The organism is Agromyces sp. NPDC058104, from assembly GCF_042884835.1.
Lineage (GTDB): Bacteria > Actinomycetota > Actinomycetes > Actinomycetales > Microbacteriaceae > Agromyces.
Window position 1 is genome coordinate 183,022 of sequence record NZ_JBHVTD010000003.1, and the last position, 55,675, is coordinate 238,696.

At 70.9% G+C, this 55,675-nt stretch carries 51 protein-coding genes, 1 tRNA gene and 1 other RNA gene (2 of these 53 running past the window's edge); 27 read left to right on the top strand and 26 right to left on the bottom strand.

The genetic code is table 11. The annotated features are described in order from the left end of the window. On the bottom strand, positions 1 to 1,195 hold the 5' portion of the coding sequence (locus ACFVTH_RS14685) for a globin domain-containing protein (protein ID WP_387092376.1). 17 nt of this gene lie to the left of the window's left edge; the window shows 1,195 of its 1,212 coding nt (coding positions 1-1,195); its start codon is at positions 1,193 to 1,195; its stop codon lies beyond the left edge, outside the window. Between the two features lie 4 nt (positions 1,196 to 1,199). Beyond that, a complete protein-coding gene (locus ACFVTH_RS14690) occupies positions 1,200 to 1,604 on the bottom strand; it encodes a group 1 truncated hemoglobin (RefSeq protein WP_376945014.1) in 405 nt (134 codons plus the stop codon). 203 nt (positions 1,605 to 1,807) lie between these two features. Here ACFVTH_RS14690 and ACFVTH_RS14695 point away from each other — a divergent pair, with 203 nt between their 5' ends. Further along, entirely contained in the window at positions 1,808 to 1,999 is a 192-nt protein-coding gene (locus ACFVTH_RS14695) for a hypothetical protein (protein ID WP_387092379.1), read from the top strand. A gap of 25 nt (positions 2,000 to 2,024) precedes the next feature. Here ACFVTH_RS14695 and ACFVTH_RS14700 read toward each other — a convergent pair whose 3' ends face one another. Both ACFVTH_RS14700 and ACFVTH_RS14705 read right to left on the bottom strand, forming a co-directional pair. Next, entirely contained in the window at positions 2,025 to 2,588 is a 564-nt protein-coding gene (locus tag ACFVTH_RS14700; protein WP_387092382.1) for a dihydrofolate reductase family protein, read from the bottom strand. Between the two features lie 100 nt (positions 2,589 to 2,688). Beyond that, positions 2,689 to 3,459, bottom strand: coding sequence for a hypothetical protein (locus tag ACFVTH_RS14705; protein ID WP_387092385.1), 771 nt, complete (start codon positions 3,457 to 3,459; stop codon positions 2,689 to 2,691). Positions 3,460 to 3,570: 111 nt separating this feature from the next. On the opposite strand from ACFVTH_RS14705, the gene ACFVTH_RS14710 reads away from it, so the two are divergent. After that, positions 3,571 to 5,430, top strand: coding sequence for a bifunctional 3'-5' exonuclease/DNA polymerase (locus ACFVTH_RS14710; protein WP_387092388.1), 1,860 nt, complete (start codon positions 3,571 to 3,573; stop codon positions 5,428 to 5,430). Here the strand turns inward: ACFVTH_RS14710 and ACFVTH_RS14715 are convergent. Next, positions 5,409 to 6,029: a PadR family transcriptional regulator gene (locus ACFVTH_RS14715; protein ID WP_387092390.1), complete on the bottom strand. Its 621-nt coding sequence runs from the start codon at positions 6,027 to 6,029 to the stop codon at positions 5,409 to 5,411. The two genes, ACFVTH_RS14710 and ACFVTH_RS14715, sit on opposite strands and share 22 nt — an antisense overlap. 206 nt (positions 6,030 to 6,235) lie before the next feature. Here ACFVTH_RS14715 and ACFVTH_RS14720 point away from each other — a divergent pair, with 206 nt between their 5' ends. After that, positions 6,236 to 6,757, top strand: coding sequence for a DUF3145 domain-containing protein (locus ACFVTH_RS14720; RefSeq protein ID WP_387092393.1), 522 nt, complete (start codon positions 6,236 to 6,238; stop codon positions 6,755 to 6,757). A 141-nt stretch (positions 6,758 to 6,898) separates the two neighbouring features. On the opposite strand, the gene ACFVTH_RS14725 is transcribed toward ACFVTH_RS14720, so the two are convergent. From ACFVTH_RS14725 to aceE, 6 genes are all read right to left on the bottom strand, one after another. Then, the gene (locus tag ACFVTH_RS14725; RefSeq protein WP_387092395.1) at positions 6,899 to 8,134 is read right to left on the bottom strand and encodes a beta-ketoacyl-[acyl-carrier-protein] synthase family protein; all 1,236 of its coding nucleotides are present in this window, start codon (positions 8,132 to 8,134) and stop codon (positions 6,899 to 6,901) included. A gap of 80 nt (positions 8,135 to 8,214) precedes the next feature. Beyond that, positions 8,215 to 8,463 (bottom strand): acyl carrier protein, encoded by a 249-nt coding sequence (locus tag ACFVTH_RS14730; RefSeq protein WP_026378239.1) that lies wholly within the window; start codon positions 8,461 to 8,463, stop codon positions 8,215 to 8,217. 66 nt (positions 8,464 to 8,529) lie between these two features. Then, a complete protein-coding gene (locus tag ACFVTH_RS14735; protein ID WP_387092398.1) occupies positions 8,530 to 9,534 on the bottom strand; it encodes a beta-ketoacyl-ACP synthase III in 1,005 nt (334 codons plus the stop codon). A gap of 41 nt (positions 9,535 to 9,575) precedes the next feature. After that, on the bottom strand, positions 9,576 to 10,496 hold the full coding sequence (locus ACFVTH_RS14740) for an ACP S-malonyltransferase (RefSeq protein WP_387092401.1): 921 nt from the start codon (positions 10,494 to 10,496) through the stop codon (positions 9,576 to 9,578). Between the two features lie 141 nt (positions 10,497 to 10,637). Beyond that, a complete protein-coding gene (locus ACFVTH_RS14745; RefSeq protein WP_387092403.1) occupies positions 10,638 to 11,846 on the bottom strand; it encodes a PucR family transcriptional regulator in 1,209 nt (402 codons plus the stop codon). A gap of 11 nt (positions 11,847 to 11,857) precedes the next feature. After that, positions 11,858 to 14,584, bottom strand: coding sequence for a pyruvate dehydrogenase (acetyl-transferring), homodimeric type (aceE, locus tag ACFVTH_RS14750; RefSeq protein ID WP_387092406.1), 2,727 nt, complete (start codon positions 14,582 to 14,584; stop codon positions 11,858 to 11,860). Positions 14,585 to 14,753: 169 nt separating this feature from the next. Between aceE and ACFVTH_RS14755 the strand changes: the two genes are divergently transcribed. Beyond that, a complete protein-coding gene (locus tag ACFVTH_RS14755) occupies positions 14,754 to 15,221 on the top strand; it encodes a peroxiredoxin (protein WP_387092408.1) in 468 nt (155 codons plus the stop codon). Positions 15,222 to 15,288: 67 nt separating this feature from the next. After that, a tRNA-Val gene (locus ACFVTH_RS14760) sits at positions 15,289 to 15,361 on the top strand. 39 nt (positions 15,362 to 15,400) lie between these two features. Here the strand turns inward: ACFVTH_RS14760 and ACFVTH_RS14765 are convergent. Next, positions 15,401 to 15,988 (bottom strand): TetR/AcrR family transcriptional regulator, encoded by a 588-nt coding sequence (locus ACFVTH_RS14765; RefSeq protein WP_387092411.1) that lies wholly within the window; start codon positions 15,986 to 15,988, stop codon positions 15,401 to 15,403. Positions 15,989 to 16,092: 104 nt separating this feature from the next. Between ACFVTH_RS14765 and ACFVTH_RS14770 the strand changes: the two genes are divergently transcribed. The 5 genes from ACFVTH_RS14770 to rnpB all read left to right on the top strand — a co-directional run bounded on the left by ACFVTH_RS14770 (position 16,093) and on the right by rnpB (position 19,646). Beyond that, positions 16,093 to 16,482 carry a DUF1304 domain-containing protein gene (locus ACFVTH_RS14770; RefSeq protein WP_387092414.1) on the top strand — a complete coding sequence of 130 codons (390 nt, stop codon included), beginning with the start codon at positions 16,093 to 16,095 and terminating at the stop codon, positions 16,480 to 16,482. An 80-nt stretch (positions 16,483 to 16,562) separates the two neighbouring features. Continuing rightward, positions 16,563 to 17,588: an NADP-dependent oxidoreductase gene (locus ACFVTH_RS14775; RefSeq protein WP_387092417.1), complete on the top strand. Its 1,026-nt coding sequence runs from the start codon at positions 16,563 to 16,565 to the stop codon at positions 17,586 to 17,588. A gap of 66 nt (positions 17,589 to 17,654) precedes the next feature. After that, positions 17,655 to 18,473: a Nif3-like dinuclear metal center hexameric protein gene (locus tag ACFVTH_RS14780; protein ID WP_387092420.1), complete on the top strand. Its 819-nt coding sequence runs from the start codon at positions 17,655 to 17,657 to the stop codon at positions 18,471 to 18,473. Positions 18,474 to 18,510: 37 nt separating this feature from the next. Then, entirely contained in the window at positions 18,511 to 19,248 is a 738-nt protein-coding gene (locus tag ACFVTH_RS14785) for a zinc ribbon domain-containing protein (protein ID WP_387092423.1), read from the top strand. A 20-nt stretch (positions 19,249 to 19,268) separates the two neighbouring features. Beyond that, positions 19,269 to 19,646: RNase P RNA component class A (gene rnpB, locus ACFVTH_RS14790), an RNA gene on the top strand. A gap of 3 nt (positions 19,647 to 19,649) precedes the next feature. Here rnpB and ppgK read toward each other — a convergent pair. After that, on the bottom strand, positions 19,650 to 20,402 hold the full coding sequence (ppgK, locus tag ACFVTH_RS14795; protein ID WP_387092426.1) for a polyphosphate--glucose phosphotransferase: 753 nt from the start codon (positions 20,400 to 20,402) through the stop codon (positions 19,650 to 19,652). Positions 20,403 to 20,444: 42 nt separating this feature from the next. After that, complete coding sequence (gene map / locus ACFVTH_RS14800) at positions 20,445 to 21,308, bottom strand: type I methionyl aminopeptidase (protein ID WP_387092428.1); 864 nt, start codon at positions 21,306 to 21,308, stop codon at positions 20,445 to 20,447. Between the two features lie 11 nt (positions 21,309 to 21,319). Between map and ACFVTH_RS14805 the strand changes: the two genes are divergently transcribed. After that, positions 21,320 to 21,505, top strand: a complete 186-nt coding sequence (locus ACFVTH_RS14805; protein ID WP_387092431.1) for an SPOR domain-containing protein — start codon at positions 21,320 to 21,322, stop codon at positions 21,503 to 21,505. A gap of 24 nt (positions 21,506 to 21,529) precedes the next feature. Here the strand turns inward: ACFVTH_RS14805 and panB are convergent, their stop codons facing one another. Further along, a complete protein-coding gene (gene panB, locus ACFVTH_RS14810) occupies positions 21,530 to 22,411 on the bottom strand; it encodes a 3-methyl-2-oxobutanoate hydroxymethyltransferase (protein ID WP_387092433.1) in 882 nt (293 codons plus the stop codon). A 99-nt stretch (positions 22,412 to 22,510) separates the two neighbouring features. Here panB and glnA (ACFVTH_RS14815) point away from each other — a divergent pair, with 99 nt between their 5' ends. The 3 genes from glnA (ACFVTH_RS14815) to ACFVTH_RS14825 all read left to right on the top strand — a co-directional run bounded on the left by glnA (ACFVTH_RS14815) (position 22,511) and on the right by ACFVTH_RS14825 (position 27,460). After that, positions 22,511 to 23,848: a type I glutamate--ammonia ligase gene (gene glnA / locus ACFVTH_RS14815; RefSeq protein ID WP_157424467.1), complete on the top strand. Its 1,338-nt coding sequence runs from the start codon at positions 22,511 to 22,513 to the stop codon at positions 23,846 to 23,848. An 8-nt stretch (positions 23,849 to 23,856) separates the two neighbouring features. Next, a complete protein-coding gene (locus tag ACFVTH_RS14820) occupies positions 23,857 to 26,865 on the top strand; it encodes a bifunctional [glutamine synthetase] adenylyltransferase/[glutamine synthetase]-adenylyl-L-tyrosine phosphorylase (protein ID WP_387092436.1) in 3,009 nt (1,002 codons plus the stop codon). A gap of 133 nt (positions 26,866 to 26,998) precedes the next feature. Next, on the top strand, positions 26,999 to 27,460 hold the full coding sequence (locus tag ACFVTH_RS14825) for a hypothetical protein (protein WP_387092438.1): 462 nt from the start codon (positions 26,999 to 27,001) through the stop codon (positions 27,458 to 27,460). 98 nt (positions 27,461 to 27,558) lie between these two features. Here ACFVTH_RS14825 and glnA (ACFVTH_RS14830) read toward each other — a convergent pair whose 3' ends face one another. After that, positions 27,559 to 28,983, bottom strand: coding sequence for a type I glutamate--ammonia ligase (glnA, locus tag ACFVTH_RS14830; RefSeq protein WP_387092441.1), 1,425 nt, complete (start codon positions 28,981 to 28,983; stop codon positions 27,559 to 27,561). A gap of 136 nt (positions 28,984 to 29,119) precedes the next feature. On the opposite strand from glnA (ACFVTH_RS14830), the gene ACFVTH_RS14835 reads away from it, so the two are divergent. Beyond that, a complete protein-coding gene (locus ACFVTH_RS14835) occupies positions 29,120 to 29,557 on the top strand; it encodes an RDD family protein (protein WP_387093646.1) in 438 nt (145 codons plus the stop codon). Between the two features lie 96 nt (positions 29,558 to 29,653). Here ACFVTH_RS14835 and ACFVTH_RS14840 read toward each other — a convergent pair whose 3' ends face one another. From ACFVTH_RS14840 to lipB, 3 genes are all read right to left on the bottom strand, one after another. Beyond that, positions 29,654 to 30,367: a DUF4191 domain-containing protein gene (locus ACFVTH_RS14840; RefSeq protein ID WP_387092444.1), complete on the bottom strand. Its 714-nt coding sequence runs from the start codon at positions 30,365 to 30,367 to the stop codon at positions 29,654 to 29,656. An 85-nt stretch (positions 30,368 to 30,452) separates the two neighbouring features. Further along, on the bottom strand, positions 30,453 to 31,442 hold the full coding sequence (gene lipA / locus ACFVTH_RS14845; RefSeq protein WP_387092446.1) for a lipoyl synthase: 990 nt from the start codon (positions 31,440 to 31,442) through the stop codon (positions 30,453 to 30,455). Continuing rightward, a complete protein-coding gene (gene lipB, locus ACFVTH_RS14850) occupies positions 31,439 to 32,080 on the bottom strand; it encodes a lipoyl(octanoyl) transferase LipB (RefSeq protein WP_387092448.1) in 642 nt (213 codons plus the stop codon). The genes lipA and lipB overlap by 4 nt, the downstream gene beginning before the upstream one ends. A gap of 107 nt (positions 32,081 to 32,187) precedes the next feature. Here lipB and ACFVTH_RS14855 point away from each other — a divergent pair, with 107 nt between their 5' ends. Next, positions 32,188 to 33,840 carry a hypothetical protein gene (locus tag ACFVTH_RS14855; protein ID WP_387092451.1) on the top strand — a complete coding sequence of 551 codons (1,653 nt, stop codon included), beginning with the start codon at positions 32,188 to 32,190 and terminating at the stop codon, positions 33,838 to 33,840. Here the strand turns inward: ACFVTH_RS14855 and sucB are convergent. The 3 genes from sucB to ACFVTH_RS14870 all read right to left on the bottom strand — a co-directional run bounded on the left by sucB (position 33,837) and on the right by ACFVTH_RS14870 (position 38,328). Then, a complete protein-coding gene (gene sucB / locus ACFVTH_RS14860) occupies positions 33,837 to 35,315 on the bottom strand; it encodes a 2-oxoglutarate dehydrogenase, E2 component, dihydrolipoamide succinyltransferase (protein ID WP_387092453.1) in 1,479 nt (492 codons plus the stop codon). The two genes, ACFVTH_RS14855 and sucB, sit on opposite strands and share 4 nt — an antisense overlap. A gap of 68 nt (positions 35,316 to 35,383) precedes the next feature. Continuing rightward, a complete protein-coding gene (gene lpdA, locus ACFVTH_RS14865; protein WP_387092455.1) occupies positions 35,384 to 36,757 on the bottom strand; it encodes a dihydrolipoyl dehydrogenase in 1,374 nt (457 codons plus the stop codon). Positions 36,758 to 36,855: 98 nt separating this feature from the next. After that, entirely contained in the window at positions 36,856 to 38,328 is a 1,473-nt protein-coding gene (locus ACFVTH_RS14870) for a leucyl aminopeptidase (RefSeq protein ID WP_387092458.1), read from the bottom strand. 88 nt (positions 38,329 to 38,416) lie between these two features. On the opposite strand from ACFVTH_RS14870, the gene ACFVTH_RS14875 reads away from it, so the two are divergent. The 4 genes from ACFVTH_RS14875 (at position 38,417) to ACFVTH_RS14890 (ending at position 42,918) form a co-directional block, all read left to right on the top strand. Continuing rightward, complete coding sequence (locus ACFVTH_RS14875; protein WP_387092460.1) at positions 38,417 to 39,343, top strand: proteasome assembly chaperone family protein; 927 nt, start codon at positions 38,417 to 38,419, stop codon at positions 39,341 to 39,343. A 263-nt stretch (positions 39,344 to 39,606) separates the two neighbouring features. Continuing rightward, positions 39,607 to 40,920 (top strand): RNA polymerase sigma factor, encoded by a 1,314-nt coding sequence (locus ACFVTH_RS14880; RefSeq protein ID WP_387092464.1) that lies wholly within the window; start codon positions 39,607 to 39,609, stop codon positions 40,918 to 40,920. A 7-nt stretch (positions 40,921 to 40,927) separates the two neighbouring features. Further along, the gene (locus ACFVTH_RS14885; RefSeq protein ID WP_387092465.1) at positions 40,928 to 42,184 is read left to right on the top strand and encodes a Mur ligase family protein; all 1,257 of its coding nucleotides are present in this window, start codon (positions 40,928 to 40,930) and stop codon (positions 42,182 to 42,184) included. Next, positions 42,181 to 42,918, top strand: coding sequence for a type 1 glutamine amidotransferase (locus ACFVTH_RS14890; protein ID WP_387092467.1), 738 nt, complete (start codon positions 42,181 to 42,183; stop codon positions 42,916 to 42,918). The genes ACFVTH_RS14885 and ACFVTH_RS14890 overlap by 4 nt, the downstream gene beginning before the upstream one ends. Before the next feature lie 81 nt (positions 42,919 to 42,999). Here ACFVTH_RS14890 and ACFVTH_RS14895 read toward each other — a convergent pair whose 3' ends face one another. Continuing rightward, positions 43,000 to 43,236, bottom strand: coding sequence for a hypothetical protein (locus ACFVTH_RS14895; RefSeq protein WP_022887733.1), 237 nt, complete (start codon positions 43,234 to 43,236; stop codon positions 43,000 to 43,002). Positions 43,237 to 43,376: 140 nt separating this feature from the next. On the opposite strand from ACFVTH_RS14895, the gene ACFVTH_RS14900 reads away from it, so the two are divergent. Then, positions 43,377 to 45,455, top strand: coding sequence for a type IIA DNA topoisomerase subunit B (locus tag ACFVTH_RS14900; protein ID WP_387092470.1), 2,079 nt, complete (start codon positions 43,377 to 43,379; stop codon positions 45,453 to 45,455). A gap of 124 nt (positions 45,456 to 45,579) precedes the next feature. Here the strand turns inward: ACFVTH_RS14900 and ACFVTH_RS14905 are convergent, their stop codons facing one another. Next, positions 45,580 to 48,057, bottom strand: coding sequence for a DNA topoisomerase (ATP-hydrolyzing) subunit A (locus tag ACFVTH_RS14905; RefSeq protein ID WP_387092473.1), 2,478 nt, complete (start codon positions 48,055 to 48,057; stop codon positions 45,580 to 45,582). A gap of 75 nt (positions 48,058 to 48,132) precedes the next feature. On the opposite strand from ACFVTH_RS14905, the gene ACFVTH_RS14910 reads away from it, so the two are divergent. Continuing rightward, the gene (locus ACFVTH_RS14910) at positions 48,133 to 49,281 is read left to right on the top strand and encodes an alkaline phosphatase family protein (RefSeq protein ID WP_387092476.1); all 1,149 of its coding nucleotides are present in this window, start codon (positions 48,133 to 48,135) and stop codon (positions 49,279 to 49,281) included. A 64-nt stretch (positions 49,282 to 49,345) separates the two neighbouring features. Here the strand turns inward: ACFVTH_RS14910 and ACFVTH_RS14915 are convergent, their stop codons facing one another. After that, positions 49,346 to 49,933: a DUF3043 domain-containing protein gene (locus tag ACFVTH_RS14915; protein ID WP_387092478.1), complete on the bottom strand. Its 588-nt coding sequence runs from the start codon at positions 49,931 to 49,933 to the stop codon at positions 49,346 to 49,348. A gap of 36 nt (positions 49,934 to 49,969) precedes the next feature. Between ACFVTH_RS14915 and ACFVTH_RS14920 the strand changes: the two genes are divergently transcribed. From ACFVTH_RS14920 to ACFVTH_RS14940, 5 genes are all read left to right on the top strand, one after another. Further along, entirely contained in the window at positions 49,970 to 51,415 is a 1,446-nt protein-coding gene (locus ACFVTH_RS14920; RefSeq protein WP_387092481.1) for a dipeptidase, read from the top strand. Positions 51,416 to 51,494: 79 nt separating this feature from the next. Further along, a complete protein-coding gene (erpA, locus tag ACFVTH_RS14925; RefSeq protein WP_157424487.1) occupies positions 51,495 to 51,845 on the top strand; it encodes an iron-sulfur cluster insertion protein ErpA in 351 nt (116 codons plus the stop codon). 199 nt (positions 51,846 to 52,044) lie between these two features. After that, entirely contained in the window at positions 52,045 to 52,947 is a 903-nt protein-coding gene (gene coxB / locus ACFVTH_RS14930) for a cytochrome c oxidase subunit II (protein WP_387092484.1), read from the top strand. After that, positions 52,944 to 54,680, top strand: a complete 1,737-nt coding sequence (gene ctaD / locus ACFVTH_RS14935; RefSeq protein WP_386941775.1) for a cytochrome c oxidase subunit I — start codon at positions 52,944 to 52,946, stop codon at positions 54,678 to 54,680. The genes coxB and ctaD overlap by 4 nt, the downstream gene beginning before the upstream one ends. Beyond that, positions 54,680 to 55,111 carry a cytochrome c oxidase subunit 4 gene (locus ACFVTH_RS14940; RefSeq protein WP_386941776.1) on the top strand — a complete coding sequence of 144 codons (432 nt, stop codon included), beginning with the start codon at positions 54,680 to 54,682 and terminating at the stop codon, positions 55,109 to 55,111. The genes ctaD and ACFVTH_RS14940 overlap by 1 nt, the downstream gene beginning before the upstream one ends. Positions 55,112 to 55,178: 67 nt before the next feature. Here ACFVTH_RS14940 and ACFVTH_RS14945 read toward each other — a convergent pair whose 3' ends face one another. Next, positions 55,179 to 55,675 carry the 3' portion of a methyltransferase domain-containing protein gene (locus ACFVTH_RS14945; protein WP_387092487.1) on the bottom strand. The gene runs 187 nt beyond the window's last position, so the window shows 497 of its 684 coding nt (coding positions 188-684); the start codon falls outside the window, past its right edge; the stop codon is at positions 55,179 to 55,181.

The following is a 55,675-nucleotide window of genomic DNA, read 5'->3' on the forward strand; positions in this document are numbered from 1 at the left end:
ATCGTTCGGCGGGCTGCGCTGACGGCTGCCCATCTCGGATGTCGCGACGGGGTCCGCTCGCACCGTCGTCTTCGAGCGTCGCGAACTGCTCGAATCGGAGATCACCGGCCTTCAGTCCGGCGCTGCGGAGCTGCGTGAGCGTGTGCCGCACCATGGCGGGGGAGCCGCAGACCATCGCCAGGGCGTCGGGACGAAGCCCCTCGGCCACCGCGACCTCGCCGACCAGTCCCGTGCGACCCGGGTAGCTCGGGTCGTCGGAGACGACCGGCGTGTAGGTGAACCAGGGTCGGCCGGCGAGGCTCTGCAGCAGGCGGTGCTCGTAGAGGTTCCACGGCACGCGCGCACCGTGGAAGAGGTGGACGCTGGGGGCCCGGCCCGTCTGCTGCCAGTCGAGGTCGATGCGCTCCAGGTGCGCGCGGAGCGGCGCGAACCCGGTGCCTCCGGCGACCATCAGCAGGTCGCGCCCGTACTCGTCGGCGGAGAGGGTGAGCTCGTTGCCGACGGGCGCCCCGAGGCGCAGCACGTCGCCGGCCTTGAGCTTGCGGACGATCGCGCTCGACACCTGGCCGCCCGGCACGAGCTGCACGTGGAACTCGAGCGAGCCGTCGGGTCGGGGCGCGTTCGCGATGCTGAGATACCGCCACAGTCGAGGCGCGTAGCTCGTCTCGACTGCGACCGACTGACCGGGCTCGAAGGCCAGCGCAGGCTCGGGGCGCACCTGCACGACCGCGAGCTCCATGCTTCGTCGTTCGACGGCGGTGACCAGGCCCTCCCAGAAGGCCGGACTGTCGCTCTCCGACTCCTCGGCGGCCTGCACCATCGCGGTGGCGATGACGCCGTACGCCGCTGCCCAGTCTGCCGCGAGCTCGGGGGTCCACTGCTCGCCGAGGAAGTGCTTCAGCGTCGTGAGCAGCGAGAGGCCGACCGCGTCGTAGTGTCCGGCGACCACCTGGAAGCGCCGGTGATCGCGACCGAGCTGCTGGATGAACGCGGTGACCTCGTCGAGCTGGTCGACGTTCGACACGATGCGTCCCAGCGCGCCGACGAGCCGGTCGCGCTGGGTCGCCATCGACACCGGGAACATCCCCCGCAGTTCGGGGTGGGTGTAGAAGAGGTGTGAGTAGAAGAACAGCGGCACCTCGTCGCCGAGCGACTCGGCCAGCGACCAGCTGTGCTTCAGTGCGGCGGTGTCCACCGCATCACTCCTGCGTCGAGGTGACCTCGACGATGTCGGGCTGCGTCGCCGCGACCGCGCTCACGGTGCGGTCGATGATCTCGGCCGGCACGCCCGCCTCGGTCAGCGCGGTCACGAGGTGCCCCGCGACGGCCGCGAAGTCGTCGGCGGAGATGCCCATGCCGGCGTGCGCCGTGCGCACGTCGCGGCCCTCGTAGACGACCGGGCCGCCCATCACGTGCGAGACGAGCGCGACCTGGTGCCGCTTGAGGCGGACCATCTCGATGCCGTCGAAGTAGCGCACGAGGTCGTCGTCGCCGAGCACCAGCTCATAGAAGCGGTTGACCACTGCGGTGATCGCCGGGGCGCCGCCGACTGCGGCGTAGTCGCTGAGGGCTTCGGGCTCGGTCTGCAGGGTGGAGGAACTCATCGTCGGGTCCAATCGTCGTGCCGATAGGGGGCGCACCCTTCCTAGCAGACGAGGTCTCGCAGAGCCAAGACGAAGCCCCGGATCGGCCTTGCGGAGCCCCGGGCCGACATGCCGGGACTCGGGACGCGATCGCCCTTTCCGTCGGCATCGGCTCGGAGTAGGTTGCAGCTGACGGACGAGCCATCGATGCGGGGAGGCGCGAGATGAACGAGAAGGGCTCCAACACCGGATGCTTCGCCGGCGGCGGCGCCATCTACGGGCTCGGCGTCATCGGTGCGTGGGTGTTCTTCTTCCAACGAGCAGATGAGTTCTGGCTGTTCATCTGGGCGTTCTTCCAAGGCATCTTCTGGCCGGCCTTCATGGTCTACGAGCTGTTCACGCAGCTCGTGGAGTAGGGCGCACTCGTGTGCGGGCTGCGCGTCACGCGGCGCCTCGCCCGGCGAGCCGGTAGCGCTCGTAGACCACCCGAGACGCGAACGTGCGCGTCTCGACGAGTTCGAGGTCGATCTGCCCGGTCACGGCCGGCAGCAGCGGGGTGCCGCCGCCGACGATGACCGGGTTGCGGAAGATGCGGAGTTCGTCGACCAGCCCGAGCTCGATGGCCTGGCCGGCGAGGCCCGCACCGCTGATCTCGACGTGTTTGTCGGTGGCGGCGAGCATCGCGCCGATCTCCTCGTCGAGCGCCCCCTCCGCGAGCCGCGCGTTGCCCTCCACGCGGTCGAGGGTGCGGCTGAACACCACTTTCGGAAGTGCATTCCACGCTTCGGCGAATTCGGCACCGAGTTCCTCGTCGCGCAGCGACGGGTCGTTCTCCCACGGGAGCATCACCTCGTAGAGCCGCCTCCCGCACACCACGCCGCTGAGCGAACGGGTCTCCTCGAGGTGGAAGCGGAACTGCTCCTCGCTCGGCACCGACCAGTCGAACCCTCCGTCGCGGTCGGCGATGTAGCCGTCGACCGAGGCGCTCATCGAGTAGATCAGCATGGTGCCCCCTTCATCGATGCGTGACTTCATCATGCCGCCGGTGCGGAGTCGCCGCCATGGGGAAGGCACCGCTCAGTGCAGTCGACTCACGGCAGCCGGTTCACGATGACGCGGCGACCGGTGCGACTCCGGTGACCGCGAGCGCATCGACCGCAGCATCGCCGCGAAGCCGGCGCATGATCGCGACGACCTCGTCGACGACCTCGACCGTCAGCGCGCGACACACGATGCTCGTCGGGCTGATCGACTCGAGACCTCCCGCGCGGATGCGGATCACGTCCCAACCCACCTCGTGCAGCGCCTCGTCCTTCTCGAGGTCGGACGCGGCCTTCAGGCCCGAATGCGCCCGCCGCGAGCGACCGGGGTCGTCGTACTCGACGGCGATGCGCAGCTGCGGCACGAGGATGTCGGGCCAGACCTCCTGCCGGCCGTAGAACGTGCGGGCGATGCGCACGGCGTTCACCCGATGGTGCAGGCGGATGCGTTCGCCGAGCAGGATGCGCAGTCGTTGCTCGGTCGCCGAGGTCCGGGTGCGCAGCCCGTGGTTCATGTAGGCGAGTCCAGCTTCGCGGGCGGCGCTCGGCCCGGCGGCGTTGCGACGGCACTTCGGGCAGCCGGGACTGGTCAGCGCCTCGCGGACCGTCGCGGTGTAGCGGTCGTGCCCACGCTCGCACCGCCAGTCGTACTCGGCGCCGATGCGAGTCTCGACTGCGAGCCGTGCGCGTTGCGCGGGGGCCACCCTGCGAATGAGCTCGCTGCGCGAACGTTGCGTCTCGTCGACGAGCATGCACACGGGGCAGCCGCGCGAGATCGTCACGGTGCCGTCGCCGGACGTCGCCCCGTGCCCGCAGCGGAACCTCACCGCGACCATGCGCCGCCTCCTGTGCTCGTCATGCCGACGATCATCCCCGACGCCACCGACACCAGGTCGGTCGCGGCATCCGGGTGCATCGCTGTCGGTGCCCGGCACGAGAATGGTGGGATGCGGATCGCGATCGGAACGGCGCCGCGCGGCCGGGTCGCGCTCGTCGATCCCGACGAACCCGCCCGGCCGCTCGCCGTGGTCGCGCCCGACGAGCTCCCCGGCACGGTCGCCGAGCTCGAACAGCAGCGTCCCCGGTGGGTGTGGAGCGACGTCCGGCGCTGGTATCCCGCCCTGCTTGCCGCGGGCGTGCGCGTCGAGCGCTGCCACGACCTCCTGCTCGCCGGAGCCATCGTCGAGGGCTCCGCCGACGTCGTCGCCGCGCGCGCGGCCGACGACGAGCCTCGCCCGCGCTGGCTCGCGGCGGCGCCGAATCTCGCAGGAGACGACGGCGTTGCCGCCGCCGCTGCCGCTCCCGCCACGGCGGCACGGGCCACCGCGCTGTTCGAGTTCGACGAGTTCGAGGGGTTCGATGACGACGCCGTGGCGCCGGCCGAATTCGACGTCGGAGGCGACTCGGCGTCCGCGAGCACCAGTTCGCCCGGGGCGTCAGCGGGTCTCGCCGCGGCATCCGATGAACTCGCGGGCGAGGTCCCGGTCGAGGCCGTCGTCGCCGAGTACCTGCGGCAGATGCGCCTCGTCGAGGCGAGCGCGCGGCCGCGCGCGATGCGGCTCCTGCTCGCCGCCGAGTCGGCGGGCGCGCTCATCGGCGTCGAGCTGCAGGCGGCCGGCCTGCCCTGGAATCGGGCGGTGCACGAGGCCGTGCTCGAGCGCGAGCTCGGCCCGAAGCCCAAGCCCGGGTGGAAGCCCGCCCGCATGGAGGCGCTCGCACTCGAGGTGCGCGCCGCCCTCGAGCAGCCGACCGTCAACCTCGACTCCCAGGTCGAGCTGCTCCGCGCCCTGCGGCGCGCGGGCATCCAGGTCGCCTCGACCGCCAAGTGGGAGCTGCGTGAGCACGACCACCCGGCGATCACGCCGTTGCTCGCCTACAAGCGACTCGCTCGGCTGCTCAGCGCGAACGGGTGGTCCTGGCTCGACGAATGGATCGTGGACGGTCGCTTCCGGCCCGACTACGTACCGGGCGGCACGGCGACCGGCAGGTGGGCGACCTCGGGCGGCGGCGCCCTGCAGCTGCCGAAGAACGTGCGCGCCGCGGTCGTCGCCGACCCCGGGTGGAAGCTCGTCGTCGCCGACGCCGCCCAGCTCGAGCCGCGCGTCCTCGCCGGACTCGCCCGCGACGAAGCGCTCGCCGGCGCAGCCCGCGGCACCGACCTCTACCGGGGCATCGTCGACGCGGGGGTCGTCGAGACGCGCGACCAGGCGAAGGTCGCGATCCTCGGGGCCATGTACGGCGCGACGACGGGCGACAGCGGTCGGCTCGTTCCCCGGCTCGCGCGGGCCTATCCGCGTGCGATGGCCCTCGTCGACCGCGCCGCTGCGGTGGGGGAGCGCGGAGGCCGGGTCACCACGAATCTCGGCCGTTCCTCACCGCCGCCACCGGCCTCGTGGCGTCAGACGCAGGCGCGCGCGAGCGACCCCGAGGCGACCGCCGTCGACGAGCGGCGCGCGCGCTCGGTGGCGCGCGAATGGGGGCGCTTCACGCGCAACTTCGTCGTGCAGGGCAGCGCCGCCGAATGGGCGCTCTGCTGGATGGCGGCGCTCCGTACCCGGCTCAGCGCGCTTCCGCCGTCGTACACGCGGGCGCCCCGCTCGGGCACGGCCTTCGCGGAGGTCCCGCACCTCGTGTACTTCCTCCACGACGAGATCATCGTGCACACGCCCGCCGATCGCGCCGACGAGGTCGCCGCCGCGGTGCTCGAGTGCGCCGCGAGCTCGGGGCGGCTTCTCTTCGGCGACTTCCCGGTCGACTTCCCGCTCGAGCTCGCGGTGGTCGACAGCTACGCGATGGCCGAGGGCTGAGCGTCGGCGTCCGCCGTGCGCCCGGCGGCCGAAGGGCGACGGCCGCGCCGGGGGCGCTCGGTGCTCGGCACGAGTTCGAGCGACGGGCCGGATGCCACGGCCGAGGCCGCGCGCTCGAGCCAGTCGAGGGCCGCCCGGGCCCGCGCGGCGTCGGCCGCACGCGCGAGCGACGCGAGCGCGGGCTCGGCGCCCACTGACGTCGGGCCCGCATCGAGCTCGGCCGCGGCCAGCCGTTCACGCCACCGCTGCGCCTCGGCGGCGGCGATCGACGACGCGTCGATCCCGGGCAGGGAGGCCGCGATGAGCACACGGTCGACCGTCTCGTCCCACGGGTCGGCGCCCGGGGCATCCTCACCGTTCAACCAGGCGTCGGCGGCGGCTCGACCGACGGCGGTGAGCCGGTGGAGCGGCAGCCCGTCGTCGGTGGCGCCAGCCGACTCGATCAGCTTCGCCTTCGCGGCGCGCTCGAGCGTGGCGTAGCTCTGCCCGACGTTCACCTGGCGCCGGCCGCCGGTCCGCACGGCGAGCGCGCCGTGGAGCTGGAATCCGTAGCCGGGGCCGGGGATGAGCGACGCCAGCAGTGCCTCACGAACGGCCATCCGCGACTCCTTCGATGTCGGGCGAATACCTCACCGAGCATAGTGATCACCGGAACCTGGCGCACCGCCGGGCCGGTGCTCTTGTGAACCGCCCTGATCCGGGGCATAATCGGCGATGCGGCACCTGTCGCGCACAATCGAAGATCCGGCCACCCGCCGTTCAGAGGTCGTAGGGGAAGACGCACCTCAGCAGAACGGAGAAGGAGATGGCAGAGACGGTCGCGCGGGCCGCACGCTCCGCGCGGGGTGTGCTGTTCGTGCATTCCTCGCTGCGGGCGCTCTGCCCGCACGTCGAGTGGGCGGCTGGCCGTGCCCTCGGCGTACCCGTGAACTTCGATTGGCAGGAGCAGCCCGTGCTCCGCGGCGCCATGCGCGCGGAGTTCTACTGGGAGGGCGAGCCCGGCACGGGCGCCAAGATCGCCTCGGCGCTGCGCGGCTGGGAGCAGCTGCGCTTCGAGGTGAGCGAAGACCCCACGCCCGGCAACGACGGCGCGCGATGGATGCACACGCCCGACCTCGGCGTCTACTTCGCGCAGACCGACGCCGCGGGCAACACCGTCATCCCCGAGGACCGCATCCGCTACGCCCTCGAGGTCGGCGGGCTCGACGCCCTCGAGGTGCACCGCGAGCTGCGGCTCGCGCTCGGGCAGGCGTGGGACGACGAGCTCGAGCCGTTCCGCCACGCGAGCGACTTCGCCCCCGTCGTCTGGCTGCACCAGGTGGGGTGACCTCGACCACGGGCCCGCTGCGGCGCGACGCGGAGGTCGGACGGAGGAGTCCCCGGCAGACGTACGAGTGAAGCAGCAGGTCCGGCGACGACGAAGGTCCCGGTGCGATTCGCACCGGGACCTTCGTCATGCGGGATGGCGTCAGACCGAACGGAACCCGACGACCGCGTTGTGCCCGCCGAAGCCGAACGAGTTCGAGATCGCGACGAGCTCGCCGTCGGCGAGCGTGCGCGGCTCGCGCACCACGTCGAGCGGGATCTCGGGGTCGAGCTCGGCCACGTTGATCGTCGGGGGAGCGGTGCGCTCGTGGAGCGCGAGCACCGTGAACATCGCCTCGATGGCGCCGGCACCGCCGAGCAGGTGCCCGGTCGACGCCTTGGTCGCACTGATCGCGATGTTGTCGAGGTGGTCGCCGAAGACCTCGCGGAGCGCCGTGTACTCGGCGATGTCGCCGACCGGCGTGCTCGTCGCGTGCACGTTCACGTGCGCGACGTCGCCGGGCTGGAGGCCCGCCGCCTCGAGCGTCGCGCGCATCGCGCGCGAGGCCCCGAGACCGGAGGGATCGGGCGCGGTGATGTGGTACGCGTCGCTCGTGACCGAGCCGCCGAGCAGTTCGGCGTAGATGCGGGCGCCACGGGCCTTCGCGTGCTCCTCGGTCTCGACGACGAGCGCGGCGGCGCCCTCGCCCATCACGAAGCCGTCGCGGCTCACGTCGTACGGCCGCGAGGCGGTCGCGGGGTCGTCGTTGCGCTTCGAGAGCGCCTGCATCGACGCGAACGAGGCGATGGTGATCGGGTGGATCGCCGCCTCGGAGCCGCCGGCGATGACCACATCGGCCTCACCGGCCTGCAGCTGGTTGTAGGCGTTGACGAGCGACTCCGTGCTCGAGGCGCACGCCGACACGACGGTGCGGATGCCGGCGCGGGCGTGCAGGTCCATGCCGACCGCCGCGCCCGGGCCGTTCGGCATGAGCATCGGCACGGTCATGGGCAGCACGCGACGGGGGCCGCGCTCGCGCAGGGTGTCCCAGGCGTCGAGCAGGGTCCAGACGCCGCCGATGCCGGTCGCCCAGTCGACGGCGAGCCGCTCGGGCTCGACTTCGGGGGCGCCCGCGTCGGCCCAGGCCTCACGGCCGGCGATGAGGGCGAACTGGCTCGAGGGGTCGAGACGCTTCATCTCGTGGCGCTCGAGCACCTCGGAGGCGGCGACCTTGGCGGTCGCGGCGAAGGTCACGGGCAGTTCGAGCTCGGCGACCCAGTCGTGCTCGAGGGCACGGGCGCCGGATTCGCCGGCGAGCAGGGCTTTCCAGCTGTCACGAGCGGTGCCGCCGATGGGCGAGGTCGCACCGATACCCGTGATGACGATCTTCTTGGTCATGACGAAAACACTCCGGGAGGAAGGCGAAGGAATACGGATCGAGCGGGCCGGGCGATGCCGCGGCCCGCTCGTCGCGGCGACTAGGCCTGGGCCTTGACGATGAAGCTGACGGCGTCGCCGACGGTCTTGAGGTTCTTGACCTCTTCGTCGGGGATCTTCACGTCGAACTTCTCTTCGGCGTTGACGACGATGGTCATCATCGAGATCGAGTCGATGTCGAGGTCGTCGGTGAACGACTTGTCCAGCTCAACCGTGTCGGTTGCGATGCCGGTCTCGTCGTTGATGAGCTCGGCCAGGCCGGCAAGCACTTCTTCGGTGGACAATGCCATGGTTCTTCTCCTTGAGGGGTGTCTCGTTTGACCGAGAGACAGTCTAGATGGACAGGGGTCGGCGGTTCAGGGAAGAACCACCACTTGGGCGCCGAACACGAGGCCGGCGCCGAAGCCGATCTGGAGGGCGAGGCCTCCGGAGAGTTCAGGGTGCTCTTCGAGCAGACGGTGCGTCGCGAGCGGGATCGACGCGGCCGAGGTGTTGCCCGTCGTCGCGATGTCGCGGGCGATGACGACGGATTCGGGCAGCTTCAGCTGCTTCGCGAACTCGTCGATGATGCGCATGTTCGCCTGGTGCGGGATGAAGGCGGCGAGGTCGGCGCTCGTGACGCCCGCGGCATCCAGTGCCTGCTTCGCGACCTTCGCCATGTCCCAGACGGCCCAGCGGAAGACCGTCTGGCCCTCCTGGCGCAGCGTCGGCCACTCGGCGGCACCGTCGCGGAACTCGACGAGCGTGCCGTTCATGCCGACCGCGCCGGCCTTCGAGCCGTCGGAGCCCCACACCGTGCGTGCGATCCCGGGCGTGTCGCTCGGGCCGATCACCGCGGCGCCCGCGCCGTCGCCGAGCAGGAACGAGATGCTGCGGTCGGTCGGGTCGACGACGTCGGAGAGCTTCTCGGCGCCGATGACGAGCGCGTAGTGCGCCGCGCCCGTGCGGATGAGGGCATCGGCCTGCGCGACCGCGTAGGCGTAGCCCGCGCACGCGGCGTTGCTGTCGTAGGCCGCGGCGGGGTTCGCCCCCACCCGGTCGGCGACGACGGCGGCCATCGACGGGGTCTGCTGCACGTTCGAGATCGTCGCGACGATCACGAGGTCGATGAGCTCGGGAGCGACGCCCGATCGCTCGATCGCCTCCTTCGCCGCGTCGGTCGCGAGGTCGAGCGCCGACACCTCGGCGCCGGCGCGGGTGCGGGTGATGATGCCCGTCCGCTGCTGGATCCACTCGTCGGAGGAGTTGATCGGGCCGATCAGGTCGTCGTTCGGCACCGCGTGCTCACCGCGGGCGGCGCCCAGGGCGTAGATGCGGGTGTACGCGGGTCCGTGCGACTGCTGGAGCGTAGGTCTCGTCATGCTCGGCTTTCTCGTGATGCGGGCGATCAGGCTGCGGGGGATCAGGCGGCCTGGTCGATGAGGTCGATCGCGGCGGCGAGGTCGTCGGGCGTCTTCACGGCGACGGTCGGCACGCCCTTGAGGGCGCGCTTCGCGAGCCCGACGAGCGCGCCGGCCGGCGCGAGCTCGATGATGCCGGTGACGCCGGCCTCGCCGAAGGACTCCATGCAGCGGTCCCAGCGGACCGGCGAGGAGACCTGGCCGACGAGCAGCTCGAGGAAGGTCGCACCGGATGCCACGCGGCCGCCGTCGCGGTTCGTCCACAGCGGGAGGGCGGGGTCGGCCGGAGCGAGCGTCGCGGCGACCTGCGCGAGACGCTCGACCGCGGGCTGCATGTAGCGGGTGTGGAAGGCGCCGGCGACCTGCAGCGGGATGACGCGCGCTCCGGCCGGCGGCTCGGCCTTCAGCTGCTCGAGCGCGTCGAGCGCGCCGGCGACGACGATCTGCCCGCCGCCGTTGAAGTTCGCGGGCTCGAGCCCGAGCACGGCGAGGCGTGCGAGCAGCTCGGCCTCGTCGGCCCCGATGACGGCGCTCATGCCGGTCGCGACCTGCGCCGCGGCATCCGCCATGGCACGACCGCGCTCGGCGACGAAGCCGATCGCGTCGGTGTCGCTCAGCACGCCGGCGCCGGCGGCGGCGGTGATCTCGCCGACCGAGTGGCCTGCGATGCCGCCGATGCGCTCGGCGCGGCCGTCGGCGAGGAGCCCGCCGAGGGCGAGCAGGCCCGCCGCGACGATGAGCGGCTGCGCGACCGCGGTGTCGCGGATCGTGTCGGCGTCGCTGACGGTGCCGTGCGCGGCCAGGTCGAGACCCGCGGCGGCGGAGAACGCGTCGAGGCGCTCGGCATAGCCGGGCACGTCGAGCCAGGGGGCGAGGAATCCGGGGGTCTGAGAGCCCTGTCCAGGGCAGACGACGACGATCACCACCCCAGTCTGCCAATCAGCGGGCCGCATGTGGTGTGCACACGCTACAAGCTCTTCGCGAAACCCTTGTGCTGACGACACAGCGGCGCGGACGCGGTGGGCTCGATCGGCCCGAGCGGCGCGATCGGCCCGAGGGTGCGATCAGGGGCGTCGCGGCGTGCTGTGCTCGTGATCGCTCATCGAGCCGATGATGAGGGCCGACTGCAGGATGAGCGCCTCACGGGCACCCGTCGCGTCCCACCCGATGACGTCGGAGACGCGCTTCAGGCGGTATCGCACGGTGTTCGGGTGCACGAACAGCTCGCGGGCCGTCGCCTCGAGCGAGCGGCCGTTGTCGAGGTAGCTCCACAGCGTGGTGAGCAGCTCGGTCGAGTGCGCGCGCAGCGGGCGGTAGATGCGGTGGACGAGGGTCGCACGGGCGAGCGGGTCGCCCGCGAGGGCGCGCTCGGGCAGCAGGTCGTCGGCGTGCACCGGCCGCGGCGCGTGGCGCCAGGATCGGGCGACGGCGAAGCCCGCGAGGGCGGCCTTCGCGCTCTTCGACGCGTCGACGAGGTTCGGCACCGCGTGCCCGAGCACGAGGTGCCCCGGGCCGAAGTGCGGTTCGAGCTGCGCGGCGATCTCCATGAAGGTGAGCGCCGGCGCGGTGCCGATCGACTCGTCCGCCTCGCGGGCGAGCGGGTCGGCCCGTCCGATGACGAGCACGAGCCGGTTGCCCTGCACGCCGATGAGCACGTCGGCGTGCATGTGCCGGGCCGCGCGTCGCACGTGGTCGACGTCGAGCTGCTTCGGCGCCGTGCCCACGAGCACCGCGACCTCGCCGTGCCCGTGCCAGCCGAGCGCGGCGATCCGGCTGGGCAGCTCGTCGTCGGCCTCGCCCGAGAGGATCGAGTCGACGACGAGCGCCTCGAGGCGGGCGTCCCAGAGGCCGCGCGCCTCGGCGGCGCGCGCGTAGACGTCGGCCGCGGCGAAGGCGATCTCCCGCGAGTAGAGCAGGATCGCCTCGCGGAGCGGCTCGCCGCCGTCCTTCACGCGGTCCTCGACGACCTCGACCGTCACCCTGATGAGCTGCAGCGTCTGCTGCAGGCTCACCGATCGCAGCAGCTCGCGCGGAGCCGCGCCGAACACGTCGGCGGCGATCCAGGGCGTCGATCGAGGGTCGTCGAACCACGCGATGAACGAGGAGATGCCGGCCTGGGCGACGAGGCCGACGGCGGAGCGGCGGCTCGGGGGCATGTCGCCGTACCACGGCAACGTGTCCTCGAGTCGCTTGAGCGTCGCGGTCGCGAGCTCGCCCGCGATGGTCCGCAACCACGCGAGCGTCTCCGCCTTCGTCTTCGGCTTCGTCGCCACCTCGTCGCCCGCTAGCTCTCGCCGCCGGCCGATCCGGTCGTGCCGGCGTTCACGTCGTGCAGCCGGTACTTCTCGATCGCCTGCGCGGGCAGCGCACGGTCGACCTCGCCGCGCTCGGCGAGGAGCTCGAGCGTGCGGACGACCACCGACGGGCCGTCGATCTTGAAGTAGCGGCGCGCGGCCGGACGCGTGTCGGAGAACCCGAAGTCGTCGGCGCCGAGCGTCGCGTACTGGCCGGGCACGTAGGCGCGGATCTGGTCGGGCACCGCGTGCATGTAGTCGGAGACGCCGACGAACGGGCCGCGGGCCCCCGCGAGCTTCTGCGTCAGGTACGAGACGCGACGCTCGGCGTCGGGGTTCAGGAAGTTGTGCTCGTCGGCGGCGAGGCCGTCGCGGCGCAGCTCGGACCAGCTGGTGACCGACCAGACGTCGGCCGACACGCCCCAGTCGTCCGCGAGGAGCTGCTGCGCCTCGAGGATCCACGGCACCGCGACGCCGGAGGCGAGCAGCTGGGCCTTGGGCCCGGCGACGCCCGACTCGGAGAGACGGTGGATGCCGCGGAGGAGGCCGTCGACGTCGACCCCCTCGGGCTCGGCGGGCTGCACGATCGGCTCGTTGTACACCGTGAGGTAGTACATGACGTTCGGGTCGGCGTGGCTGCCGCCGTACATGCGCTCGAGGCCGGCACGCATGATGTGCCCGATCTCGTAGCCGTAGGCGGGGTCGTACGAGACGACCGCGGGGTTCGTCGAGGCGAGCAGCGGCGAGTGGCCGTCGGCGTGCTGGAGGCCCTCGCCCGTGAGGGTGGTGCGTCCGGCGGTCGCACCGATGATGAATCCGCGCGCCATCTGGTCGCCGGCCGCCCACATCGCGTCGCCCGTGCGCTGGAAGCCGAACATCGAGTAGAAGACGTACACGGGAATGAGGGGCTCGCCCTGCGTGGCGTACGAGGTGCCGATGTTCGTGAACGCGGCGAACGCACCGGCCTCGTTGATGCCGACGTGGACGATCTGCCCCTGGGGGCTCTCCTTGTACGCGAGCAGGAGCTCGCGGTCGACCGAGGTGTAGTGCTGGCCGTTCGGGTTGTAGATCTTGGCGGTCGGGAAGAACGCGTCGATGCCGAAGGTGCGCGCCTCGTCGGGGATGATCGGCACGATGCGGTGGCCGAAGTCCTTCGAGCGGATGAGGTCCTTCAGCAGGCGCACGAAGGCCATCGTCGTGGCGATCTCCTGCGTGCCCGAGCCCTTCTTCGCGATCGCGTAGGTCGAGTCGTCGGGCAGGCTGAGCGCGACGTGCTTCGCGCGACGCTCGGGCACGTAGCCGCCGAGCTCGCGACGGCGCTCCTGCAGGTACTGGATCGCCTCGTCGTCCTGGCCGGGGTGGTAGTACGGCGGAAGGTACGGGTTCTCCTCGAGCTGCGCGTCGGAGATCGGGATGCGCATCTCGTCGCGGAAGGTCTTGAGGTTGTCGAGCGTCATCTTCTTCATCTGGTGCGTCGCATTGCGCCCCTCGAAGGACTTGCCGAGGCCGTACCCCTTGATGGTCTTCGCGAGGATGACCGTGGGCTGGCCCTTGTGCTCGGTGGCCGCCTTGAACGCCGCGTAGATCTTGCGGTAGTCGTGGCCGCCGCGCTTGAGGCCCCAGACCTCGTCGTCGCTGAGGTGCGAGACGAGCTCGAGCGCCCGCGGGTCGCGACCGAAGAAGTTCTCGCGCACGTAGGCGCCCGACTCGGTCTTGTAGGTCTGGTAGTCGCCGTCGGGGGTGACGTTCATCAGGTTGCGGAGTGCGCCGTCGTGGTCGCGCGCGAGCAGGTCGTCCCACTCGCGGCCCCAGACGACCTTGATGACGTTCCAGCCGGCGCCGCGGAAGAAGCTCTCGAGCTCCTGGATGATCTTGCCGTTGCCGCGCACCGGGCCGTCGAGGCGCTGGAGGTTGCAGTTGATCACGAAGTTGAGGTTGTCGAGGCCCTCGTTCGCGGCGACCTGGAGCTGGCCGCGGCTCTCGACCTCGTCCATCTCGCCGTCGCCGAGGAACGCCCAGACCTGCTGGTCGGAGGCGTCCTTGATGCCGCGGTTGGTGAGGTACTTGTTGAGCTGCGCCTGGTAGATCGCGTTGATCGGGCCGAGGCCCATCGACACGGTCGGGAACTGCCAGAACTCGGGCATGAGGCGCGGGTGCGGGTAGCTCGAGAGGCCGTGCGGGGCACGCGACTTCTCCTGGCGGAAGCCGTCGAGGTCGTTCCCGTCGAAGCGACCCTCGAGGAAGGCACGAGCGTACATGCCGGGGGAGGCGTGGCCCTGGAAGAAGATCTGGTCGCCGCCGCCGGGGTGGTCCTGGCCGCGGAAGAAGTGGTTGAGCCCGACCTCGTAGAGCGAGGCGGCGCCCGCGTAGGTGGAGATGTGGCCGCCGACGGCGATGCCGGGGCGCTGCGCCCGGTGCACGAGGATGGCGGCGTTCCAGCGGAGCCAGGCGCGATAGCGGCGCTCGATGTCTTCATCACCGGGGAACTCGGGCTCGTTCTCGGGCGCGATGGTGTTCAGGTAGTCGGTCGTCGGCACCATCGGCACGCCGAGGTGGAGCTCCTTCGAGCGCTTGAGCAGGCTGAGCATGATCTCGCGCCCGCGCTGGTGGCCCTTCTCGGCGACGAGGGCGTCAAGGGATTCGGCCCACTCGCTCGTCTCCTCGGGATCGGCGTCCATCGCCTCGACGGAGTAAGGGTCCTGGTCGTTGACAGTCACACTCGACCTTTCTCTACGGCAGATCTACGGCGCGCGGGGTGCTGCGCGCACGACGAACGGCCGGGTTTCGACCGATCACACTTGGCCATACTAGTGACATTCGCACAACGTTTCGGCTCGGTCGGCTGTGGCTTCGCTCAGCCTTCCCACAAAGCAGAGAAGAGATCGGATGCCGCTGCAGATCGGTGCTCCCGCCCCCGACTTCGAACTCGTCGACCACCTCGGCCGCACGGTCCGGCTGGCCGAGCTCTTGGCCGGGAAACCGGTCGTGCTCGTCTTCTTCCCCCTGGCCTTCTCCCGCACGTGTCAGGGTGAGCTGAACGCACTGCGCGACGAACTCGCGATGTTCGACGATGCAGGCGTTCAGCTCGTCGGCATCTCGGTCGACTCGAAGTTCGCGCTGCGCGCGTGGGCCGAGGAGCAGGGCTATGAGTTCCCGCTGCTCGCCGACTTCTGGCCGCACGGCGAGGTCGCGAGGACGTACGACGCATTCGGCGAGGACCGCGGCTACGCGGCCCGTGCGACCTTCGTCATCGACGAGGCGGGTGTGGTCCGCGCGGCGTTCGAGACAGGACCCGGTGAGCCGCGCTCGATCGAGCAGTACCGCACGGCGCTCGAGCTGCTGCGCGCGGGCTGAGCGGGCTGCTCGTGCCCGCGGCGGAGCGCCGCCCACGATAGCATTGCGGATGCGTCGCACACGCGACGGGCCTTTAGCTCAGTTGGTAGAGCGCCACGTTTACACCGTGGATGTCGTCGGTTCGAGCCCGGCAGGGCCCACCCCCTACGTTCTCGCCGCCCCGTCGTCGACGTCGCCTGTCAGTCGGAGTGCGCGGCGATCAGGGCCCTCGCGTTGTCGAGGTATCCGATCGCGGCCTCGGGGTCGACGCGCACCGACGCGAAGGCCGAGATGACGAGCCCGGTGCAGATGTCGGCGAGGAGCCGCTGCTCATCGGGCGTCGCGGCGCCGACGCGCGCTCGAACGCCGTTGCCGAACGCCGCGCGCAACTCCGCCCGGTACGAGGCGATCGTGCGCGCGACGGCGTCGTCGTGCCCGATGGGGGAGGCGGAGGCGTTGACGAGGAGGCAACCGCTCGATGCCGGCAGCGTGTCGTGCCGTGTCAGCGCCCCGCGCAGGCCCGTCAGGTACTCCTCGAGTGCGGTCGGGGCGACCGGGTCGGCGGTCAGCGGCGCGAGCCGGGGGCGGATCACCTCGTCGAGGTAGCTGTCGACCGCTGCGTCGAACAGGCCCCGCTTGGAGCCGAACGCGTGGTAGATGCTCGATCGGCTGAGCCCGGTGACCCGCTCGAGCTCGGGCAGCGCCGCGCTCTCGAAGCCGTGCTCCCAGAACACCGCGCGTGCGGCGCGCACGACGTCGCCCGTGTCGAACGTCTGCGTGCGTCCCATCGGCGACCCCATCTCGATTTGCGTACCGGTCGGTCCAGTATATATTGGATCGAACGGTACAGTAATCATCGTCGGCACCCCGCCGCTTCGAAAGGACTCCCCACATGGTCATCGCGGGACTCGTGCTCGCCGGCATCGCGGCGCTCGTGCACGTCTTCATCTTCTATCTCGAGTCCATCGCCTGGACGAGCAAGCGAGCCAGGGCGATCTTCGGCACCGGCACGGTCGAACAGGCCGCCGTGCAGCAGGAGCTCGCGTTCAACCAGGGGTTCTACAACCTCTTCCTGGCCGTCGCAGTCGTGCTCGGCATCGTGTTCTTCGCCGTCGGCGATGCGACGATCGGCGCGACCCTCGTCTTCACCGGCGCCGGCTCGATGGTCGCCGCGAGCCTCGTCCTGCTGCTGTCGAGCCCCGACAAGGCCGGCGCGGCGCTCAAGCAGGGGGTCATCCCCGCGCTCGGCGTCCTCGCGCTCGCGATCGGACTCGCGATCTGACGCGAGCCGACCGTCCGACCGATCTCAGACTTCCCACCGCCCGACCCGACCTGCCCTCGCAGCATTCGCAGAGAAGAGCCATGAGCAACTCCACCAGCACGCAGATCCACCTCGCGCGCCGCCCGCAGGGCTGGCCGACGCACGACGACTTCCGCACGGTCACCGTCGTGCACCCCGAGCTCTCGCCGGGGGAGGTGCGCGTGTCCAACGAGTTCGTCTCCGTCGACCCGTACATGCGCGGGCGGATGAACGACGTGCGCAGCTACGTCGCGCCCTACGCACTCGGCGAGGTGATCGCCGGCGGCGCGATCGGTCGCGTGGTCGCCTCGTCGGCCGAGCAGCTGCCGGTGGGCACCGTGGTGCTGCACCAGCACGGGTGGGCCGACTCCGTCCAGGCGCCGGCGGCGTCCTTCCGGGCGGTGCCCGAGGTGCCCGGCGTGCCGTCGTCGCTCCGGCTGCACATCCTCGGCATGACGGGACTGACGGCCTACGTCGGTCTCACCGCCATCGCCGGTCTGCGGGAGGGCGACACCGTCTTCGTCTCGGGTGCGGCCGGAGCCGTCGGCACCGCCGTCGGACAGATCGCGAAGCTCCTCGGCGCGAAGCGGGTGATCGGATCGGCCGGCACCGCGGAGAAGGCGGCCCTGCTCACCGAGAAGTACGGCTACGACGCGGCGTTCGTCTACAAGGATGCCCCGGTGCGCGAGCAGCTCGCCGCGCTCGCGCCCGAGGGGGTCGACGTCTTCTTCGACAACGTCGGCGGCGACCACCTCGAGGCGGCGCTCGACGTGATGAACGACGGCGGGCGGCTCGCGCTCTGCGGCGCCATCGCCGGCTATAACAGCACCGAGCGGGTGCCGGGGCCGGACAACCTGGCGAACATCATCACCCGCGGCCTCACGGTCACCGGGTTCACCCTCGCGGCGTACCTGCACCTGGCGCCCGAGTTCACCGAACGGATGACGGGCTGGTTCGCCGAGGGCCGCATCGCGTACGACGAGACGGTCGTCGACGGCATCGAGCACACGGTCGACGCCTTCCTCGCGATGATGCGCGGCGCCAATACGGGCAAGATGCTCGTGCGCGTCGGCGGCGCACCCGCCTGACGAGACGCCGCCGGCCCGGCGGCCGGGTCGCTCGTCGCCGCGGGGGCCCGACGCTAGGCTTGACGGGTGCCCCAGCAGCTCGCCGATGTCCTCGCCGTCACCGAACGGCTGTGGCCGGCATCGGGCACCGAGCCGTGGGATGCCTCGGGGCTCGTCTCCGGAGCGTTCGACGCTCCCGTCCAGCGCATCCTGCTCGCGGTCGACGCCGTGGCCGCGACGGTCGACGAGGCCGTCGACCAGGGCGCCGATCTCCTGATCGCGCACCACCCGCTGCTGCTCCGCGGCGTGACGAGCGTCGCCGAAGACCGCTACAAGGGCGCGCTCCTCGCCAAGCTCATCCGCGCCGACTGCGCGCTGCTCGCGGCGCACACGAACGCCGACGTCGTCGCGACGGGCACCTCGGCGGTGCTCGCCGAGCGGCTCGGGCTCGTCGAGACGCAGCCCATCGAGGCATCCGACGACGGCGCGACCGGCATCGGACGCGTGGGCCGGCTCGGCGAGCCGACCACGCTCGGCCGCCTCGCCCGCCACCTCGCCGAGCTGCTGCCGCCGACCGCGACCGGCGTCCGCGTCGCGGGCGGCTTCGACGACCCCGTCGAGACCGTCGCGGTGTGCGGCGGCGCCGGCGACTCGCTGCTCGGCCACCCGCTCGTGCGTGCCGCCGACGTCTACGTCACCGCCGACCTGCGCCACCACCCCGCCTCAGAGGCGCGCGAGCAGGCGCTCGTCGGCGGCGGCCCCGCGCTCGTCGACGTCTCGCACTGGGCCAGCGAATGGCTGTGGCTCGACACTGCGGCCGCCGAGCTGCGCGCGGCGCTACCCGGGGTCGAGGTCGCGGTGAGCGAGATCCGCACCGACCCCTGGGACTTCCAGGTCGTGCAATGATGACTTCTTCCACCCCGACCCCCTCGAGGAGCACCACGTGAAGGCCAGCCCCGCCGAGCAGCAGGAACTGCTGCGCCTGCAGTCGATCGACACCCGCCTGGCGCAGCTCGCGCACCGGTTGGGCGCGCTGCCGCAGACCGCCCCGCTCGCCGAGCTCGCCCAGCGGGACACCGCGGTGCGCGGCACCCGCGCCGAGGCCGTCGGCGTCCTCGAGGACGCGAAGGCCGAGCTCGCCCGCCTCGAGTCCGACGTCGCGCTCGTCGAGGCGCGTATGACCCGCGACAGCGAGCGGCTGCAGCACACCTCCTCAGTGAAGGACGTCACGGCGCTCGAGGCCGAGCTCGCCTCGCTCGCGAAGCGCCGTTCCGACCTGGAGGACCAAGAGCTCGTGGTCATGGAGCGCGTCGAGGAGGCCGAGGTCGCGGTGTCGAGCATCGACCTCCAGCGTGCCGCGATCGTCACCGAGGTGACCGCGCTCGAGGCCGAGCGCGACGAAGCCGCCGGCACGCTCGCGGTCGAGCGCGAGCAGACCGAGCGCGACCGCGAGGTCGTCGCGGCCGGCGTCCCCGCCGTGCTGCTCGCCTTCTACGAGCAGCGTCGCGCCAAGGGCGCCGGCGTCGGTGCGGCCCTGCTCCGCCAGCGCACCTGCGGCGGCTGCACGATGACCCTGACCGGCTCCGACCTCGAGTCGGTGCGGCGTTCGGCGCCCGACGACGTCGTGCAGTGCCCCGAGTGCGACCGCATCCTCGTGCGCACCGACGAGTCGGGCCTCTGACGGTAGACTGCAGGGGCGAGTGGGTCGGCAAGACGGTCGCGTCGCACGGTTCCGATCGTGCGCCGAGGAACGTCCGGGCTCCACAGGGCAGGACGGTGGGTAACACCCACCCGGGGCAACCCGCGAGACAGTGCCACAGAAAGCAGACCGCCCGGTGCGCGAGCGCCGGGTAAGGGTGAAACGGTGGGGTAAGAGCCCACCAGCGGCCGCGGTGACGCGGTCGGCTCGGTAAACCTCGTCCGGAGCAAGGCCAGACAGGGAACGATGGGGCTGCCCGTCCCGTTCCCGGGTAGGCCGCTGGAGGGTCACGGCAACGTGTCCCCGAGAGAGATGGCCGTCCAGCCGGTGTCGCGCAAGCGCCCGGTGAACAGAACCCGGCGTATCAGCCGGCCCGCTCGCCCTTACTTCGCCGCGAGCGACGCGGCACCGAGGATGCCCGCGTTGTTGCGGTGCACCGCCGGCACGATCGGCGTCTTCAGCTCGAGCAGCGGCAGGAACTGCTCGTGGTGCTTCGAGACGCCGCCGCCCACGACGAACAGGTCGGGCGAGAAGATGAACTCGACGTGCGCGTAGAAGCGCTGCAGCCGCTCCGACCACTGCGCCCAGTCGAGGTCCTCGCGCTCCATCGCCGAGTAGGCCGCCCGCTTCTCGGCCTCGAGCCCGTCGAGCTCGATGTGCCCGAGCTCGGTGTTCGGCACGAGCACGCCGTCGTAGAGGAAGGCCGAGCCGATGCCGGTGCCGAGCGTGGTGAGGATGACGAGCCCGTCGGCGTCGACCGCCGCGCCGTAGCGCGACTCGGCGTAGCCGGCGGCATCCGCGTCGTTGATGAAGTGGATCTCGCGGCCGAACGTCTGCTCGAAGAGCTCTTCGGCGGGCAGGCCGATCCACTCGTGCGAGATGTTCGCCGCCGAGAGCGTGCGCCCGCGCTTCACGATCGCCGGGAAGCAGACGCCGAGGGGGAGCGAGTCGTCGAAGTCGGCCGCGAGCCTCGTGAGCAATTCCTCCGTCGCCGCGAGGATGTCGTCGGGCCGACCGCCCTCGGGGGTCTTCACCTTGATGCGGTCGGAGACGAGCTCGCCCGCGCGGAGGTCGACGACGGCCCCCTTGATGCCCGTGCCGCCGATGTCGATGCCGATCGCGAGTTCCGTGCTCATGCGGTTCACACTATCCCGAGCGGGCGGGGCGGCCGTCGAGGCTCAGGGCAGGGTCAGGATCTCGGCGCCGCGCTCGGTGACGACGAGGGTGTGCTCGAACTGCGCGGTGAGCGAGCGGTCGCGGGTCACCACCGTCCAGTCGTCGGCCCAGACGTCCCACTCGATGCCGCCGAGGGTCAGCATCGGCTCGATCGTGAACACCATGCCCGGTTCGATCACGGTCGTCGCGCCCGGGTCGTCGAAGTGGGGGATGACGAGTCCGGTGTGGAAGGTGCGGCCCACTCCGTGGCCCGTGTAGTCGCGAACGACGCCGTACCCGAAGCGCTTCGCGTACGCCTCGATCGCGCGCCCGATGACGTTCACCTGGCGGCCGGGGGCGACGGCGCGGATGCCTCGCGCGAGCGCCTCGCGCGTGCGCTCGACGAGGAGCGACGCCTCCTCGCTCGCCTCGCCGACGAGGAAGGTGTGGTTGAGGTCGCCGTGCATGCCGTCGAGGTACGCGGTGACGTCGAGGTTCACGAGGTCGCCGTCGGCGAGCACCGTGTCGTCGGGGATGCCGTGGCAGATCACCTCGTTGACCGAGGTGCAGCTCGATTTCGGGTAGCCGCGGTAGCCGAGCGTCGACGGGTACGCGCCGTGCGAGACGACGTATTCGTGCGCAATGCGGTCGAGTTCGTCGGTCGTGACGCCCGGTCGGATCGCGGCAGCCGCTGCCTCGATGGCGCCTGCGGCGACGCGCCCGGCCGCACGGATGCGCTCGACCTCGTCGGGGGAGTAGCGGTCGCCGTCGCGGTTCGCCGACGGCGCGGCGCGGCCGACGTACTCGGGCCGGGCGATCGACGCCGGGACGGCGCGGTTCGGTGACAGTCGGCCGGGGAACAGGTGGCCGGAGGCGTCCTTGGGCATAGGATCAGCCTATGGCCGAGGACATCGAGCACCGGTACTGGTACAACCTGAAGACCGGCGAGGTCGAGCAGGGTTTCGTCTCGCCGTCGGTCGATCGGGTCGGCCCCTTCGAGACGCACGCGGAGGCCGAGCGGGCGCTCGAGATCCTGCGGGCGAACAGCGCGAAGTGGGCCGAGGAGGACGCCGAGGAGAGCTGACGTGTCGGCGCCCGGCCGCGGCGCCTACTCGTACGAGTGCTCGGCGCTCGGGTAGCTGCCCGACTCGACGTCGTCGCGCCAGGCCTTCGCCGCGCCGCTCAGGATGCCCGAGAGATCGGCGTACTGCTTCACGAACTTCGGCACGCGGCCGATCGTGAGGCCCGCCCAGTCGGTCCAGACGAGCAGCTGGCCGTCGGTGTGGGGGCCGGCGCCGACGCTGATCGTCGGGATGTCGAGGAGCTCGGTCACCTGGCGCGCGGCGTCGGCGGGCACCATCTCGAGGACGACGGCGAAGGCGCCCGCGTCCTGGATGGCCTGCGCGTCGGCGAGCAGCTGCTTCACCGCATCGCCGCGGCCCTGGATGACGTGGCCGCCGAGCCCGTGCTCGCTCTGCGGCGTGTAGCCGATGTGCGCCATGACCGGGATGCCGGCGCCGACGATGCGGCGGATCTGCTTCTGGCTGCGCTCGCCGCCCTCGAGCTTGACGGCGTGGGCGCCGGTCTCCTTCATGAAGCGCACCGCGGTGTGCAGCGCCTCCTCGGGGCCGTTCTCGTATGAGCCGAAGGGCATGTCGGCGACGACGAAGGCGCGCTTCACGGCCCCCGCGACCGCGCGGGTCAGCGGGATCAGGTCGTCGACCGTCACCGGAAGCGTGGTTTCGTAGCCCAGCACGTTGTTGCCGGCGGAATCGCCGACGAGGAGGAAGTCGATGCCCGCTTCGTCGAAGATGCGCGCGGTGAGCTGGTCGTAGCTCGTGAGGCCCGTGATCTTGATGCCGTCGCGCTTCGCGTTCTGGAAGTGCCTCGTCCGCACCCGCTTCGGCGCCCCGGGCGTCGGTGCGCCGCCGTACGGGTTCTGCTCAACGGGCTGGTCGTCGGATGCTGCGGTCGTGGGCTCGCCTGACATGCCGCCATCCTCGCACACGCGGTCGAGGCATCCGGGCGCCGAACGTCGCGGTGAGGGGGGTACGAGCCAGTACGCTGGAGGGTGCGAGAGAGGGTGTGGATGGATAAGCAGCGTGACTTCGTTCTTCGCACGATCGAGGAGCGGGGCGTCAAGTTCGTCAGGCTCTGGTTCACCGACGTCGTCGGCACCCTGAAGTCGGTCGCGATCGCCCCCGCCGAGGTCGAAGGGGCCTTCACCGAGGGCATCGGCTTCGACGGCTCCGCCATCGAGGGGCTCAGCCGCACCTTCGAGTCCGACCTTCTGGCCTACCCCGACCCGTCGACGTTCCAGACGCTGCCCTGGCGCGGCGACATCGACCCCACCGGTCGCATGTTCTGCGACATCACGACGCCCGACGGAGAGCCGGCCGTGGCCGACCCGCGCAACGTGCTGAAGCGCACGCTCGAGCGGGCCGCCGACCGCGGATTCACGTTCTACACGCACCCCGAGATCGAGTTCTACCTGCTGCGCTCGTCGAAGTTCGGCGAGGACGGCCCCATCCCCGTCGACTCGGCCGGCTACTTCGACAACGTGCCCGGCGGCACCGCCCACGACTTCCGCCGGCGCTCGGTGCGCATGCTCGAAGACCTGGGCATCTCGGTCGAGTTCAGCCACCACGAGGCGGGGCCGGGCCAGAACGAGATCGACCTCCGCTACGCGGACGCGCTGACGACGGCCGACAACATCATGACCTTCCGTACGGTCGTGAAGGAGGTCGCCATCGAACAGGGCGTCTACGCCACGTTCATGCCGAAGCCCTTCTCGCAGTACCCGGGTTCGGGCATGCACACCCACTTGTCGCTCTTCGAGGGCGACACGAACGCCTTCTACGAGCCCGGCGCCCAGTACCAGCTCTCGAAGATCGGCCGTCACTTCATCGCCGGCCTTCTTCGCCACGCGAACGAGATCTCGGCCGTCACGAACCAGTTCGTGAACTCGTACAAGCGCCTCTGGGGCGGCGACGAGGCGCCGAGCTTCATCTGCTGGGGCCACAACAACCGCTCCGCGCTCGTGCGCGTTCCGCTCTACAAGCCCAACAAGGGTCAGAGCGCCCGCGTCGAGTACCGCGCCATCGACTCGGCGGCCAATCCCTACCTCGCGTTCTCGCTGCTGCTCGCGGCCGGCATGAAGGGCATCGAGGAGGGCTACGAGCTGCCGCCCGAGGCTGAGGACGACGTCTGGGCCCTCACCGACAGCGAGCGTCGCGCGCTCGGGTACAACCCGCTGCCGGCGAGCCTCGATCACGCGATCGAGTACATGGAGGGCTCGGAGCTCGTCGCCGAGACGCTGGGCGAGCAGGTCTACAACTACGTGCTGGCGAACAAGCGGGCGGAGTGGCGCGACTATCGTTCGCAGGTCACGCCGTTCGAGCTGCAGCGCAACCTCGAGATCCTCTGACCCGCGACGTGTCTCGACAGGCTCCGACGCTCGGTCGGCTCGCGCGGGCGGGCTTCGATGACCTCGACCGGGCGGCGGCCGGCCTCGGCAGGCTCGCGGAGGCGACCGGTGTCGACGGCGAGACCCTGCTCGAGGCGCTCGGCACCGCGGCCGACCCCGATTCCGCCCTCGCCGAGCTCGAGCGGCTCCATGACCGTGCTCCCGCCGAACTCGTCGCGGTGCTCGCCGAGCCCGCGGCGGCCGAACGCCTCGCGCGGCTCGTCGGCGCCTCGCGTGGGCTCGCCGAGTTCCTGAGTCGGCATCCCGCCGAGATCGCACTGCTGCGTGCGGTGCCGATGCCGCCGCCGACGTCCGCCGAGGCACGCGGCCTGCTCCTCGCGGCCGTCGACGAGACCCCGGGGGCCGCCGATCCCGATGCCGTCGCCGCCGCGATCCGTGCGCGGTACCGGCGCCTGCTCACGGGCGTCGCGGTCTACGACCTCACCCGGCACGACGCCGTCGACGCCGTCGACGTCGTGGCCGCAGGCCTCGCCGACCTCGCCGGCGCTGCCCTCGACGCGGCGGTCGCGGGGGCGCGTCGCATCGTCTCCCGCGGCGAGGGCGCTCCGGCGGCACCCGGGCGCTACCCGGCCGCCGAGGTCGAGGCGACCCGGCTGGCGATCATCGGCATGGGCAAGGCGGGCGCCCGCGAACTGAACTACGTCAGCGACGTCGACGTCATCTTCGTCGGCGAGTCGGCGGACGACGCCGTCGTGTCGACGCCGCGTGCGATCGAGATCGCCACCCGCATCGCCATGGTCGCGATGCGCCTGATCGGCGAACCCGGCATCGAGCCGCCGCTCTGGGAGGTCGACCCGAACCTCCGCCCCGAGGGCAAGGACGGCGCGCTCGTACGCACCCTCGAGTCGCACCTCCAGTACTACGAGCGCTGGGCGAAGAGCTGGGAGTTCCAGGCGCTGCTGAAGGCCCGCCCGCTCGCAGGCGACCTCGAGCTCGGCGGACGGTACATCGCCGGTGTCGCGCCCATGGTGTGGTCGAGCTCGAGCCGCGAGGGCTTCGTCGAGTCCGTGCAGCGCATGCGCGAGCGGGTCACCGAGCACATTCCCGCTGACGAGGTCGACGTGCAGGTGAAGCTCGGCCCCGGCGGTCTCCGCGACATCGAGTTCACGGTGCAGCTGCTGCAGCTCGTGCACGGCGCGAGCGACGAATCGATCCGGCAGGGTGGCACCCTGCTCGCGCTCACCGCCCTCGCCGAGGGCGGCTACGTCGGCCGCGAGGAGGCGGGGGAGTTCTCGCGCGACTACCGCGTGCTCCGGGTGCTCGAGCACCGGCTTCAGCTCGAACGCCTGCGCCGGACCCACTTGATGCCGCGCGACGCCGATCGCCTCCGCGTCCTCGCACGGGCGTCCGGACTCGGGCGCGACGCCGCTGAGCTCACCCGCGTCTGGCAGACGACCCGGCAACGCGTGCGGGGCCTCCATCAGCGGCTCTTCTACCGGCCGCTGCTGTCGGCCGTCGCCGCCCTGCCCGCGTCGGGTCTCGAGCTGACGAGCGCCCATGCGGAGGCCCGCCTCGCCGCGATCGGGTTCCGCGACCCGCGCGGGGCGCTCGCGCACATCGCCGCGCTCACCTCGGGCCTCTCGCGTCGCGCGACGATCCAGCGGCATCTCATGCCGGTGCTGATCTCGTGGTTCGCAGAGGGCACCGACCCCGACTTCGGCCTGCTCTCGTTCCGGCGCCTGAGCGACACGCTCGGCACGACGCACTGGTACCTCCGTCTGCTGCGCGACTCGTCCGACGCAGCGCTCCGCCTCACTCGCGTGCTCTCGGGTTCCCGCTATGCGGCCGAGCTGCTCGAGCGCGCCCCCGAGGCCGTCGCGTGGCTCGAGGATCTCGAGGAGCTGCGGCCCCGCTCGCTCGCCGCCCTCCAGGACGAGACCCGCGCGGTGCTCCGCCGTCATGAACAACCCGACGACGCCGCGAAGATCTTCCGTGCCATCCGCCGCCGCGAGATGCTGCGCCTGGCCCTCGCCGGCATCCTCGACGTCTGCACCGTGGAGGAGCTCGGCCACGGGCTCAGCGACCTCGCCGAGAACCACATCGCCGCGCTCGTCTCCGCGATCCGGGGCGACGAGCCCGACGGCATCGAGTTCGCCGTGATCGGCATGGGGCGCTTCGGCGGGCGCGAGCTCGGCATCGGCTCCGACGCCGACATCATCTACGTGTACCGGCTGCAGGGAGCCGAGGCCGATGCCGCGCACTCGCGCGCCCTCCGCATCGTGAGCGAGCTCGTGCGCCTCTCCGAGGACGCACGCCTGCCCTTCGAGCTCGATGCCGACCTCCGGCCCGAGGGGCGCAACGGGGTCGTGGCCCGCTCGCTCGACGCGTATCGCGCGTACTACTCGCGCTGGTCGCTCACCTGGGAGGCGCAGGCGCTCCTGCGCGCCCGCGGCGTGGCCGGCGATGCGCCGCTCATCGCCGACTTCACCGAGCTCGCCGACACCGTTCGCTATCCCCGTGAGATCGCCGAGCAGGCGGTGCGCGAGGTCAAGCGCATCAAGGCCCGCGTCGAGAACGAGCGCCTGCCGCAGGGCGCCGACCCGACCCGCCACCTGAAGCTCGGTCGCGGATCGATCTCCGACGTGGAGTGGTTCGTGCAGCTCGTGCAGCTGCAGCACGCCGCCGACATCGCCGCGCTCCGCACGACCTCGACGCTCGGCGCGCTCGAGGCGGCGACCGCGGCCGGCCTCGTCGAGGCCGACGACGCCGAGACCCTGCGCGCCGCCTGGGTGTTCTCGTCCCGCGCCCGCTCCGCGCTCACGCTCTGGCTCGACCGCACGACCGACGTCCTGCCCGTCGAGCGCTCGCAGCTCGAGGGCGTCGCGCGCATCATGGGCTATCCGGCCGGCTCGGCGACCCAGCTCGAGCACGACTACCTCCAGCTCACCCGACGCGCCCGCGCGGTGTTCGAGCGCGGGTTCTACGGGCTCGAGCCGAAGCGCGAACCCACCGTCTGACCGTCGACCTCGTCGGCGGCCGGATGCCGCCGGGCCGACCCGTGGCATCCGGCTCGCGACGCGGCTCGCACGACGTGAACGCCCCGAGCTGGGGTCGTGCGCACGGCGACGGCGCGCCGATAGGCTCACGGCAATGTCAGACATCCCCGGCGCGATCGCCCTCGCCATCTCCATCGCCGCATTCGGATTCTCGCTGCTCTCGTACGTGCTGCAACGTGCGAAGGATCGTCGGGATCTCTTCCTCAACCTGCACCGGACGCTCATCGAACCCGAGCTGCAGGAGGGACGGCGACGTCTGCACGTGCTCGACGAGAGTCGACTCGGCACCATCCAGGACGAGGACCTCGACGGGTACCAGCAGATCAACCGCTCGCTCGCGATGTTCGACGTCTTCGCGATGTACGTCAACCGGCGGTACATCAGCGAGGAGCTCGCGCTCGAGGAGTGGGGCGACGTGCTCGCCCGCACCTGGACGAAGGCGGAGCCCTTCATCGAAGCGAGGTACGAGCGCTCCGGTCACCGTCCGTGGCCGCACCTCAGGGCGCTCGGTCCCCGAGCCGTCGCGTGGGCGGCGTCGCGCGGCACGAGCATCTGAGCCGCGCTGCGGCCGAGCACGTCGCATCCCGAACGGCGGAAGGGCCGCCCCGCATGCGCGGGACGGCCCTTCCGGAGCAGCAGGGGGCTGCGGGGTGATCAGACGCCGTAGTAGAGCTCGAACTCGAACGGGTGCGGGCGCTGGGCGAGGGGCTTGAGCTCCTTCTCGCGCTTGTAGTCGATCCAGGTCTCGATGAGCTCCTTGGTGAACACGCCGCCCTCGAGGAGGAAGTCGTGGTCGGCCTCGAGCGCGTCGAGCGCCTCGCCGAGCGAGCCCGGCAGCTGCGGGATCGCCTTGGCCTCCTCGGGCGGGAGCTCGTAGAGGTCCTTGTCGACCGGCTCGTGCGGCTCGATCCGGTTCTTGATGCCGTCGAGGCCGGCCATGAGCTGGGCCGCGAAGGCGAGGTAGGGGTTGCTCGCGCCGTCGGGCACGCGGAACTCGATGCGCTTGGCCTTCGGGTTGGTGCCGGTGATCGGGATGCGGATGCACGCCGAGCGGTTGCCGGCCGAGTACACGAGGTTGACGGGCGCCTCGAAGCCGGGCACGAGGCGGCGGAACGAGTTGACGCTCGGGTTCGTGAAGGCGAGCACGGCGGGCGCGTGCTTCAGCAGGCCGCCGATGTACCAGCGCGCGATGTCGCTGAGCCCGCCGTAACCGGCCTCGTCGTAGAACAGCGGCTTGCCGTCGTTCCAGAGTGACTGGTGGGTGTGCATGCCCGAGCCGTTGTCGCCGAAGAGCGGCTTCGGCATGAAGGTCGCCGTCTTGCCCCACTGGTCGGCGGTGTTCTTGACGATGTACTTGAACTTCAGGATGTCGTCGGCCGCGTGCACCATCGTGTCGAAGCGGTAGTTGATCTCCTGCTGTCCGCCGGTGCCCACCTCGTGGTGCGAACGCTCGAGGTGGAAGCCCGCCTCGATGAGCTTGAGCGAGATGTCGTCGCGCAGGTCCGCCGTCTTGTCGACCGGGCTGACGGGGAAGTAGCCGCCCTTGAACGGCGTCTTGTTGCCGAGGTTGCCGCCGTCCTCCGTGCGGCCGCTGTTCCAGGCGCCCTCCTCGGAGTCGACGGAGTAGAAGCTCGAGTGCTGGTTGATCTCGTAGCGAACGTCGTCGAAGATGTAGAACTCGGCCTCGGGAGCGAAGTAGGCGGTGTCGGCGATGCCGGTCGACGCGAGGTACTTCTCGGCCTTCTTGGCGACCTGGCGCGGGTCCTTCGAGTAGATCTCGCCGTTGCGCGGGTTGTAGATGTCGAAGACCATGACGAGCGTGCGCTCGGCGCGGAACTGGTCGATGTACGCGGTCGTCACATCGGGGATGAGCTGCATGTCGGACTCGTGGATGTTCGCGAAGCCGCGGATCGAGGAGCCGTCGAAGAGCTGGCCGACCGTGAAGAACTCCTCGTCGACCGTCGAGGCCGGGATGTTGAAGTGCTGCTGCACGCCCGGGAGGTCGGTGAAGCGGATGTCGAGGAACTTGACATCCGTCTCCTTGATGAACTTGAGGACTTCGGACGAATCAGTGAACATGTTTCGGCGTCTCCAACGGGGGCGGGTTAGCGGAACGGTCTTGCACAGCCACGAGCGACGCTATCCGCGCGCCGTTTCCCGACCATGACCGGAATGTTTCGGCCATGTTACGCCGGGACGGCTTCGGTAGAATCATCTGGTGCCCGACGCGAAACCTCAGACATTCGGCGATCTCGAACCGAGTCGCTGGCCCGGCGAACGACTCGGGCTCCCCGACACGGGGCGTGGTTCGGTCGCTCGCGCCGGCCGTCGCATCGCGGCGCTCCTGCTCGACTGGGGCAGCGCGATGCTGCTCTCGCTGCTCGTGACGCCCTACGAGTCGGTCGCCTACACGTGGGTCACGCCGCTCGTGTTCGCGGTGCTGCAGATCGTCTTCATCCCGACGATCGGGGGCAGCCCCGGCCACCGTCTGCTCGGCATGCACGTCGTCGCCGTCGAGGGCGGCTGGGTCGGCTTCGTCCGCCCGATCGTGCGCACGGGCCTGCTGCTCCTCGTGATCCCCGCACTCGTCTGGGACTCCGACCAGCGCGGCTTCCACGACAAGGTCGCCCGCACGGTGCTCATCCGGTCGTAGCCTGCGACGAGGCATCCGCCCGCCGCCCTCGCGCTGCAACGACGAACGCGGCACCCGTCGAGTCGAGACGGATGCCGCGTGGCCGAAGTCGTGCGCTCAGCGCATCTTGCCGCGCTGCGGCCGGGCCTTCATCGGGTCGATGCCCTTCGGGATCGGCAGTGCCATCTGGAGGGAGTTGAGCCGGTTCGAGACGGCGAGGACCTCGGGCTTCGTGAGCGCCTTCTTCGTCTTGCGGAGCGTCGCGGGCAGACGGTAGAGCTCGATCGAGCCCTCGTCGTGCCCCACCGAGATGAGCGTGATGGGCACGTTCGGAAGCACGCGCGCGACCTTGCGCTGCTCGTCGTCGAGCATGCGCTGCGTGCGGCTCACGGGGCCCTCGCTGATCAGCGCGACGCCGCCGCGGCCGACCGCGCGGTACACCGCGTCCTGGGTCTTGCCGTTGACGGCGACCGGCATCTCGTTGCCCACCCAGCTGCCGCGCAGGCCACTGCGCAGCACCGCGCCCACGGCGCCCGGCTGGCCGTCGATCTGCGAGTAAGCGGCGCGCTCGGCACGACGGCCGAGCACCACGAGCGCGAGGAGGAGACCCGCGAGGACGCCGGCGACGATCCAGAGGGCGATGGTGAAGCCGTTGCCCTCGCTGAGCAGCAGTGCGAGCGCGAGACCGACGATGATCGGCCCGAGGAACGCCAGGAGCATCAGCCACTGCGCGGTCGAGTCGTAGCGGCGGGTCATCTGGAAGACCTGCCACATCTGCTTGAGGCGGCCGGGCTCCTTCTGAGCCTTCGATGCGTCCTTGGTGCGTGCCATGGTTCCAAGGATACCGGCGGCGGGGGCCTGCTCGGACCGCGTGGGACGTCGCGTTCCGAGCAGGCCGGTTACCCGCGGCGCCGGATCAGCCGACGGCCTGCGCGAACCCGAGCGATGCGTCGGCGAGGTGGGCGAGCTCGTCGGGGAGCTCTCGGCCCTTCGCCCGCATCGACTGCGCCCAGAGCCGGCCGGCGCGGTACGACGAGCGCACCAGGGGGCCCGCCAGCACGCCGAGGAAGCCGATCTCCTCGGCCTCGGCCTTGATCTCCAGGAACTCCTCGGGGCGCACCCAGCGCGCGACCGGGAGGTGGCGCGGGCTCGGACGCAGGTACTGGGTCACCGTGATGATGTCGGTGCCCGCGTCGTGGAGGTCGCGGAGAGCCTGCGAGACCTCCTCGCGTTCCTCGCCCATGCCGAGGATGAGGTTGGACTTCGTGATGAGCCCCGCGTCGCGGCCCTGGGTGATCACGTCGAGCGATCGCTCGTAGCGGAAGGCCGGGCGGATGCGCTTGAAGATGCGCGGCACCGTCTCGACGTTGTGCGCGAAGACCTCGGGCCGGGCGTCGAACACCTCACGCAGGAGCTCGGGCTCGCCGTTGAAGTCGGGCACGAGGATCTCGACGCCGGTGCCGGGGGACTGGCGGTGGATCTCGCGGATCGTCTCCGCGTAGAGCCACGCCCCGCCATCGGGCAGGTCGTCGCGGGCGACGCCCGTCACGGTCGAGTAGCGCAGCTGCATGCGCACGACCGACTCGCCGACGCGGCGCGGCTCGTCGGCGTCGAAGTCGGCCGGCTTACCGGTGTCGATCTGGCAGAAGTCGCAGCGACGGGTGCACTGCGAACCTCCGATGAGGAAGGTCGCCTCGCGGTCCTCCCAGCACTCGTAGATGTTCGGGCAGCCGGCCTCCTGGCAGACCGTGTGCAGCTCTTCGCTCTTCACGAGCGACTGCAGCGCACGGTACTCGGGGCCCATCTTCGCCCGGGTCTTGATCCACTCGGGCTTGCGTTCGATCGGCGTCTGGGCATTGCGGACTTCGAGGCGCAGCATCCTGCGTCCCTCGGGAGCGGTGCTCATGCGGCGATCGCCGCCTCGAACTCGAGGCGGAGGCGGTCGCTCACGGCGTCGACGAGGTCGGCCGGTGTGATCGTGCGGCCCGCCTCGCGGCTGACGGTCGTCACGCCGGCGTCGCGGATGCCGCAGGCGACGATCCGATCGTACGGCTCGAGCGAGTTCGAGCAGTTGAGCGCGAAGCCGTGCATCGTGACGCCGTCGGCGACGCGGATGCCGATGGCCGCGATCTTGTCCTCGAGGCCGGGGTCACCCACCCAGACGCCGGATCGGCCGTCGACGCGTCGGCCGTCGACGCCGAGCTCGCGCAGGACGTCGATGAGGACGCCCTCGAGGCGGCGGACGTAGCCGACCACGTCGATCGGCTCGGCGAGGTGGATGATCGGGTACCCCACGAGCTGGCCCGGACCGTGCCAGGTGATCTTGCCGCCGCGGTCGACGTCGATGACGGGGGTTCCGTCGGTCGGCCGCTCGTCGGGAGAGGTTCGCTTCCCGGCGGTGTAGACGGAGGGGTGCTCCAGGAGGAGGACGGTGTCGGGGCGTTCGCCCGCGACGACCGCGCGATGGACGGCGCGCTGAAGGTCGAGACCCTCGATGTACGGCACGGAGTTGGCGCTTAGCCCCGTGACGACGATGTCGAGCATTCGGCCAGTCTAGGCGACTCGTCCTCCACAGCTGATCCCGGCACCGCAGCCCGCCCGATCCGCCCGCAGGCGACGTCAGGACGGCGCTCGGCGAGCAGAGTTCTGGGATGAGACGTCACTCGCGCAGCCGCTCGGCCGGGGCTCCTCGTTCCCGCCCAGACCTCGTGCCGGCGCCCGCGGCCCCGCTCGGCGACGGCCGCGCGGTCATCTCGGGCTATCGACTCCTCCGTCGCCTCGCCTCGGGCGATCGCGCCGGGGTCTACCTCGCGAGCAGCCTCCATCCCGTTGAGAGCGGGTCGTCTCCGGCGGCGCCGGTCGCCCTGCGCATCTACGAGGCGGGGTGCGACGACGCGCGCGTCTCGGTCGAGATCTCGGCGATGACGGCGGATGCCACGGGCACCCTCCCTGCGCTCGTCGATGTCACCGCACTCGACGACGGCCGCTGCGTGCTCGCCGTCGAGCGGGTCGGCGGTCCCACGCTCGCGAGGCTGCTCACCGAGCGGGCACTCGAGCCGGGGGAGGCGGTCACCATACTCGCGCCCATCGCGGTCGCGGTCGCCGGGCTCGCCGAGGCCGGCTTCGTGCACACGAGGCTCGCCCCCAACGACGTGCTGATCGACGGGGTCGGTCGGCCGAGGCTCATCGGGCTCGGCGCAGTCCGACGGCTCGACGAGGTGTCGAGCGCGATCGAGCGTACCGAACTGCTCCGTGAGGGCCATGCCGCGCTGTCCCAGCTCGTCGCCGTCGTGGCGGAGGCGACGCGACCCCAGGGCAGCCTCGACCGAGCCGTCGCCGCGATCCGCGACGCCGCCGCCGCGCGTCCGTTCGTCCGCAGTGAAGCGCTGCTCGAGCGCACGCTGTTCGAGTCGGCCGCCGCGTCGCCCGTCCGTGGCGTCCTCGCGGGTACTGCGCACTCATCGTCGTGGACCCGGCCGCCCGGCACCGGCGAGGTCGACGACGGCGGCCACGGGGGTGGGCCGGAGCCCGTCTCGCCGCTCGACGCCGCGACACCGGCGAGTGCTCCCGAGCCATCAGCTCGCCCCGGCATGCTCCGAACGCTCGCGGCCCTCGCTCAGCTGCCGGCGGACGCGTTCGAGCACGGGGCCCGCCTCGCCGACGTCGGCCCCGTGACGTCGCTCGCCGCGCGCCTGCGGCGTGCTCTCGCCGCACGCCGACGGGCCGTGCTCGTCGCAGCCCTCGCGGGCGGTGCCGCGCTGGTGCTCCTGCTCGCACTCGTGCCTCCGGCCGACACGGGCTCAGCGGGCGGCGCCGGCGAGGTGGAGGCCGGCGCGTCGGCGTCGACTGCTGCGGCCGACGGGCCCGGCACCGACGACGCCGCGGCAGGTGGGCCCGGCGAGACCGCGGTGGAGTCCGCCGAAGACCACGTCCCCGAGGGCGCGACGGCGGCCGAGGCGCAGGCTCCCGGCGGCGCCGCGAGCGAAGCCGACCCGATCGGCGCGACCAGGGCGCTGCTCGCGCTCCGCGAGGACTGCCTCGGCACCCTCGACGCCGCCTGCCTCGAGCAGGTCGACCAAGCCGGTTCCGCGATCGAGCGGGCCGACCTCGCTGCGCTCTCGGGTGCGCGCGAAGGGGACCCGATCGCACCGGGCGCCTTCGCGCTCGACGCGGTCGCGATCGCGGCGGAGATGGGGGATGCCGTGCTCATGACCGTGCCGTACGCCGATCCCGAACGCGAACCGGCCTCGCTCCTCGTGATGAGGGGCGAGGCCGGTTGGCGTCTTCGAGAACTCTTCGACTAGATGCCGAGGTCGGCGTCGAACGCGCCCTCTTCGAGGCGATCCTTGACCGCCGTGAGGAAGCGCGCGGCGTCGGCTCCGTCGATGATGCGGTGGTCGTACGACAGGGCGAGGTAGACCATCGAGCGGACGGCGATCGCGTCGGCGCCGTCCTGGCTGACGACGACCGGCCGCTTGACGACGATGCCGGTGCCGAGGATCGCCGACTGCGGCAGGAACACGACGGGCGTGTCGAACAGGGCGCCGCGCGAACCGGTGTTCGTGAGGGTGAACGTGCCGCCCGCGAGCTCGTCGGGCTTCAGCTGGTTGTTGCGCGTGCGGTCGGCGAGGTCGGCGATCTGCGCGGCGAGGCCGGCGATGTCGAGCTCACCCGCATTGCGGATGACCGGCGTGAGCAGGCCGCGCTCGGTGTCGACCGCGATGCTCATGTTCTCCTGCGGCGGGTAGACGATGCTGTCGCCGTCGACCGTCGAGTTGATGATCGGGTACGCGCGCAGCGCCTCGGCCGCAGCCAGGGCGAAGAACGGCAGGAAGGAGAGCTTGTTGCCGGTCTTCGCGAGGAAGTCGCCCTTCACGCGGTCGCGGAAGCGGGCGACGCGCGTGACGTCGACCTCGACGACAGTGGTGAGCTGCGCCGTCGACGTCATCGAGACGACGGCGCGCTCGGCGACGACCTTGCGCAGGCGCGTCATCGGAACGGTGGTGCCGCGCAGCGGGGAGGTCTCGAGCGGGGTGCGCGCGGCGGGAGCGGCCGCGGCAGCAGCCGGAGCCGCCTGCGCCGAGATCACGTCCTGCTTGCGGATGCGGCCGCCGACGCCGGTGCCCGTGACGCTGGCGAGGTCGACGCCCTGCTCGTTCGCCAGCTTGCGGACGATCGGGGTGACGTAGCCCGAGGGGCCCGCGTGGGCGCCCGCGGTGGGCGCGGGAGCAGCGGCGGGCGCGGCCGGTGCTGCCGGCTCGGGAGCGGGAGCCGCAGGTGCCGCGGCAGGCTCGGGAGCCGGAGCCGGAGCCGGAGCCGCGGGTGCGGCGGCGGGCTCGGGCGCGGGTGCCGGAGCAGCGGGTGCGGCGGCGGGCTCGGGCGCGGGTGCCGGGGCAGCGGGTGCGGCGGCGGGCTCGGGCGCGGGAGCGGGCGGCGCGGCGACCGGCTCTGCGGGAGCGGGCGGGGCCTCGGCGGCCGGAGCCTCCGAGGGTGCGGGAGCCGCCGCCTCGGGTGCCGCGGCCTCGGGTGCGGCAGCGCCGGAGCCGTCGCCGATCGTCACGAGCGCGGTGCCGACCTCGACGGTCTCGTCCTCCTGGACGAGGATCGCCTCGATGACACCCGCGACGGGCGACGGGATCTCGGTGTCGACCTTGTCGGTCGAGACCTCGAGCAGCGGCTCGTCGACCTCGACACGGTCGCCGACATTCTTCAGCCAGCGGGTGACCGTGCCTTCAGTGACACTCTCACCGAGTGCCGGGAGGCTGACGGATTCGCTCATGCGCTTGTCTCCTTCACAGCGTGGGAACGCTTTCTAGCTTATTGCAGTCGTTGGGCGGGCGGCGGGGCTCAGATGGCGTGCAGCGGCTTGCCGGCGAGCTTCAGCACTGCCTCGCCGAAGGCCTCGGCCTGAGTCGGGTGGGCGTGGATGAACGGGGCGATGTCCTCGGGGTACGCCTCCCAGTTCACGGCCAGCTGGGCCTCGGCGATGAGCTCACCGACGCGCCCGCCGATCATGTGGACGCCGACGATGGGGCCGTCGTTCACGCGCACGACCTTCACCGAGCCGCCGGTGCCGAGGATGCTCGACTTGCCGTTGCCCGCGAGGTTGTAGTCGTACGAGCTGATCTGCTCGGCGCCGAACTTCTCGGCCGCCTTTGCCTCGGTGTAGCCGACCGAAGCGATCTCGGGCTCGCAGTAGGTGATCTTGGGCACGTTCACGTCTTCGACGACGATCGGGTTCAGGCCCGCGATCTCCTCGGCGACGAAGATGCCCTGCTGGTAGCTGCGGTGGGCGAGCTGGAGGCCGGGGACGATGTCGCCGACGGCGTAGACGCCCGGGACGTTCGTGGCGAGGCGGTCGTTCGTCAGCACGAACCCGCGATCCATCGAGATGCCGGCCTCTTCGAAGCCGAGCCCCTGGGTCGAGGGGCCGCGGCCGACCGCGACGAGCAGCAGCTCGGCGTCGTAGCTCTGGCCGTTCTCGAGCGTGATGACGACGCCCTGCTCGTCCTGGGTGACGCCCTGGAACCGGACGCCGAGCGAGAAGTCGATGCCGCGCTTGCGGAAGGCCCGTTCGAGCTGCTTCGAGATCGACTCCTCCTCGTTGGGGACGAGGTGGGGGAGTGCCTCGATGATGGTCACCTCGGCGCCGAAGGAGCGCCAGACGCTCGCGAACTCGACGCCGATGACGCCGCCGCCGAGCACGGCGACCTTCTTGGGCACGAAGTCGAGCTCGAGCGCCTGCTCGCTCGTGATGACGCGGCCGCCGATCTCGAGGCCCGGCAGCGAGCGTGAGTACGAGCCGGTGGCCAGGACGACGTTCTTGCCGACGTAGCGGTCGTCGCCGACCTGCACCGTGTCGGCGGCGACGAGGCGGCCCTCGCCCTCGACCACGGGGATGCCGCGGGCCTTGAGCAGGCCCTGCAGGCCCTTCCACTTGCTGGCGACGATGCCCTCGCGGTACGCCGAGACGCCGTTGATGTCGATGCCCTCGAACGCCGTCTTCACGCCATACTTCGCGGCGTCCTTCGAGACCTCGGCGACCTCGGCCGCGTGCAGCAGCGCCTTGGTCGGGATGCACCCGCGGTGGAGACACGTGCCGCCGAGCTTGTCCTTCTCGATCACCACCGCGGTGAGTCCGAGTTCGACGGCGCGAATCGCAGCGGCGTAACCCGCGCTGCCTCCGCCGAGGACGACCATGTCAAAGTTCTGCTCGGACAACCGCAATCTCCCTTGCGCATCTGATCTGCGTCACGGACCGCCGCCGGCGTGTCGCCGCGGCAGGGCGTATGGGCGACGTTCTCGCCCATACGACCTTACTACTTGGCGGAGAGCTCCTCGCCCAGCGCGACGAGGGTGCGGACGGCCGCGCCGGTGGCGCCCGTTCCGGTGAATCCCCACCCTGCGCCGCCGTTGTGGCCGGGGCCCGCGATGTCGAGATGGGCCCACGGGATGCGGTCCTCGGAGGCGTCCTTCTTCCCGACGAACTGCTGCAGGAAGACGCCGGCGAGGAGCATGCCGGGCACCGTCATGCCGAGCTTCGTGTTCATGAGGTCGGCGACGTCGGACTTGAGGAGGGGGAGCAGGTCGGCGGGGAGCGGCATCGGCCACGTGGTCTCGTCGACGGCGTCGGCGACCGCGCGCACGCGGGCGACGAGTTCGTCGTCGCCCATGAGTCCGGTGATGCGGTGGCCGAGGGCGACGACCTGGGCGCCGGTGAGCGTCGCGACGTCGACGATGGCGTCGGGCTGCTCCTCGCTCGCGGCCACGAGGGCGTCGGCGAGCACGAGCCGGCCCTCGGCGTCGGTGTTCACGACCTCGACGGTCTTGCCGCCGCGGATGCGCAGGACGTCGTTCGGGCGGATGGCGGTGCCGGACGGCATGTTCTCGGCGAGGCACAACCAGCCGGTGACCTTGATCGGCAGCCCGAGCTCGGCGATCGCGACGATCGCGGAGAGCACGGCCGCTGCGCCCGCCATGTCGGTCTTCATGCCGACCATCGAGGCCATCGGCTTCAGCGAGAGGCCGCCGGAGTCGAAGGTGATGCCCTTGCCGATGAGGGCGAGATGGGTGGATGCCCCGTCGGGGGCCCACTCGAGGCGCACGAGCCGGGGCCCGCGGCTCGACCCCTGCCCGACGCCGGCGATGCCGCCGAAGCCGTCGGCCGCGAGCGCCGCCTCGTCCCACACCTTGCTGGTCACGCCGACGGCGGTCGCCGCCTCGACGGCGAGCGCGGCGAAGGACTCGGGGTAGAGCTCCGACGGCGAGGCGTTCACGAGGTCCTTCGTGCGCGCGACCGCCGCGACGACCGAGCGGACGCGGTCGAGGCCGACCTCGTCGGCGGTGAACCCGGTGTGCAGCTCGAGGCGCGACACCGGCGGCTTGGGCTCGCTGCGGTACTCGTCGTACGCGTAGGCGCCGAGCGCGGCGCCCTCGAGGACCGCCGCGGCAGTGGCCGCGTCGTCGACGGTCGCGGCGATCGCGACGGACTCGGTGCCGGTGAGGCGGCGCACGGCGGAGCCCGCCGCACGGCGGAGGCTCGAGGCATCCGACCGTTCGCCGACCCCGACGACCGCGACGACACGGGCGCCGCCCGCGACGCCGGGAACCCGCGTGAGCTCTTCGCTCGCCCCGGTCGCGCCGAGCGCGACGAGCTGGGGGCCGACCCACTCGAATCCGTCGGCGGCGACCAGTTCGGGACCGTCGGCGCCCTTCGTCGCGAGAAGCAGCACGACGTCGGCGTCGGCGGTGGATGCGGGGGAGGCGGAGACGGAGAGCGTGGGAACGGTCATGACTCCCGATCGTACGTGTTCGCTCTCGGCATGAAGGCCGGCCGCCCGGTTCGGGAGGGCGCCCCGGCCGCGTCAGTAGGCTGGAATCATGCGCGATCCCCGCTCCCTGTTCGAGTTGAACGCCGACGTCGCGGTGCCGCCGGGCCTGCCGCTCGTCGCGGGACTCACCGGCTCCGCCGACGCGGGCGGCGCCGTCGCGCAGACGACCGAGTACCTGAGGGAGACCCTCGACACCACGCTCGTCGCGAGCTTCGACATCGACGAGCTCCTCGACTACCGCGCGCGCCGCCCGATCATCCTCTTCGAGGGCGACCACCTGAGCGACTACACGCCGCCCCGGCTCGCGCTCGAGCTCGCCCGCGACGAGCTCGGTCGTCCGTTCCTCCTGCTCACGGGCTTCGAGCCCGACTTCCGGTGGGAGCAGTTCAGCGCCGCGGTGCTCCTGCTCATCGACGAGCTGCAGGTCTCGTCGACCACGTGGGTGAACTCGATCCCCATGCCGGTGCCGCACACGAGGCCGATTCGCGTCACCGTGAGCGGCAACCGTGAGGAGCTCATCGAGACGATGTCGGTCTGGCGGCCGACGACGCAGGTGCCGTCGAACGCCCTGCACCTGATCGAGTACCGCCTGGTCGAGCTCGGCCATCCGACGACGGGGTTCGTGCTCCTCATCCCGCACTACCTCGCCGACGCCGAGTACCCGTCGGCGGCGGTGGCCGCGCTCGAGGCGATCAGCGCCGCGACGGGGCGAATCTTCCCGACCGACGCGCTTCGCGAGCAGGGGCGCGACTTCCTCGGGCGCATCGACGAGCAGGTCGGCGAGAACGGCGAGCTCGCGAAGCTCGTCGGCACGCTGGAAGAGCGTCATGACGCCTACATGGAGGGCACGACGCTGCGTTCGCCGCTCACCGACGAGGACGGCGAGCTGCCGAGCGCCGACGAGATCGCCGCCGAGCTCGAGAAGTTCCTCGCCTTCCGGCGTTCCCGGGACGACGAGCCGCCGCGCGCGGGCTGACCGGGAGCGGGCCGAAGGAATTCCCGGGCGCCGCCGGGCGTTGACCACTGGTGTAGGTCGGGGTGTCGAATGTGCGTTCGCGCCGTTCGGGGCCTGTATAATTAAGGCAGGACCCGTTCGGGTCCGCGGGTGCGATCGAGGTCGCACCGACACGCGGACTTGACATGGGTCCTCATAGTGTCCGAAAACGACCGGACCGACAGCTCGAGCCGCGCCCTCCGCCGAGGGCACACGCCGGCCGACGGTAGGAGAGGTTCATACGTATGGCAACGACGAAGGCGAAGGCGGCCGGCGAGGCTGAGGCCCCCGCCGCGAAGCGCCAGACCGCCGCGAAGTCGGCCGCGAGCAAGGCGCCCGCGAAGGCGCCCGCCGCCAAGGCCGCGGCGAAGACGACGACGGCGTCCAAGACGCCCCGCACCGCGACCGCGAAGGCCGCGGCGAAGCCCCGCACGAAGGCGAAGGGCAAGGCGTCCGAGGACGAGGACGAGGACGACGTCGAGCCGGTCGAGCTCGACGAGGTCGAGGTCGACGGCGACGGCGCCGACGAGAGCGACGACGACGCGAAGCCCGTCGCGGTCGAGCCGCACCCGACCGGCGCACTCGTGCTGCGCGCCGCCGACGACGAGGACGAAGTGCCCGTCTACTCGTCCGCGATCACGGGCGCCACGGCCGACCCCGTCAAGGACTACCTGAAGCAGATCGGCAAGGTCGCGCTCCTGAACGCGGCCGAAGAGGTCGAACTCGCGATGCGCATCGAGGCGGGTCTCTTCGCAGAAGAGAAGCTGTCGGCGATGACCGACGCCGAGAAGCGCTCGCAGCTCGGTCGCGAGCTGCAGTGGGTCGCGAAGGACGGCCAGCGCGCCAAGAGCCACCTGCTGGGTGCCAACCTGCGCCTCGTGGTCTCGCTCGCCAAGCGCTACACGGGTCGCGGCATGCAGTTCCTCGACCTCATCCAGGAGGGCAACCTGGGCCTCATCCGTGCGGTCGAGAAGTTCGACTACACCAAGGGCTTCAAGTTCTCGACCTACGCGACGTGGTGGATCCGCCAGGCGATCACCCGCGCGATGGCCGACCAGGCCCGCACCATCCGCATCCCGGTGCACATGGTCGAGGTCATCAACAAGCTGGCCCGGGTGCAGCGGCAGATGCTGCAGGACCTGGGCCGAGAGCCCACGCCCGAAGAGCTGAGCCGCGAACTCGACATGACCCCCGAGAAGGTCATCGAGGTGCAGAAGTACGGCCGCGAGCCGATCTCGCTGCACACCCCGCTCGGTGAGGACGGCGACAGCGAGTTCGGCGACCTGATCGAAGACACCGAGGCCGTCGTCCCGGCCGACGCGGTGGGCTTCACGATGCTGCAGAAGCAGCTCGAGTCGCTGCTCGACTCGCTGAGCGAACGCGAGGCGGGCGTGATCCGCATGCGCTTCGGCCTCGGCGACGGCATGCCGAAGACCCTCGACCAGATCGGCGACACCTTCGGCGTCACGCGCGAGCGCATCCGCCAGATCGAGTCGAAGACGATGGCGAAGCTCCGCCACCCGTCGCGGTCGCAGTCGCTGCGCGACTACCTCGAGTAGGCCGCAGGTGCGCTACGCGCCGGCGATCCTCGTCGGCCGACTCACCCGTTTCGCCGCCCGGCTGCGCAAGCCGGGCGGCGGTTCGGCCGTCCCCGGCCTCGTCGTCAACCGCATCGCCCCGAAGTACCTCAAGCGCACACTGTCGGGCTTCCCGCAGGGGCTCGTCGTCGTGTCCGGCTCCGCCGGGAAGTCGACGACGACGAAGATGCTCGTCGCGATCCTCCGTGAGCACGGCGTCGACGTCTTCACGAACCCGTCGACGGCGAACATCAGCCAGGGGCTCACCTCTGCGCTGCTCGAGCAGGCCGACTGGCGGGGCCGCGTGCCCGGCGAGGTCGCGGTGCTCGAGATGGACGAGGGCCACGGCGCCCTCGTGATGCAGGGAGTCGACGCGCGCGTCGTCGCGCTCACGAACGTGATGGTCGACCAGATCGACCGCTTCCACGACTCCGAGATGGTCGCCGGAATGCTCGGCCGCATCGCGGCACGCGCCGGCGAGGCGGTCGTCGTGAACGCCGACGACGCGTACCTCGAGCGCCTGGCCGCCAGGCTCCGACCGGACGTCGCGGTGCACCGGTTCGGCGTCTCCCAGGCGGTGCTCGACTCCGCCCCGCGCGGCCTCGGCTACACCGAGACGTCGACGCACCGGCTCACGCCGGGCGACGGCCTCGTCATCGACGCGGTCGACGGGCGCGAGGTCGTGCTCGACGACCGCGGCGCACCGGTGCGCGCAGGGCTGCCCGCGCGAGGCATCCACTACGCCGTCGACGCCGCCGCGGCCTACGCGACCGCATCGGCGGTGCTCGGCGACCGCTTCTCGGCCGAGGTCGCCGCGCGCGCGCTCACGGCCATCCCCGCGGTCTTCGGCCGCGGCGAGCGCGTCACCGTGCGCGGCCAGGAAGTCGAGTTCGTGCTCGTGCAGAACCCGGCGAGCTACCAGCTCAACGTCGACAGCATCGAACCCGGGACGAGCGACATCCTGTTCGCGATCGGCTCCGACGTGCGCGACCCGTCGTACTTCTGGCCGGCCGACGCCGCCTCGCTCGAACGCGTGAAGATCGTGAGCGGTTCGAAGGCCGCGGAGGCGGCGCTCATGCTCGCCTACGACGGAGTCGAGATCGAGCGGGTCGAGCCCGAGCTCGGGGTCGCGCTCGACGACTTCCTCGCCGCGCCCGCGCCCGAGCGCGGCGTGAAGACGATCGTCTTCTCCGCCGACTCGATGCGGCGCACGCGCGCCCACCTCGGACTGACGGGATCGGAATGACGTTCACCATCGTGTCGCTGCTGCCGACGCTGCAGAACACCAACGGCGACGCGCAGAACGCGGACGTGCTCGCACGGCGCGCCCGATGGGCGGGCCTCGAGGCAGAGGTCGTGGCCGTCGACGACCGCTCGGCGCTCCCCGAGCGGGTCGACGCCGTCGTCCTCGGGTCGGGCAGCGACGCCTCGCTCGAGGCGAGCCGCGAAGCGCTGCTCGGGATGCACGACGAACTCCGGCGGTGGGGCACCGAGGGCGTGCCCGTCCTCGCGGTCGGCACCGGCTGGGAGCTACTCAGCTGGGGCGTCGAGACGGGCGACGGGCGCAGCATCGAGGGCCTCGGCATCCTGCCCGGGCGGGCCGTGCCGCGTGACGGCCGGGTCACCGGCGACCTCGTCGTGAAGTCGCCGCTGCTCGGCATGCTCGTCGGTTTCGAGAACCACGCCCGCGACTACCTCGGCGCCGAGGGCTCCCCGCTCGGCCGCGTGCGCGCCGGCGGAGGGAACGGTCGCGAGTCCGCCCAGGAGGGCGTCGTCATGGGCGCCGTCTTCGGCACGCACCTGCACGGGCCGGTGCTCGCGAAGAACCCCGCGTTCGCCGATCACCTGCTCGGCATCATGGCCCAGCGCGCGGGCGTCGCGTACGCCCCGGGCGGGCGGGCCGGCGAGGTCGACGGCTACGCCGCCGCGGCGCGCGCCGCGCAGCTCCGTGCGGCGGGCGTCGAGGCATCCGCCCACTGATCACCCGATCGGCTCGGTGAGCCCTTCGAACGACGGAACGCCCCGGGTTCCCCCGGGGCGTTCCTCATGCGATCGGTGCGCTCAGCGCTTGTCGTCGGCGAGCAGGCGGCTCGACTCGTCGTGCCAGCTGTGCGCGATCTGCGAGAGCTTCTCCTGGTGCTTGCGGCCGTGGTGGGCGCAGAAGAGGAGTTCGCCGCTCGCGACGACGACGCGGATGTAGGCCTGCGCGCCGCAGGCGTCGCAGCGGTCGAGCGCAGTGAGCTCGTAGGGGGTCTCGAGTTCATCGACCGCACCGGTGGTCTCGGTGTACTGGGTCATGGCTCCTCCTCCGTGCTCATGGATTCCGTTCATCAATGAAAACACGCGGGGGACCGCCTCCCTTCCATGTGGCAGGGCATTTCGCTCAGCGCGTAGCGCCTGCACGAAGCTGTCGGTGCGGCTCACTAGGCTTGATCGACGTGAGCTCCGACTATTCCGCCCGCCATCTCTCCGTCCTCGAAGGGCTCGAGGCGGTGCGCAAGCGCCCCGGCATGTACATCGGTTCGACCGACTCCCGCGGTCTCATGCACTGCGTCTGGGAGATCATCGACAACTCGGTCGACGAGGCGCTCGCGGGCCACGGTTCCGAGATCGGGGTGCTGCTGCACGCCGACGGCAGCGTCGAGGTGCGCGACCGTGCGCGAGGCATCCCGGTCGACGTCGAACCGAAGACCGGGCTCACCGGCGTCGAGGTCGTGTTCACGAAGCTCCACGCCGGCGGCAAGTTCGGCTCGGGGTCGTACGCGGCGTCGGGCGGGTTGCACGGCGTCGGCGCCTCGGTCGTCAACGCGCTCTCCGAGCGCCTCGACGTCGAGGTCGACCGCGACGGCAAGACGTACGCGATGTCGTTCCACCGCGGCGAGCCGGGCGTCTTCGCCGACTCGGGTGCTCCGTCGCCCGACGCACCGTTCACCCCCTTCGAGGAGCGCAGCGAGCTCCGCGTCGTCGGCAAGGTCAAGAAGGGCGTCACCGGCACGCGCATCCGCTACTGGGCCGACCGGCAGATCTTCACGAAGGGCGCCGAGTTCCAGACCGACGAGCTGCTGGGTCGCGCCAGGCAGACCGCCTTCCTCGTGCCCGGGCTCGCGATCGACGTGACCGACGAGCGCGGCGAGGTCGCGCACACGACGTCGTTCCAGTTCGACGGCGGCATCTCCGAGTTCGTCGACCACCTCGCGCCCGACTCGGGCATCACCGACATCTGGCGACTGAGCGGCACGGGCAACTTCACCGAGACCGTGCCCGTGCTGAGCGAGGGAGGCGCCATGGTGCCGACCGAGCTCACCCGCACCTGCGACGTCGACATCGCGCTGCGCTGGGGCACCGGGTACGACACGGTCGTGCGCTCGTTCGTGAACATCATCGCGACGCCGAAGGGCGGCACGCACCAGACCGGCTTCGACCAGGGCCTCCTGAAGTTCCTGCGCCAGCAGGTCGAGCAGAACGCGCGGCGGCTCAAGGCCGGCAACGACAAGCTCGACAAGGACGACGTGCTCGCCGGCCTCACGGCGGTCATCACCGTTCGGCTGCCCGAGCCGCAGTTCGAGGGCCAGACCAAGGAGGTGCTCGGCACGCCGGCCGTGCGCAACATCGTCTCGAGCGTGCTCACCAAAGAGCTCGGCGCCCGCTTCGCGTCGACGAAGCGCGACGACAAGGCGCAGTCGGCCCTCCTGCTCGACAAGGTCGTCGCCGAGATGAAGTCCCGCATCTCGGCCCGCGCGCACAAAGAGACGCAGCGTCGTAAGAACGCACTCGAGAGCTCGTCGCTGCCGGCGAAGCTCGTCGACTGCCGTTCGAACGATGTCGCGCACAGCGAGCTGTTCATCGTCGAGGGCGACTCCGCCCTCGGCACGGCGAAGCTCGCTCGCGACAGCGAGCACCAGGCCCTGCTGCCGATCCGGGGCAAGATCCTCAACGTGCAGAAGGCGAGCGTGGCCGACATGCTCGGCAACGCCGAGTGCGCGTCGATCATCCAGGTCATCGGGGCGGGCTCGGGGCGCAGCTTCGACCTCGCCCAGGCCCGCTACGGCAAGGTCATCCTGATGGCCGATGCCGACGTCGACGGTGCGCACATCCGCACGCTGCTGCTCACCCTCTTCTTCCGCTACATGCGCCCGATGATCGAAGAGGGGCGCGTGTTCGCCGCCGTGCCGCCGCTGCACCGCGTCGTGGTCGTCAACCCGGGCTCGAAGCCGAACGAGACCATCTACACGTACTCCGAGGCCGAGCTCAAGGGCGTGCTGGCGGGGCTCGACAAGCAGAAGAAGCGGTACCAAGACCCGATCCAGCGGTACAAGGGCCTCGGCGAGATGGACGCCGACCAGCTCGCGACGACCACGATGGACCGCCGTCACCGCACCCTGCGCCGCGTCGGCATCGGCGACGCCGAGAACGCCGGGCGAGTCTTCGAGCTGCTGATGGGCAATGAGGTCGCGCCCCGAAAGGAGTTCATCATCGAGAGCTCCGACGCGCTCGAGCGCGACCGCATCGACGCCTGAGCCTCACGGCGCCGGGCAGCGTCGGGCGACCTCGACCGGGCGGGAGCCCCGCTGCCTCGCCGCTCCGAACGCGAAGGAGGCGGGCACCCGACCGGGTGCCCGCCTCCTTCTCTGCTTCGCGCGGTCAGCCGACCCGGCGGCCGACCGCGGCGACGACCGACTCGAGCGGCTGGCCCGACCCGTCGCGCTTCGCCCCGGAGTCGGGCAGCTCACGGGTGCTGCCGTCGGGGCCGACCGCGAGCGCAGGGGAGGGCCCGACCCAGGCGAGGTGCAGCGCGTCCTCGCCCTTCAGGAACCGCTGGGCGCGGACGCCTCCGGTCGCGCGGCCCTTCGCCGGGAACTCGGCGAAGTCGCTGACCTTCGCACTGCCGGGGTCGGTGCCGAGCAGGGTGTCGGTCGACGCGGCGACGGTCACCACCACGGAGTTCGCTGCCTCGTCGGCCGAGATGCTCGTGAAGTGGATGACGTGCGCCCCCGAACCGAGGTTCAGGCCGGCCATGCCGCCGGCGGGGCAACCCTGCGGGCGCACCGAGCCCGCGGGGAATCGCAGCAGCTGCGCGTCGGAGGCGACGAAGACGAGCTCGTCGCTCTCGTCGCCCTGGACGGCGCCGACGACCTCGTCGCCGGCCTTGAGGCCGATGACCTCGAACTCGGGCTTGTTGGGGTAGGCGCCGGTCGCGACGCGCTTCACGACCCCCTGCTTCGTGCCGAGCGCGATCGACCGGTCGGACGTGAGCGACACGATCGCGAGCACCCGCTCGTCGCGGTTGGGGAGCGCGAGGTAGTCGGCGACCTTGACGCCGGCACCGAGCTGCACCGAGGTCGGCGGCAGCATCGGGAGGTCGACGGGGGTGAACCGGATCAGTCGGCCGCGACTCGTCACCGCGCCGATCTCGGCACGGCTCGTCGTGTCGAGCGACGAGGCGATCGCGTCGTGCTTGCTGCGTCGCGCCGGCACGGTGATCGTCGGCGCGCCCTCTGCGCCGTCGGGCAGGTCGACGCGCGCGATGCGGCCGGTCACCGAGAGGAAGACGCGGCACGGCACGTCGGCCACCTCGAGCGCGGCTGCGGCCGCGCGCTTCGCGGCGGCGCCGGCGATCGACGGACGCGCGTCGGTGAGCAGGGTGCGGCGCGGCGTGCCGTAGCGCTCGGCGGTCTCGGCGAGCTCGTCGGAGACGAGCGCCTCGATGCGGTGGCGGCTGGCGAGCAGCGCCTCGAGCTCGGCGATCTCGGCGCGCAGCTTGTCGCGCTCGGTCTCGAGCTCGATGCGCGAGAACTTCGTGAGGCGGCGCAGCTGCAGCTCGAGGATGTACTCGGCCTGCACCTGGCTGAGGTCGAAGACCTCCATCAGCCGGCTGCGGGCGGCCGCGGTGTCGTCGGACCCGCGGATGAGCTGGATGACCTCGTCGATGTCGAGGATCGCGATGAGCAGGCCGTCGACGAGGTGCAGCCGCTCGCGGCGACGCGCGAGACGGTACTCGGAGCGGCGCGTGACGACGGAGATGCGGTGGCCGACGTAGACCTGGAGCAGCTCGCGGAGGCCGAGCGTCTGGGGGCCGCCGTCGACGAGCGCCACGTTGTTTATGTTGAACGAGTCTTCGAGGGGCGTCAGTCGGTACAGCTGCTCGAGCACCGCGTCGGGGCTGAAGCCGGTCTTGATGCCGATGACGAGCCGCAGCCCGTTGGTGCGGTCGGTGAGGTCGGTGACGTCCGAGATGCCGTTGATCTTCTTGGCGTTGACGCCGTCCTTGATCTTCTCGATGACCTTCTCGGGGCCGACGAGGTAGGGCAGCTCGGTGACCACGAGGCCGGTCTTGCGGGCCGTGATCTGCTCGACCGAGACCTTCGCGCGCGTCTTGAAGCTGCCGCGCCCGGTGGCGTACGCGTCTTTCACGCCCGCGAGTCCGACGATCGTGCCGCCCGTCGGCAGGTCGGGCCCCGGCACGAACGCCATGAGGTCGTCGAGCGTCGCGTCGGGGTTCGCGATGAGGTGTCGGGCGGCACCGACGACCTCGATGAGATTGTGCGGTGCCATGTTCGTGGCCATGCCGACGGCGATGCCCGCCGCGCCGTTCACGAGCAGGTTCGGGTACGCGGCCGGCAGCACCTCGGGCTGGGTGAGCTGGGCGTCGTAGTTCGGCACGAAGTCGACGACGTCCTCATCGAGGCCCTCGGTCATCGCGAGGGCCGTCGACGCGAGTCGTGCCTCGGTGTACCTCGGCGCGGCCGGGCCGTCGTCGAGCGAGCCGAAGTTGCCGTGGCCGTCGATGAGCGGCACGCGGAGGGTGAAGGCCTGCGCCATGCGCACGAGCGCGTCGTAGATCGCGGTGTCGCCGTGCGGGTGGAGCTTGCCCATGACCTCGCCGACGACGCGGGCCGACTTGACGTGGCCCTTGTCGGGCCGGAGGCCCATCTCGCTCATCTGGTAGAGGATGCGTCGCTGCACCGGCTTCAGTCCGTCGCGGGCGTCGGGGAGGGCTCTCGAGTAGATCACCGAGTAGGCGTACTCGAGGAACGAGCCCTGCATCTCGGTGGCGACGTCGACGTCTTCGATGTGCTCGACGATCGGTTCGTCGGCGGGCTGCGATGTGGCTCGGGTCATCCGTGGTCTCTGTGCCGTGCGTGCTGGGCACGCGGGGGAACGGGGGCGCGCCCGGCCTGTGCCAGACTGGGCGCGATGTCTGCCATGCTACCGGTGCCCGCCGACACGGCACCGCGCCTCACCGCGGTGCTCGGCAGTTCGCTCGCGAGCCTGACCGGGGCGCCGAACCCGCTCGGCCTCGCACCGGCGCGCAGCGCGGTCGTCGTGCTCGTCGACGGCCTCGGCGCCGCGAACCTGCGTCAGCGCGCGGGTCATGCGCGCCACCTCGCCGGCGCCATGGCGAAGCGCGACGTCATCCACACGGTCGTGCCCACGACGACCGCGGCCGCCCTCGCGAGCCTCACCACCGGTGCCATGCCCGGCTCCCACGGCCTGGTCGGCTATCGCACCCTCGATCGCGCGCACGACCGGCTCGTGAACCAGCTCAACGGCTGGGACGCCGGCATGCGTCCCGAGACGTGGCAGCTGCGCCCGACGATCTTCGAGGCGGCCGCCGCGGAGGGCGTGGACGCCGTCGTCATCGGTGCGCCGCGCTACGCCGACTCCGGATTCACCCGCGCCGTGCTGCGCGGCGCCCGCTACGTCCCGGGCACGAGCATGGCCGATCGCTTCGACGCCGCGCTCGACGTGCTCGACGGGGGAGCGCCGGCGCTCGTCTACCTCTACATCCCCGAGCTCGACCAGGCCGCCCACGCCTCCGGCTGGGAATCCGACCGGTGGCTCGGCCTCCTCGAGCAGCTCGACGCCGAGACGGCGTCGTTCGAGCGCCGGATGCCCCGTGGCACGGGACTGCTCGTCACCGCCGACCACGGCGTGATCGACGTGCCCGCCCACCGGCACGTCTTCGTCGATGCGAAGCCCGAGCTCGTCGACGGCGTCCGCCACGTCGGCGGCGAGCCCCGGTTCCTCCAGCTCTACGTCGACGACGCGCTCGACGCGGCGTCGCGCGAGCGCCTCGTCGCGCGGTGGCGCGAGTCGGAGTCGGGCCGCTCGTGGGTGATGACCTGCGGAGAGGCGATCGCCGCGGGGCTCTTCGGTGAGGTCGCGCCCGAGGCGGAGTCGCGGATCGGCGACCTCCTCGTCGCCGCACGATCCGGCATCGCGTACTACGATCGGCGCGCCGCCGACCGGCAGGCGGAGGCCATGATCGGCCAGCACGGCTCGCTCAGCGACGAGGAGGCGCGGGTTCCGCTCATCCGTCGCGGTGCGTACGAGCGCTCCTGACGCCCCCGAGACGCAAGGATGCCACGTGGCCGGCCGGCCACGTGGCATCCTCAGAGCTCGACGATCAGGCGGGGTACTTGCCGCGCTTGACCTGGGGCTTCGGCAGGCGCAGCGCACGCAGCTGCAGCGCGCGCATCGCCGCGTACCAGCGGACCTTCTCGACCTTGTCGGCGCCGAACTTCGCCGCCAGCTTGCGGGTGAGCACCTGGCCCAGGATGATCACGTCGATCACCGCGACGAGGAAGAACGCCCAGAGCGACATGATGCCGATGGCCTGCACCTCGGCGCTCGGGATGAACGTGAGCACGATGACGGCGAACATCACCGGGATGAGCACCTCGCCGATGCTGAAGCGCGCGTCGACGTAGTCGCGCACGTACTTCTTCTGGGGGCCGCGGTCGCGGGCGGGCAGGTAGCGCTCGTCGCCCATCGCCATGCCGACGCGGGCCTTCTCTCGGGCGTCGGCGGCCTTCACGCGCGCTTGCTTCGCCGCCTCCTTGCGGTCGTTCGGCACGAGAGGCCGCTTGTTGGCGGCCTCGCGCTCGGCGCGGGTCGGAGTCGGCGCGCCCTTGCCGCCGCTCTTCAGGCGTGCCTGGGTCTCTTCGAGCGTCTCGGCGCTCGGCTGCTCGGTGCTGTTGGGGTGTTTGGCCACGGGGTCCTCGAATCGGTTCCCCTTAAGATTACCGGCATGACCCACTCTCTCCCCACTGTCGCCGGAGCCGATGCGGCGAACCCGCAGGTCGAGGCGATCCGGGCCGCCGTCGCCGACGGATTCCCGTCGACGATCGCCGACCTGACGGACCTCGTGAAGATCCCCTCGGTGTCGTGGCCCGCCTTCGACCCCGCCAATCTCCAGGCGAGCGCCGACGCCGTCGCCGAACTCGTGCGCGGCCTCGGCGTCTTCGACCTCGTCGACGTCCGCCGTGCGCCGGTCGCCGGCGCCGAGCACGACGAGGACCCGCAGCTCGGCTCCCCGGCCGTGATCGCCCACCGCGCGGCGCGCAACGGCCGGCCGACGGTGCTGCTCTACGCGCACCACGACGTGCAGCCGCCCGGACGCGACGAGGACTGGGACTCGGCGCCGTTCGAGCCGACGCTCCGCGGCGACCGCCTGTACGGACGCGGCGCCGCCGACGACAAGGCCGGGATCATGGCGCACGTCGGGGCGATCCGCGCCCTCACCTCGGTGCTCGGACACGACCTCGACCTCGGCCTCGCCCTCTTCATCGAGGGGGAGGAGGAGTACCTGTCGCAGTCGTTCGGCAACTTCCTGCACGCGCACCGCGAACTGCTCGCCGCCGACGCGATCATCGTCGCCGACTCCGGCAACTGGGACCTCGAGACGCCCGCGATCACGGTCGCGCTCCGCGGCGCGGTCGCGTTCAACCTCCGCATCGACACGCTCGCGCACGCCTCCCACTCGGGCATGTTCGGCGGCGCGGTGCCCGACGCGATGTTCGCGGCGATCCGCCTGCTCGACACCCTCTGGGCCGACGACGGCTCCGTCGCCGTCGAGGGCCTCACCTCGGCCGGCCTCGAGACGCCCGAGTACGACGAGGCGCAGCTCCGCGCCGAGACGGGACTGCTCGAGGGTGTCGCCCCCGTCGGCAATGACACGATCCTGTCGCGCATCTGGTCGCAGCCGGCCATCACGATCACGGGCATCGACGCGCCCGACATCGCCAACGCCTCGAACACGCTGGTGCCCGGCGTCCGCGTGCGCGTCAGCGCGCGCGTGGCACCCGGCCAGGACGCCCGCGAGGCGTACGAGGCGATCAGGGCGCACCTCGAGCGCAACGCGCCCTTCGGTGCCCGGCTCGCCTTCGAGGACGTGGACACGGGGCAGCCCTTCCTCGTCGACACGACCGGATGGGCGGTGGCCGAGACCCGCGGCGCGATGGAGGACGCCTGGGGCACGGCCCCGGTCGAGATCGGCGTCGGCGGGTCGATCCCGTTCATCGCAGAGCTCGTCGACGAGTTCCCGTCGGCGCAGATCCTCGTGACCGGCGTCGAAGACCCCGACTCGCGCGCCCACAGCCCGAACGAGTCCCTGCACCTGGGCGTCTTCCAGCGTGCGCTGCTCGCCGAGGCGCTCTTCCTCGCCCGCCTCGACGCGCGCGACGGAGATTCCTGAGCGCTTCCTGCCGTCGGCCGGTTTCCGGCGGTTACCATTGGATGAGGAACACGCGTTTCCAGACGCATCGAGGAGAGACATGAGCGACACGATCACCGACACCACGCACGGCGTGAAGCTGAGCGACCCCGCCGCCGACAAGGTGCGCAGCCTGCTCTCGCAGGAGGGCCGCGACGACCTGCGTCTGCGCGTCGCAGTGCAGCCCGGCGGCTGCTCGGGGCTGATCTATCAGCTCTACTTCGACGAGCGCCTGCTCGACGGAGACGCCGTCGTCGACTTCGAGGGTGTCGAGGTCGTCGTCGACAAGATGAGCGTCCCCTACCTCGACGGGGCCTCGATCGACTTCGAGGACTCGATCCAGAAGCAGGGCTTCACGATCGACAACCCGAATGCGCAGGGCAGCTGCGCGTGCGGTGACTCGTTCCACTGAGCCATACCTCATACCGCCGAAAGGAGGCCGCGAAAAGCGGCCTCCTTTCGTGTTTTCTGCAGATCGAAGGTGATTTTCGGGCCGCGGCACGCCCGACACCGCGCCCGGATGCACACCTCGGGGGCGGAGTCGGAGTAGGCTAGACAACGATCAACGCGCTTCGCTGTGAAGCGCCTTCGAGTCTCCCGAAAGGTCACCGGTGCGCCACAATCGCCGTCTCCGATGGGCTGCTATCCCGATCGCAGCGTCACTCAGCCTCGTACTCGCCGGGTGCACGCAGGCTCAGCTGAACGGATTCCTCCCCGGCTTCGTCGAGGGCGAGGCACCGGTCACGAACCACACCGAGCGAATCTCGGGCCTGTGGGTCACCTCGTGGATCGTGCTGCTCATCGTCGGCGTGATCACGTGGGGTCTGACGATCTGGGCGGTCATCGCATACCGCCGCCGCAAGGGCCAGACGGGCCTGCCGGTGCAGCTGCGCTACAACATGCCGATCGAGGTGTTCTACACGATCGTGCCGCTCATCCTCGTGCTCGGGTTCTTCGCGTTCACCGCGCGTGACCAGCAGGCGATCGAGCAGCGCTTCGCCGAGGACGAGATCGACGTCAAGGTCGAGGTCATCGCCAAGCAGTGGGCCTGGGACTTCAACTACGTGAACGAGGACGTCTACTCGCCCGGCATCCAGGGCCAGCTCGACGACGAGGGCCCCAAGGGCTCGCTCGTCCAGTCCGAGCTGCCGACCCTCTACCTGCCCGTCGGCAAGAACGTCGAGATCGAGCTCGAGTCGCGCGACGTCATCCACTCGTTCTGGGTCGTCGACTTCCTCTACAAGAAGGACATGTTCCCGGGCAAGACGAACTACATGTCGTTCGTCCCCGAGCGCGAGGGCACCTACGCCGGCAAGTGCGCCGAGCTCTGCGGCGAGTACCACTCGCTCATGCTCTTCAACGTCGAGGTCGTCTCCGAGGCCGAGTACGAGGACTACATCGAGTCGCTCCGCGACGCGGGCCAGGAGGGCCAGCTGTCGAGCGAGTACGACCGCAATCAGAACCTGCCCGGCAAGGGCGCGCCTGAACTGAACGAGGAGCACGAAGCCGAATGAGCACCACGACCGCACCGGCTCGACCTCAGTCGAGCGGCCTGCCGTTCGGCGCCTCGAAGGTCGAACGCAAGGGCAACATCCTGGTGAAGTGGATCACCTCCACCGACCACAAGGTGATCGGGTACATGTACCTGATCACGGCCTTCATCTACTTCTGCATCGGCGGCGTGATGGCGCTGATCATCCGCGCCCAGCTGTTCGAGCCCGGTCTCGAGCTCATCCAGACCCGCGAGCAGTACAACCAGCTGTTCACCATGCACGGCACGATCATGCTGCTGATGTTCGCGACCCCGCTGTTCGCGGGCTTCGCGAACGTGCTGATGCCGCTGCAGATCGGTGCGCCCGACGTCGCGTTCCCGCGACTGAACGCCTTCGCGTACTGGCTCTTCAACTTCGGCTCGCTCATGGCGGTCGCCGGCTTCTTCACCCCGCAGGGCGCCGCGTCGTTCGGCTGGTTCGCGTACCAGCCGCTCGCGTCGACGACGTTCTCACCGGGCGTCGGCGGCAACCTCTGGATGATCGGCCTCGGCCTCTCGGGCTTCGGCACCATCCTCGGTGCGGTGAACTTCATCACCACGATCATCACGATGCGCGCGCCCGGCATGACGATGTTCCGCATGCCGATCTTCACGTGGAACACGCTCGTCACCTCGATCCTCGTGCTGATGGCGTTCCCGGTCCTCGCTGCCGCGATGCTCGCCGCCGCGGCCGACCGCGTCTTCGGCGCCCACATCTACGACCCCGCCAACGGCGGTGTCATCCTCTGGCAGCACCTCTTCTGGTTCTTCGGCCACCCCGAGGTGTACATCATCGCGCTGCCGTTCTTCGGCATCGTCTCCGAGATCTTCCCGGTCTTCAGCCGCAAGCCGATCTTCGGATACAAGACGCTGATCTACGCGACGATCGCGATCGCCGCCCTCTCGGTCACCGTCTGGGCCCACCACATGTACGTCACCGGCTCGGTCCTGCTGCCGTTCTTCGCCCTGATGACGATGCTCATCGCAGTCCCGACCGGCGTGAAGATCTTCAACTGGGTCGGCACGATGTGGCGTGGATCGATCACGTTCGAGACGCCGCTGATCTGGTCGCTCGGCTTCCTCATCACCTTCGTGTTCGGTGGCCTGACCGGCGTCATCCTGGCGTCGCCGCCCCTCGACTTCCACGTCTCCGACACGTACTTCGTCGTCGCCCACTTCCACTACGTGGTCTTCGGCACCGTCGTGTTCGCCATGTTCGCCGGCTTCTACTTCTGGTGGCCGAAGTGGACGGGCAAGATGCTGAACGAGACGCTCGGCAAGTGGCACTTCTGGCTGCTCTTCATCGGCTTCCACACCACGTTCCTCGTGCAGCACTGGCTGGGTGTCGTGGCCATGCCCCGCCGGTACTACTCGTACCTGCCCGAAGACAACATCACCTGGATGAACCAGCTGTCGACGATCGGCGCGGGCATCCTCGCGATCTCGCTCATCCCGTTCTTCCTGAACGTCTACATCACGGCTCGCCGCGCGCCCAAGGTCACGGTCAACGACCCGTGGGGCTACGGCGGCTCGCTCGAGTGGGCGACCAGCTGCCCGCCGCCGCGCCACAACTTCACGTCGATCCCGCGCATCCGCTCCGAGCGTCCTGCCTTCGACCTGAACCACCCCGAGGCCGGCATCCCGGTCGGCATCGGTCCCGCGAAGGACGCCCCTGAGGCACCGACGTACGACGCCGCCACGGAGGAGATCAAGTAATGCGCGCCAACGTCATCCTGTTCTGGATCCTCACGGTCTTCTTCGTGATCATGGCCGGCGTCTACACGGCGTGGAGCTGGGCCGACAACCTCGCGCACGGGCTCAACCACCCCGAGTGGGCGGGCACCGTCGCGATCAGCCTCAGCGCGATCCTGTCGGGGTTCATCGCGTTCTACCTCGGTCGTGTGCACAAGGCCCAGGGCGCTGAGCTCCCCGAGGACCGCCTCGACGCCAACATCGACGACGGTGACGCGGAGCTCGGCTTCTTCAGCCCGTGGAGCTGGTGGCCGATCATGCTCGCCGGCGCTGCCGCGCTCCTCTTCCTCGGCCTCGCCGTCGGGTTCTGGATCTCGTTCATCGCGGTCGGCATCGGCCTCATCAGCCTCGTCGGCTGGGTGTACGAGTACTACCGCGGCAACTTCGCCCGCTGAGTTCGATCGTTCGGAGCCCCTGACGCCTCACGGCGTCGGGGGCTTCGTCGTACCCGTGGGCGCCCCGTCAGCGCTGCGTGCCGACGATGCACCACCCGCGGTCGCGATGCCGGTAGCGCGCCTGCAGTCCGTGACCCGCGAGCACGTCGACCATGGCGTCGGGGGAGTGGATGAACCCCCGGTAGCTCCGCCCGACGAGCCACATCATCAGGTTCACGGAGACGGCACCTGCCCTGCTCACCAGGTTCCGCGGAGGGTGGCTGAAGACGAGCGCCCGTCGCGCGCGATCGGCGGCCGCGGAGAGCAGCCGATCCGCGTCGGGGTAGCAGCAGACCACTCTGTGGAGCACGACGATGTCGGCTTCGTCCACCGCGGTCGGACGCTCGGCGAGGTCGAGGCCGACCGTCCTGGTCACCCGATCGCCGACACCGGCCTCGGCCGCGAGTCGCTCGGCTGTCGCCTCGTAGGCGGCTGAGAGCTCGAGGTTGACCGTGTTCGCGGCTCCACGTTCGAGCAGCGCCAACTGGAGCTCGCCGACGCCTCCGCCGATCTCGAGGACTCGCG

What these genes read in the sequence shown, in the direction of transcription:
- ACFVTH_RS14690 (WP_376945014.1), bottom strand. Translation starts at nt 1,604, where the DNA reads ATGAGTTCCTCCACCCTGCAGACCGAGCCCGAAGCCCTCAGCGACTAC.
- ACFVTH_RS14695 (WP_387092379.1), top strand. Translation starts at nt 1,808, where the DNA reads ATGAACGAGAAGGGCTCCAACACCGGATGCTTCGCCGGCGGCGGCGCC.
- ACFVTH_RS14700 (WP_387092382.1), bottom strand. Translation starts at nt 2,588, where the DNA reads ATGCTGATCTACTCGATGAGCGCCTCGGTCGACGGCTACATCGCCGAC.
- ACFVTH_RS14705 (WP_387092385.1), bottom strand. Translation starts at nt 3,459, where the DNA reads ATGGTCGCGGTGAGGTTCCGCTGCGGGCACGGGGCGACGTCCGGCGAC.
- ACFVTH_RS14710 (WP_387092388.1), top strand. Translation starts at nt 3,571, where the DNA reads ATGCGGATCGCGATCGGAACGGCGCCGCGCGGCCGGGTCGCGCTCGTC.
- ACFVTH_RS14715 (WP_387092390.1), bottom strand. Translation starts at nt 6,029, where the DNA reads ATGGCCGTTCGTGAGGCACTGCTGGCGTCGCTCATCCCCGGCCCCGGC.
- ACFVTH_RS14720 (WP_387092393.1), top strand. Translation starts at nt 6,236, where the DNA reads ATGGCAGAGACGGTCGCGCGGGCCGCACGCTCCGCGCGGGGTGTGCTG.
- ACFVTH_RS14725 (WP_387092395.1), bottom strand. Translation starts at nt 8,134, where the DNA reads ATGACCAAGAAGATCGTCATCACGGGTATCGGTGCGACCTCGCCCATC.
- ACFVTH_RS14730 (WP_026378239.1), bottom strand. Translation starts at nt 8,463, where the DNA reads ATGGCATTGTCCACCGAAGAAGTGCTTGCCGGCCTGGCCGAGCTCATC.
- ACFVTH_RS14735 (WP_387092398.1), bottom strand. Translation starts at nt 9,534, where the DNA reads ATGACGAGACCTACGCTCCAGCAGTCGCACGGACCCGCGTACACCCGC.
- ACFVTH_RS14755 (WP_387092408.1), top strand. Translation starts at nt 14,754, where the DNA reads ATGCCGCTGCAGATCGGTGCTCCCGCCCCCGACTTCGAACTCGTCGAC.
- ACFVTH_RS14765 (WP_387092411.1), bottom strand. Translation starts at nt 15,988, where the DNA reads ATGGGACGCACGCAGACGTTCGACACGGGCGACGTCGTGCGCGCCGCA.
- ACFVTH_RS14770 (WP_387092414.1), top strand. Translation starts at nt 16,093, where the DNA reads ATGGTCATCGCGGGACTCGTGCTCGCCGGCATCGCGGCGCTCGTGCAC.
- ACFVTH_RS14775 (WP_387092417.1), top strand. Translation starts at nt 16,563, where the DNA reads ATGAGCAACTCCACCAGCACGCAGATCCACCTCGCGCGCCGCCCGCAG.
- ppgK (WP_387092426.1), bottom strand. Translation starts at nt 20,402, where the DNA reads ATGAGCACGGAACTCGCGATCGGCATCGACATCGGCGGCACGGGCATC.
- map (WP_387092428.1), bottom strand. Translation starts at nt 21,308, where the DNA reads ATGCCCAAGGACGCCTCCGGCCACCTGTTCCCCGGCCGACTGTCACCG.
- ACFVTH_RS14805 (WP_387092431.1), top strand. Translation starts at nt 21,320, where the DNA reads ATGGCCGAGGACATCGAGCACCGGTACTGGTACAACCTGAAGACCGGC.
- panB (WP_387092433.1), bottom strand. Translation starts at nt 22,411, where the DNA reads ATGTCAGGCGAGCCCACGACCGCAGCATCCGACGACCAGCCCGTTGAG.
- glnA (WP_157424467.1), top strand. Translation starts at nt 22,511, where the DNA reads ATGGATAAGCAGCGTGACTTCGTTCTTCGCACGATCGAGGAGCGGGGC.
- ACFVTH_RS14825 (WP_387092438.1), top strand. Translation starts at nt 26,999, where the DNA reads ATGTCAGACATCCCCGGCGCGATCGCCCTCGCCATCTCCATCGCCGCA.
- glnA (WP_387092441.1), bottom strand. Translation starts at nt 28,983, where the DNA reads ATGTTCACTGATTCGTCCGAAGTCCTCAAGTTCATCAAGGAGACGGAT.
- ACFVTH_RS14840 (WP_387092444.1), bottom strand. Translation starts at nt 30,367, where the DNA reads ATGGCACGCACCAAGGACGCATCGAAGGCTCAGAAGGAGCCCGGCCGC.
- lipA (WP_387092446.1), bottom strand. Translation starts at nt 31,442, where the DNA reads ATGAGCACCGCTCCCGAGGGACGCAGGATGCTGCGCCTCGAAGTCCGC.
- lipB (WP_387092448.1), bottom strand. Translation starts at nt 32,080, where the DNA reads ATGCTCGACATCGTCGTCACGGGGCTAAGCGCCAACTCCGTGCCGTAC.
- ACFVTH_RS14855 (WP_387092451.1), top strand. Translation starts at nt 32,188, where the DNA reads ATGAGACGTCACTCGCGCAGCCGCTCGGCCGGGGCTCCTCGTTCCCGC.
- sucB (WP_387092453.1), bottom strand. Translation starts at nt 35,315, where the DNA reads ATGAGCGAATCCGTCAGCCTCCCGGCACTCGGTGAGAGTGTCACTGAA.
- ACFVTH_RS14870 (WP_387092458.1), bottom strand. Translation starts at nt 38,328, where the DNA reads ATGACCGTTCCCACGCTCTCCGTCTCCGCCTCCCCCGCATCCACCGCC.
- ACFVTH_RS14875 (WP_387092460.1), top strand. Translation starts at nt 38,417, where the DNA reads ATGCGCGATCCCCGCTCCCTGTTCGAGTTGAACGCCGACGTCGCGGTG.
- ACFVTH_RS14880 (WP_387092464.1), top strand. Translation starts at nt 39,607, where the DNA reads ATGGCAACGACGAAGGCGAAGGCGGCCGGCGAGGCTGAGGCCCCCGCC.
- ACFVTH_RS14890 (WP_387092467.1), top strand. Translation starts at nt 42,181, where the DNA reads ATGACGTTCACCATCGTGTCGCTGCTGCCGACGCTGCAGAACACCAAC.
- ACFVTH_RS14895 (WP_022887733.1), bottom strand. Translation starts at nt 43,236, where the DNA reads ATGACCCAGTACACCGAGACCACCGGTGCGGTCGATGAACTCGAGACC.
- ACFVTH_RS14905 (WP_387092473.1), bottom strand. Translation starts at nt 48,057, where the DNA reads ATGACCCGAGCCACATCGCAGCCCGCCGACGAACCGATCGTCGAGCAC.
- ACFVTH_RS14910 (WP_387092476.1), top strand. Translation starts at nt 48,133, where the DNA reads ATGTCTGCCATGCTACCGGTGCCCGCCGACACGGCACCGCGCCTCACC.
- ACFVTH_RS14920 (WP_387092481.1), top strand. Translation starts at nt 49,970, where the DNA reads ATGACCCACTCTCTCCCCACTGTCGCCGGAGCCGATGCGGCGAACCCG.
- erpA (WP_157424487.1), top strand. Translation starts at nt 51,495, where the DNA reads ATGAGCGACACGATCACCGACACCACGCACGGCGTGAAGCTGAGCGAC.
- ctaD (WP_386941775.1), top strand. Translation starts at nt 52,944, where the DNA reads ATGAGCACCACGACCGCACCGGCTCGACCTCAGTCGAGCGGCCTGCCG.
- ACFVTH_RS14940 (WP_386941776.1), top strand. Translation starts at nt 54,680, where the DNA reads ATGCGCGCCAACGTCATCCTGTTCTGGATCCTCACGGTCTTCTTCGTG.